Genomic DNA, 56,984 nt, shown 5'->3' with positions numbered 1-56,984 from the left:
GAAGAGGGCGTCGATTTCACCAATATCTATTTCTACACGGTGACCTATCACGCGCTGCGCGCCTCCAACCGTCTGGCGGTCGAACGTGGCGCAAGCTTCAAGGGCTTCGAGAATTCGAAATATGCCTCGGGCGAATATTTCGACAAATATACCGAGCAGGAATGGAAGCCGGCGACCGAGAAGGTTCAGGCGCTTTTCGACGGTGCCGGCATTCATATCCCGACGCAGGAAGACTGGCTGGAGCTGAAGAAGGCCGTGATGGCCTCCGGCCTCTATAACCAGAACCTGCAGGCGGTGCCGCCGACGGGCTCGATTTCCTATATCAACCACTCGACTTCCTCGATCCATCCGATCGTCTCGAAGATCGAGATCCGCAAGGAAGGCAAGATCGGCCGCGTCTATTATCCGGCGCCGTTCATGACCAACGACAATCTCGACTACTATCAGGATGCCTATGAGATCGGGCCAGACAAGATCATCGACACCTATGCTGCGGCTACCCAACATGTCGATCAGGGCCTGTCGCTGACGCTGTTCTTCCGCGACACGGCAACGACGCGCGACATCAACCGCGCCCAGATCTATGCCTGGAAGAAGGGCATCAAGACGATTTACTACATCCGCCTTCGCCAGATGGCGCTGTCCGGCACCGAGGTGCAGGGCTGCGTATCCTGCACGCTTTAAACGACCGGAGATAATGATGAACATGCAATTCAAACCGGTCAGCCGCGTGCGCGCCATCAACTGGAACCGTATCGAGGACGACAAGGATCTCGAAGTCTGGAACCGTCTGACCGGCAATTTCTGGCTGCCGGAAAAGGTGCCGCTGTCGAACGACATTCCCTCCTGGGGGACACTGACGCCGGCCGAGCAGCAGCTGACGATCCGCGTCTTCACCGGGCTGACGCTGCTCGACACGATCCAGAACGGTGTCGGCTCCGTCAAGCTGATGGCGGATGCGGTAACGCCGCATGAGGAGGCGGTGCTCTCCAACATCTCCTTCATGGAGGCGGTGCATGCGCGCTCCTATTCCTCGATCTTCTCGACGCTCTGCCTGACGCCCGACGTCGATGATGCCTATCGCTGGTCTGAAGAGAACGAATTCCTGCAGAAGAAGTCGGCGCTGATCATGGAGCATTATGCTTCCGGCGATCYCCTGAAGAAGAAGGTTGCGAGCGTCTTCCTCGAAAGCTTCCTCTTCTATTCCGGCTTCTATCTGCCGATGTACTGGTCGAGCCGCGCCAAGCTCACCAACACGGCCGACATGATCCGCCTCATCATCCGTGACGAGGCCGTGCACGGCTATTATATCGGCTACAAGTTCCAGCGCGGACTTGAAAAGCTCTCCGAAGAGCGCCGCCAGGAGATTAAGGATTTTGCCTTCGACCTGCTGCTCGAGCTCTACGACAACGAAGCGAAATATACCGAAGCGCTCTATGACGGCGTCGGGCTGACCGAGGACGTCAAGAAGTTCCTGCATTACAACGCCAACAAGGCGCTGATGAACCTCGGCTATGAGGCGCTGTTCCCGGCTGACGCCTGCAAGGTCAATCCGGCGATCCTGTCTGCGCTTTCGCCGAATGCCGATGAGAACCATGACTTCTTCTCGGGCTCCGGCTCCTCCTATGTCATCGGCAAGGCGGTGGCGACCGAGGACGAAGACTGGGATTTCTGAGGTTTATCTTTACGAAGCCTCTTATCATTCGGTCCGCTATCGCCCACATTCAGCGCGGTGTATTCGTTGAATGTGGCGTAGCGGGAGTTTTTTATGAGGCCCTCTTTCGAAGCGACTGATCCGGCAAGTGAAGCTGCCGAAGGGGTCTGGCCAATCCGCAGGCGCCGAATTCTCGATTGGCTGATCAACGAGACCCGCAACGAGCGTTTCATCGACAATATCCTGGTGGAGATGTGCAAGCGGCTGCTGGCAGCCGGCGTGCCGGTGAACCGGTCGAGCTTGCATTTCCGCACGAACCATCCGCAATGGATCGGCGCTCGCATCCTGTGGGTGGAAGGCATGGAAGAGGCAAAGATCGACACCTTTGCTTACGGGGTGGAAACCACGCCGCAATTCCTCAATAGCCCGGTCAACGAGATCCACAAAGGCGCCAACGAGGTGCGGAAGAACCTTGAGGATTTATGGGAGGGCGACGGCTATCCCTTCTACCAGGAACTGCGCGACGACGGCTATTCCGAATATATCGCCTGGCCGATCGATCATACGTTCGACAAGCGCCACGTCGTTACGTTCTCCACCAATAGGCCAGGCGGTTTTACCGGCGAACACTTGGATTTCCTGCGCGATCTGCTGCCGGCTCTCACTCTCGTCAGCGAGATCCGGCTCAAGAACATCATGGCGCGCACGCTGCTGCAGACTTATGTCGGGCCGCATGCGAGCGAACAGATTCTCTCCGGCGTCATCACCCGCGGCAGCGGCACGACCGTCGGCGCGGCGATCATGATCTGCGACCTGCGCGATTTCACGGCGATCTCCGATCTCTGGCCGCGCGATGACGTGATCCAGTTGCTCAACGACTATTTCGATGCCATGTCCGATCCGATCGAGCGGCATGGAGGCGAAATCCTGAAATTCATGGGTGACGGACTGCTTGCTATCTTTCCGCTGTCGAAGCCTTCGGCCTGCGAGGATCTGCTGACGGCGATCCGTGAAGGGCAGGAGGCGATGGCGAAACTGAATGAGCAACATCAGCGTTTAGGACGTGATCCGCTGCGCTACGGCGTCGGCGTCCACGTCGGCGACGTCATGTACGGCAATATCGGTTCGCGTCGGCGGCTGGATTTCACCGTCATCGGCCCAGCAGTCAACGTCGCCTCGCGGCTTGAAACCTTGACCAAGGAGGTCAAGCGGCCGGTGCTTTTGTCGCGCGCTTTCGTTGAGATGGCGACCTGCACGGAAGAGATGGACAATCTCGGCACCTTTCCGCTGCGCGGGCTCGGAGAGCCGGTCGAAGTCTTCGCCTTCCGCGAGAAGCCGATAAACGGTCGTGACGCGGCTTAGGCTTAGGCCACCGGAAAATTGATCTGCGGTGGCAGGAGCAGGCTCTGGCTCTCCGCTGCCGGATTGCTGATGCGCTGGAGAAGCATCTGGCCGAGATGTTCGCCTGCCTCGACCAGATCCTCGTAGATGGTTTCGATCTTCGGCTGAAGATGGGTGATGAGATGTGAGGTTTCCTTGGCGACGATATCATAGTCCTCCGCCAGGACGTGGCCCGCATCACCCATGGCACTGACAAGCGCCAGCGCGGAAACCTCGCCCGGGCAGACAAAGCCATCGGGAACATCGGGGGCTGCGGCGCGGGCGCGGAAGAAATCCCTGATCTCGTTGGCCGGTGAATCGAGCGTGACCGCTTCCGATATCTCGTAGGCGACGCCGGCCTCGCGCACGGCGGTCATGAAGCCATGAAGGATGTGCTGGCTGAAGGTCAGCCGCTTCGGCGGCATGATGACCGTAACCTTCTTCCTGCCCTTGGCGATCAGGCGCCGCGTGGCTTGATAGGCGAAAGCATAATTGTCGTAATCGACGTAGGGATGCGGCGTCGAAAATTCGGAGCGCCCGTGGGACACGAAGGGAAAGCCGACCTCCTGCAGCATCCGCACCCTCGCATCGAAGGGTTCCGTCCGCGTGAAGATCAGGCCGTCTGCGAAATTGTTGCGGACGATATATTCTGCCGCTTCGAGATCCGTCGTCGACAGGAAGTTCGGGGCGACGACGAGGTGATAGGATGTCTCTTTCAGCACCTTGGCGATGCCGTACATAATGGCCGTGCCGAAGCCGACCACTTCCTGATGCGGGTCGAGAAGAATGCTGATGACGTTGGTGCGGCCTGTCTTGAGGCGCTGGGCAGCCCGGTCCGGCAGGTAGCCGATCTCGCGGGCAATGCGATGGACGCGCTCGCGCGTCTCAACTGATATTTGCGGCGCGTCGCTGAGTGCGCGCGAAACCGTCGTCACCGCAAGACCGGTCAATGTCGCGATGGTACGCAAGGTCGGCTTGCCGCGCTTTTGCGCACCATCCGGATTTTCACCGCGTTGCAGTTGGGACGATTCGGTCACTGGGGACATTCCGTGCTGGATCGCGGCTACAATAACACGATGAAACCGGCACGCAATCAATCAATGCAAACGATTTAAATTTTTACAGTTTCTTAGGCGATCAGAAAAAAGGCAAATAAAATCAATATTTATCGGACTAATCATATTTTTCTCGGGAGTCGAGGAAGGACTTGACGTGACCGCGTTTATAACGTTTTAAATTGTTAACCGCGCTGGGAGGTGCGGTGTAGTGTGGTGTTTAGCCGCCCTCACGGCGGAAGACATCGTGGCGGCCGAGGTGGGTCTCGCCGCCACTTACGAACGGGAGGATATTCATGCGCAAGTTTTTGAGCTCGGCAGCTCTTGCTGTCGTGATGATGGCTGGTTTCGGCAGCGCTCACGCGGCTGACGTCAAGGAAGTTCAGATGCTGCACTGGTGGACATCAGGCGGTGAAGCCGCGGCGCTCAACGTGCTGAAGCAGGACCTTTCTAAGGAAGGCTTTGCCTGGAAGGACGTGCCGGTTGCCGGTGGTGGCGGCGACCCCGCCATGGTCGCGCTGAAGGCGATGGTGGCTGCCGGTAATCCGCCGACCGCCTCGCAGATGCTCGGCTATACCGTGCTGGACTATGCCGCAGCCGGCACGATGGGCGACATCACCGACATCGCCGTCAAGGAAGGCTGGGACAAGGCGGTTCCTGCCGCCCTGCAGAAGTTCACCGTTTATGATGGCAAATGGGTGGCGGTGCCGGTCAATGTCCACTCGGTCAACTGGCTGTGGATCAACAAGGCCGTCATGGACAAGATCGGCGGCACCGAGCCGAAGACCTTCGACGACCTGATTGCGTTGCTCGACAAAGCCAAGGCGGCCGGCGTCATTCCGCTCGCCCTTGGCGGTGAGAACTGGCAGGAAGCCACCATGTTCGACTCGGTCGTTCTGTCGACCGGCGGGCCTGAATTCTACAAGAAGGCAATGAACGATCTCGACGAAGAGTCGCTGAAATCCGACACGATGAAGAAGTCGTTCGACAATCTGGGCAAGCTGATCACCTATGTCGACCCGAATTTTTCCGGTCGTCAGTGGAATCAAGCGACCGGCATGGTCATCAAGGGTGATGCACTAGTGCAGGTGATGGGCGACTGGGCCAAAGGCGAATTCAAGGCTGCCAACATGGCCGCCGGCACCGATTTCCTGTGCTACCGCTTCCCCGGCACCGACGGCAGCGTCGTCTACAATTCCGATATGTTCGGCATGTTCAACGTATCTGACGATCGCAAGGCCGCTCAGGCAGCACTTGCCACCGCCACCTTGTCGAAAAGTTTCCAGTCGGCCTTCAACGTCGTTAAGGGCTCGGTTCCGGCGCGTACCGACGTTCCGGATACCGACTTCGATGCTTGCGGTAAGAAGGGCATAGCCGATCTTGCCGCTGCCAACGAGAAGGGCACCCTGTTTGGCTCGCTCGCCCAGGGCTATGGCGCGCCTCCGGCGATCGCCAACGCCTATAAGGATGTAGTGACCAAGTTCGTCCATGGCCAGATCAAGACGTCCGACCAGGCCGTCGAAGAACTCGTCAAGGCAATTGACGACGCTCGCTAATATTCCACCGACCAAGGCTTTCCCGCACTCTTGCGGGGAAGCCACAGCCCCTGCGGTGCGGGGAGGAGATGACCACATGAGTACAGTTGCGACCACGGATCCGGTCCTGACGTCGAAGTCTTCAACCCGCTCGTCTATTCGTGGCCGGCTGCAGGACGCTCTGCCGAAGATCGTATTGGCGCCGAGTTTCTTGATCACCGTGATCTTCGTCTATGGCTTCATCGTCTGGACGGCCTATCTCTCCTTCACCAATTCCAAGACCTTTCCATCCTATGCAATCACGGGCGCGCGTGCCTATCAGCGCCTCTGGCGCTGGACCTTCGAGAGCGATCCGCCGTCCTCGTGGTACACGTCGATCACCAATATGGGGATCTTCGGTTTCCTCTATATCTTCATCTGCCTCGGGCTCGGGCTGCTGTTGGCGATCCTTCTCGACCAGAAGATTCGCGGCGAAGGCGTGCTGCGGCCGATCTTTCTCTATCCTATGGCGCTGTCCTTCATCGTGACCGGTGTTGCCTGGAAATGGTTCCTCGATCCGGGCCTCGGCCTGGAGCAGACGCTGCATCATCTCGGCTGGACGAGCTTTCACTTCGATTGGATCAAGAACAAGGACTTCGTCATCTACACCGTCGTCATCGCCGGTGTCTGGCAGGCTTCCGGCTTCGTCATGGCGATGTTCCTCGCGGGCTTGCGGGGCATCGACGGTGAGATCATGAAAGCGGCGCAGATCGATGGCGCCACACCGTTCCAGCTCTACCGGCGCATCGTCATTCCGCTGCTGCGGCCGATCTTCCTCTCCGCCTTCATCGTGCTCGCCCATATGGCGATCAAGTCCTACGACCTCGTGGTGGCGCTGACCTCCGGCGGGCCCGGTGGCTCGGCGTGGCTGCCTTCCAATTTCATGTATGAATACACGTTTAAGCGGAATGAAATGGCTGTCGGTTCTGCAAGCGCCATCATCATGCTGATGACCATCTCGGCGATCATCGTTCCCTATCTCTATTCCGAACTGAAGGAGAAGGCGCGATGAGCAGCGTGACCTCTTCCGATATCGCGCGCACGCATGGCGGCAATGGCGGCCGCTGGATTGGCCGCGTCATCATCTACGGCCTGCTGCTGATCTTCGCCGTTCTCTACCTGATGCCGCTCTTCGTCATGCTCACCACCTCGTTCAAGACCATGGACGAGATCCAGAACGGAAATATGCTGGCGCTGCCGCAGTCACCGACGCTTGATCCCTGGCTCAAGGCCTGGGGGGAGACCTGCGTCGGTCTTACCTGTGCCGGCATCAAGGGCTATTTCTGGAACTCGATCAAGATGGTCGTGCCGGCTGTCGCGATCTCGACCGTTCTCGGCGCGCTCAACGGTTATGTGCTGACCAAGTGGCGGTTTCCCGGCGATACGCTGGTTTTCGGCCTGATGCTGTTTGCCTGCTTCATTCCGTTCCAGTCGGTGCTGCTGCCGATGGCGACCATTCTCGGCGCACTCGGCCGCTTCGGCATGACGCTTCAGAACGCGACCGGTTTCAGCTTCGGCTTCGGCAATCCGACGGTCAACCTGGTTTTCGTGCATGTCGTCTACGGTCTCGGCTTCACGACACTGTTCTTCCGCAATTTCTATGAGGCCTTTCCGACGGAACTTGTGAAGGCCGCGCAGGTCGATGGCGCGAGCTTCTTTCAGATCTTTCGCCGTATCATGCTGCCGAATTCGCTGCCGATAATCGTGGTGACGGTCATCTACCAGTTCACTAATATCTGGAACGACTTCCTCTTCGCCTCGGCCTATGCCGGTACGGGTGACTCCATGCCGATGACGGTGGCGCTCAACAACGTCGTCAATACCTCGACCGGCGTGGTCGAATATAATGTCAACATGGCTGCGGCGATGATCGCGGCCGTTCCTACGCTCATCGTCTATATCCTCGCCGGCCGCTATTTCGTGCGTGGTCTGATGGCGGGCGCCGTCAAAGGGTGATCCATGGCTTTCCTTGAAATTTCCGGTCTCAAAAAGCGCTTCGGCGCCGTCGACATTCTCAAGGGGATCGACCTGGAACTCGAAAAGGGTGGCTTCCTGGTGCTGGTCGGCCCGTCCGGCTGTGGCAAGTCCACGCTGCTCAACACCATCGCCGGGCTGGAAGCGATCACTTCGGGTGAGATCCGCATCGATGGCCGCTCCATCAACGGTTTGCACCCGTCCAAGCGCGATATCGCCATGGTATTCCAGAGCTACGCGCTCTATCCGAACATGACCGTGGCCGGCAATATCGCCTTCGGCATGGAAATTCGCGGTGTGCCGAAGGATGAGCGCGAGAAGGCGATCAAGCAGGTCTCCGACATGCTGCAGATCGGCCATCTCCTGGATCGAAAGCCTTCGCAGCTTTCCGGTGGCCAGCGGCAGCGCGTGGCAATGGGCCGCGCGCTGGTGCGCAATCCGCAAGTGTTCCTGTTCGACGAGCCGCTCTCCAACCTGGATGCGAAGCTGCGCGTCGATATGCGCACGGAAATCAAGCGCCTGCACCAGCGCATGGGAACGACGATCGTCTACGTCACKCAYGACCAGATCGAGGCGATGACGCTGGCSACGMRSATCGCGGTGMTGAAGGRCGGCGTGCTGCAGCAGTTCGGTACGCCGGCGGAAATCTACAACAGCCCGGCCAATGTCTTCGTAGCAGACTTCATGGGCTCGCCGGCGATGAACCTGCTCAACGCGACCGTCGAAAACGGCGACGGCGGCTTGCAGGTCTCGCTGGAGCGGCCCAATGCCGAGCCGTTGAAGCTACCGGTCAATTCGGGCAGTAACAGCCTTACCGGCTACGCGGGCAAGCAGGTGATCTTCGGCATTCGTCCCGAAGCATTGACGGACCCTGACGGGGCCGACCGCAAGGCGAAGTCGGTCGTTCATGGCGACTGCGCCATCGAAGTCGTGGAACCGGCCGGTTCGGATACGTTTGCCGTCACCAAGCTCGGCGGCAAGTCGGTGGTGGCGCGCCTTGGAGCGGATACCGGCATTCTGCCTGGTCAGAACACCCGCCTTGCCTTCAATCTCGACAAGGCGGTGTTCTTCGATCCTGCCAGCCAGCTCAGGATTGCATAGAGCAATTCCAGCAAAAGTGTGCAGCAGTTTTGCGTCCCGAATTGCGTGAAAACAAAGAGATAGAGCATTTCCGTAATTCGAAGAAAAACGGAAATGCTCTGTCGGCTGTCAGACGGCCGCCACCGAGAGTGTTACCGGTGCGAAGTGGCTCGCTGTCGCTTCGACGGTGATTTCGCCTGTCAAGCCGGTTGCCTCCAGCCAGAAGCCCGTCGTGCCGCCCTGGAGCGATACGGTCGTCGGACCGACAATCTTGGCAGGCCCTTTGACCGTCAGCGTTACAGCATCGTTCAGGAAGGGCAGGCGCTGGCCGCGCTGGTCGAGTGCGCGGATAATGACACGGGTCGTGTCGCGTTCGCGGGCCTTCAGCGTGGTGCTGTCGGGCACTACTTCGAGTGTGGTCGGCAGCGGATCGGCTGCCAGCATCAGTCTGGCCACGGGCTCGCCATTGATGAAGCCGGTGAATTCACCGTCGATCCATTCCAGACCCCAGCGGCCGAGTTCATCCTGGGTGAAATGGCGGTGGTCGAGCACGACGGGCGGGTGCGGCAGATGCGGATAGTTTTCGCGGTCCGGGCCGATGCGCTTGGTCAGCGAGCCGTATTTCAGCTCAACCTCGTCACAGTTGGTCAGGATGATCATCGGCAGCACGCCGCCGATGCTGCGTTCGCCGCGCGCCCAGAAGGTGACCGGCTTCATGATGATTTCATCTGAGGAGTCGCACTGGCTGGCATAGACATAGGCCGCGAATTTCGGTTCGCGGAACATGTCCATGACGCCGTGATAGCAGATGCGGTCGCCGGAGCCGAAATCCTTGTGCGTGTTGTAGTCGAACATGCACCAGCCGATCGCGCCCGAAATATCCGGATCGCCATAGGCGGCATTCAGCACTTCCAAGTGGCGGCGCACATGTTCGGCCTGGCGCTGCTCGGCATCATACATCTTGGTCGGATGCATGTGGCCGTTGAATTCGGTGATGATGTAGGGGACCTTGTAGGAGAGGCCGGTATTTTCTTGCTGGCCGCGCAGCGCCGTGCGCGGGCGGTTGGCACCCGGCAGTTCCTCATTGCCCAGGATGAAGTCGTTCATCGTATAGACGTCTTCCAGAAGCTCGCTTTCGGTCAGGTAGCGAACGCCGCCAGTCTGGCGCGTGGAATCGAGCTCATGGGCCAGCCGGTTGGTCGCAGTATAGAAGTCGTGGCTGTCGAGCGACTCGTTGATGCGCACGCCCCAGATGATGATCGAGGGGTGATTCCAGTCGCGCTCGATCATGCGGCGAACGTTTTCGATGGACTCTCTCTGCCAATCGAGATCGCCGATATGCTGCCAGCCGGGGATTTCTTCGAAGACGAGCAGGCCGATGCGATCGCACTGGTCGAGGAACCATTTCGACTGCGGATAGTGCGAAGTGCGCACGATATTGCACTTCAGCACTTTTTTCATGATGTCGGCGTCACGCTCCTGTGCGGAGCGGCCGGCTGCATAACCGATATAGGGATAGGCCTGATGGCGGTTGAGGCCCTGAAGTTTCACGGACCGGCCGTTGAGCAGGAAGCCTTCCGGCGTGAATTTGGCGGTGCGGAAGCCGAAATGGGCGGATGCCCTGTCCGAGCCATGTTCGGTTCTGAGATCGACGACAACTTCGTAGAGCGCCGGGTTTGACAGGTCCCACAGTTCGATGCCGGTCAGTCCGCCGAACGAGAGCGTCGTCACGGAGCCAATCGTTTCACCGGCAGCACTTGCGAGCACGATACCATCGGCACCCTTCAGCGAGGCCGTAACGGTCGCGGCATAGGTCAGGCTCTGTGGATTGGCGACATCAACGCGGACCGTGGCCGACTTCATGTCGGACAGAACGTCATGTGTCTCGATCTTGAGATTGCGGATGGAGACTTTGTCGGTGACCTTCAGCCAGACGTCGCGATAGATGCCGGCATAGGTGAGGTAGTCGATGCGACCGCCGAAGGGCGGGATGGCGGGGTTCTCGCTACCGTCAATCTTGACGGTGATCAGGTTCTCGCCCTTGATGAGTTTGCCGGTCAGGCGGGCTTCGAAGGGCGTATAGCCGTCCTTATGGGCAATGATCTCTTCGCCGTTCAGATAGACGACACTGTCGGCCATGGCACCATCGAAGAGGATGGAGACTTCGCGGCCTTCGAATTCCGGCAGCCAGCGCAGCGCCTTCTGATAGGTGAAGGCGCGCTGATAGCGCTTCTCGTCGAAATAGTTGAAGGGCAGCTCGACGGCCGTATGCGGCAGGCTGACCATATGGTCGCCGTCGAAAGCCTCGGTCAGGCGCTGGCCAAAGCCTTCGTGGAAGCTCCAGGATTCATTGAGGGAAACGACGGAACGCATCTCAGGCTCTCCGGCAGGCGGCAGGGGAGAGGCGGCGCCTGGCAGCAGCGCGTGAAAGGGTGATCATCGATATTCCTCCTCGATGCTAATGACTGGAGCCGTCCCCTCAGGCGGTCGAACCCCAGCGGGGTGTGCAGGCAAGCGTAATGCTGTGCGGGCCTTCATCGCCGGCCTCATGGCGTTCGATCACCTCGACGACCGCGTCCATGAAGGCCACGTGGTCGAGGCTCAGCGTCGTCAGGTCGTTGCAGTCCCAGGCGGCCATGGCAATGCCATCCTGGCCGACGATGGCGATATCCTCAGGCGTATTCTTTCCAAGCACGCGGCGGGCGGCATCGCGCGCGCCGATCGCCATCACGTCGTTGCCGCAGATGATGGCATCGACCTTGGAACGGTGCAGCAGCAGGACGGCCTCCTTGAAGCCGGAATCGTAGGAATAGTCGCCGAAGGCTTCCGCTTCGAAGGCAAGGCCGTGACGCGCCAGAGCGTCGGCAAACCACTTGCGGCGCAGCTTGTCGATCCAGCTCGACTTGGTGCCGGAGAGATAGGCGAAGCGCCGTTTGCCGTCGCCGACGATCTTGTCGATGATCTCGCCGGCGCCGCCGGCGCCGTCAATGCGGATGTTGGAGACATCCTCGTTTTCCAACGGCTCGAAGGAAACGATAATCGGCTTCGTCGTGTGGAAGATGTCGACGGCGTCCTGCATCGACACCATGTCGGAGAAGATGACGACGTGATCCACCTGGTAGGTCGAGGCAAGCCGCATGAGCTGCAGCCGATCCGAATGATCGGCGCAGCAGAGAATGATGGGCAGGAGCTGGCGGGCCTGCAGGCGATGGACGAGAAGCTGCTGCTCCTCGGCCTCGCAGGGGTTGCCGATGGCGTTGACGACGAGCGCGACAAGACGCGAACGCTGGTTGTTCAGCGAACGGGCGATCGCATTCGGCTGATAGCCATATTCACGGGCAACGGCGAGGATGCGGTCACGCGTGGCGCTGCCGATCCTGGAATCCGGCGAGAAAGCCCTCGATATCGTCGCGGAGGAGACACCGGCGAGTTTCGCCAGTTCCTTCGAGGTGATCCGCCGTCTGTTCGTTCCGCTCATCGTCTTGCGCCTATGCGGTGATCCTGACGGGTACGCCGTCGGCCGCTGCCGATTCCTTGATTGCATCCCAGAGCCTAGCGAATCTGAGACCCATTTCAACGGAGCCGGAGTTTTCCATCGTTCCGGCGCGGATGGCGAGGAAATTCTTCATCGGATTGCCGAGAATCTCGGCCTCTTCGCGCGGTTCGCTGGTACGGCCAACGCTGATTTCGCGCCAGCCACCCCAGGCGTCGATACGCACGATCGCCTTCGAATAGAAGAAGGTGATGTAGGAGGCGCAGCCGGGAGGGCCTTCGCCGGCGGCAGTCAGGGTCGCCAGCGCGCCGTTCTTCAGCCGGGCGGAGACGGCGGTGGCGATATCGACCTTTTTGCCATGATTGTTCATATAAGCGGAGACGCTGTCGAAATCGGAATTGCCGAGCAGGCAGACGGTGTTCATCATGTGCGCGCCGGTATCGAACATGAAGCCGCCGCCGGAGATTTCCGGCTGCTGCTTCCAGTGCCCGTCATAGTTCGAAGACCAGCTTTCCCAGATCATTCCGGAGATGGCGATCAATTCACCGAATTCGCCTGATAGCGCGCGTTTGCGGGTGTCGAGTACCAACGGAGACAGGCCGCCCTGGAAGGCGGTGACGATTGTCACGCCGCTCTTCTTCTGTGCCGCGATCAGCGTCTCGGCCTCGGCGACCGTGGTCACCATCGGCTTTTCAAGGAAGAGATCGAGGCCGGCTTCGGCGACGGCCGTCGCCTGCTCGGCATGGGAAGCGTGCGGGGTCGAGACATAGATGATGTCGAGTTCGTCGCGGCGTTTTGTGAGCAGATCCCGGTAATCGGCGAAGCCCTTCGGCTCCGGCGCGCCGGCCGCCGTGCAGACGTCAATCAGCCGCTTGCGGGAGGTCTCGCTGGTGTCAGCAAGCGCTACGAATTCAATTTCCGGCATCTTCGCCCAGCTCTCTGCATATTCAGCCGCTTTCAAGCCGGCGCCGATGACGCCGAGGCGCAATTTCTGAGACATCGAAATCCTCCCTGATATCGTTGTGCAAACGATTACACAAACGGTGCATTTGATGCAAGTCATAAATAATACAGTAAAATCAATTAGATAATTTTGCGGCGATAAAGGATTTAAAAATCATCTTGTCAGTATTCAGAATGCGTGTACATTTTCCTCACCGGTGCTGGAGGGCGCCGTGGCTCGAAAAAAGGGAGGACTTCCGTTGAAGAAGACGGTTATCGGTGGCCTGTGCGCCATCCTGCTCAGCGCGGTTTCGACGCTGGCGCATGCTGAAACAATTCGTATCGCCAATCACGGTCAGGCCGGCATCGACGCGATGAAGTCGACCGTTGAGCGGATCGAGAAAAAATACGGCGTAACGGTCGAGGTTGTCGAATATCCGGCGCCGGACAAAGACTATCTCACCAAGCTTCTGACCGAGCTCGGTGCCGGCAATGCACCCGATCTCTTCTCCATCCCGACGACGGCTGCCGTCGCCGATATGGTTGAAGCCGGCTACCTCGCTCCTGTGACCGCCGAATTCAAAGCTTGGGACGGCTACGCGAACTTCTATGACGTTGCCAAGCAGCTCGCCGTCAGCCCTGACGGAGAAACCTATGTGATGCCGTTCATGCTCGGCATCCAGGAAATCTATTTCCGCAAGGACGTTCTCGAAAAGGCCGGCATTTCCACGGAACAGCCGAAGACCTGGCAGGAGCTCCTCGACCGCGCCGCCGAGGTGAAGCAGAAGACCGGTTCCTACGGCTTGCTCTTCCCGGCCGGTGTTTCCTGGGGCAGCGGCGCCTTCGACGAAGGCTTCCAGCACCTGCTCGTCGGCTCCAAGACGCCGCAGCTGGTCGATGCTGACGGCAAGCTCGATCTCAACGGCGAAGGCGTAAAGGATGTCTTCGATGTCTACAAGACGCTGATCGACAAGGATCTGATGCCGGTGCAGCCGCTGCTCGGACCGGAGCCCTGGGTCGTGCCGAAGTATGAGATGTTCCCGGCCGGCAAGCTTGCCGCCACCACCTGCGGTTCCTGGTGCTACATCTTCGACTGGGGTCGCGAGAGCAAGAACCCGATCCCTGACGTGACCAAGATCGTCGGCACCTGGACCGTTCCGGGCCAGAGCGGCGGCCAGTATGTGCTTGCCAACCTCGCCGCTCCGTGGGCCGTCAACTCCAAGTCGGCCAATGTGGACCTGGCCAAGAAGGCGCTGATGGAAATCGGCTCGGTCGAAACGCAGGTTTCCTATGCCGCCCGCATCGGCAACATTCCGGCCAGCAAGGATGCTGCCAAGGATCCTGAATTCCAGAAGCTGACGGAACTGGTTCCGATCCATGCTGCTGCCGGAAACGGCGTCTTCCTGAAACAGGCTTCCGGCTTCGGCACGGTTGCCGAGGGTGTGGCACGCGCCACCGAAGCCCTACTGCGCAAGGAGACCGACGCTGCCGGCGCCCAGAAGATCCTTGTCGACTACGTCAAGGAAACGCTCGGCGACGACATGGTCAAGTAAGCCGCTGATATCTTTCTCCCGCCCAGGACGGGGACGCGGCATGATCGCCGCGTCTTCCCGCTTTCATTCGATAAGCCGGATTCATTCGATAAGGTTGTGAGCTTCAATGGCCCGAAACTCTCATGAAAAGCGAACCGAGCGCCAACTCCTGCTGGTTCTGCTGCCGTCGCTGATCCTGCTTCTGGCCTTCGTGATCTATCCCGCTCTCTATTCCGTCTATCTGAGCTTCACCAATGAGGCGCTGACGGGGGCTGCGGCGCTGCGGCCGCGCTTCGTCGGCATCCGCAACTACACGCGTCTGCTCAACGATGCGAAGTTCTGGAACTCGCTGTTCGTTACCTTCGTCTTCGTCATGGGTTCGGCCGTCATCGGGCAGTTCGTGCTCGGGCTGATCTCGGCGATAGCGCTGCGCCGGCCGATCCGGTTCCGGCAATTTTTCTCCTCGATCATTCTGCTGCCGAATGCTGCCCCCGAAGTCGTTGCCGGTTTCATGTGGATCTCGATGCTTGCCGGCGGCGAGCATGCCACGCTGTCGCGCATCGTCGCCTTTTTCGGCATCGATCCTGCCGACTGGCTGAATGCCTTTCCGCTGTCGATGATCATCATCGTCAATACCTGGCGCGGTATTGCGACAGCGATGATCCTGCTGACGGCCGGCCTCAGCACTATTCCCTCCGAGATCTACGAGGCGGCGCGCATGGATGGCGCAACACCCTCGCAGATGTTCCGCCGCATCACCCTGCCGCTGATGATGCCGACGATCCTGCTCTACATGCTGATCTCGGCCGTCTCCACCATTGCCGTCTTCGGCCTCGTCTATGCGCTGACGCGCGGCGGGCCTGGCGGAGCTACGGAGGTGGTCAGCATCTATATCTATAACCAGTCGTTTACGGCCTTCCAGCTCGGTTACGGCGCTGCGGTCGCGGTCGTCGCGCTCCTCATCTCGCTGGTCCTGGGCATCGGCTATGTGCGCGCCATGAAAGTGGAGGTCTGACATGGCCGTTATTTCTCCGAGCGAAGGGGCTAACAAGACCCGCTCCGACGTGCTTGCCTATGCAACGCTGTCGATCATCTCGATCTTCTGCGCCGTGCCCTTCTTCTGGGTGCTGCTTGCCTCCTTCGACGGCAATGCACAGCTCTTCCTGCGCTGGCCGGAGCAGTGGACGCTCGCAAACTATGTGCGTGTCTTCACCAAGGAAGACGGGGCGAAATGGCTGTTCAACTCGCTCTTCGTGGTCGGCGGCGCGACGCTTATCGTCATGGTTCTGGCGGGGCTCGGCGGTTATGCGCTGTCGCGCACGCGGGCCTGGTGGAAGCTGCCGTTCCTCTACGCGATCCTGCTGATCCGCGTGCTGCCGCCGACGGCACTCGTCGTGCCGCTCTACAAGTTCCTGCTGACGCTGAACAATGCGGAAGGCGCGATTCTCAGGCCGATCTTCGGCAGCTATGCCCGCGATATCATGCGGTGGACCGGGTTCATCGACGGCTATCTCGGCATCATGCTGGTGCTTGCCACCATGCAGCTGCCGCTGGGGCTCTGGATCATGAAGACCTTCTTCGACGGCCTGCCGCGCGACTATGAGGAAGCGGCCGTCATGGATGGCGCGACGATGATGCAGCGCATCCGCCGCGTCCTGATCCCGCTTGCGATGCCCGGGCTTGCGGCTGCCGGCCTCTTTGCCTTCATGTCGGCCTGGGGCGATTTCCTGCTGCCGCTGATCTTCCTGTCGTCGCCGGAGCTGCAGACGCTGCCGCTCGGTCTCTTCCGCGCCTTCCTGCGTATCAACGAGATCGATTACGGCCTGCTGACGGCTCTCGCCTTCATTTACCTGCTGCCGGCCGTCGTCGCCTTCGGCTTTGCGCGGCGCTTCCTCGTCCAGACCTTCGCGGGCGGTGTGAAGGGCTGAGATCAAGAAAGAGAAACGAATGATCAATCTCAGAAACGTTCGCAAATTCTACGGCGCGCTCGAAGTCATCAAGGGCGTCGATATCACAGTGGAAGACGGCGAATTCGCCGTGTTCGTCGGCCCGTCCGGCTGCGGCAAGTCCACGCTGTTGCGCATGATCGCCGGCCTCGAAGGTATCGACGAGGGCGATCTGGTGCTGAACGGCCAGCGCATCAACGATGTGCCGCCAGATAAGCGCGGCATCGCCATGGTGTTCCAGTCCTACGCGCTCTATCCGCATATGACGGTCGCGGAAAATATCGGCTTTTCGCTGAGCCTCAAGAAGGTGCCGGAAGCCGAAATCAAGAAGCAGGTCGAGGGCGTCGCCGAAATCCTGCAGCTGACCGACTATCTCAACCGCAAGCCGGCAGCCCTTTCCGGCGGCCAGCGCCAGCGCGTAGCGATCGGCCGCGCCATCATCAAGAAGCCGTCGCTGATCCTGTTCGACGAGCCGCTGTCGAACCTCGATTCGGCACTGCGCGTGCAGATGCGCGCCGAGCTGCAACGCCTGCATCGCGAGCTGAAGGCAACCGTCGTCTATGTGACGCACGATCAGGTCGAGGCGATGACGATGGCCGATCGCATCGTGGTGCTTAACAAGGGCGTCGTCGCCCAGCAGGGCGCGCCGATGGAGCTGTATCACCAGCCGGAAAACGAGTTCGTCGCGACCTTTATCGGCTCGCCGAAAATGAATGTGCTGCCGATGACGGCGACGCGTCGGAATGCCGGCAAGGTGCATCTGGAAAGCCCGCTCGGCCTTGCCATCGATCTCTCGGATGCCAATGGCGCCGTGCCGCAGGGCGAGGCGAAACTCGGCATCCGGCCGGAGCATCTGAAGCTCGCACCGCAGGGGCAGGGCGATTTTTCGGCCGAGGTCGTCATCGTCGAGCGGCTCGGCGTCGAGACCTATCTGACGGTCGGTTCGCAGCAGCAGCCGATCGTCGTGCGCACCGAGGGCGACATGACCATCCGTCCCGGCGATCGTGTGTCGCTGACGGCAGAGCGCGCCGGTTGCCATCTGTTTGATTCCGCCGGCCGGGTCATCCGGTCGGCGACCGCCTGAACTATTAGGGCTTGAAACATCGAGGCCCAGAACATCGAGGAATAGCATGACAATCAAGGTCACGATCTGGAACGAAGGACGCCACGAACGGGTCCACAAGGAAGTTCAGGATATCTATCCTGATCGTATCGACGGCGCGATCGCCGCCGGTATCGCCCATCCCGATTTCGAGATCCGCCGCGGCACGCTCGACGATCCGGATGAAGGCCTGCCGGATTCCGTGCTCAACGATACCGACGTGCTGCTCTGGTGGGGTCACATGGCGCATGAGGAGGTCAGCGACGGGCTGATCGACCGCGTCCAGCAGCGGGTGCTGAAGGGCATGGGCCTGCTGGTCCTGCATTCCGGCCATCACTCCAAGCTCTTCCGCCGGTTGATGGGCACCAATGCCAACCTCTCCTGGCGCGAAACACCGGAAGGTGATCTGGAACGCGTCTGGGTGGTCAATCCCTCGCATCCGATTGCAGAGGGCTTGCCGCCCTATTTCGAGGTCAATGCCTCGGAAATGTATGGCGAGCCCTTCGACATTCCGCAGCCGGACGAGCTGGTCTTCATCTCCTGGTATTCCGGCGGCGAAGTGTTCCGCAGCGGCTGCACCTTCCAGCGCGGCCGCGGGCGTATCTTCTTCTTCAGCCCCGGCCATGAGACCTATCCGATCTATCACGACAAGACCGTGCACAAGGTCATCTCGAACGGCATCCGCTGGGCGCAGCAGAAGCACACGGATGGCCGCGTCCTCGAAAACTGGCACCGCAAGGAGCCGCTGCATGGCCGGCCGGACAAGGTGAAGGCTTAAATAGTTCCTCCGCGGGGGCTGGGGTCATGATGGCTTCGGCCTCCGCGAGGGGTAAACGATGGAGGCAGAAATGCAGACTGTTTCGATGAAGGCTGATGGAGATGCCTTTCTCAGCAAGGCATTCTGGGTTTCCATCCATCGCGATCTGCCGCAGCGGCTCGATACGCTGGCGAGGCTTGCCGCCGAGCGGCCCGATGTCTTCGCCTTCGAAAGCAGCCAGAAGATTGCCGAGCGCTGCAATGTCTCGCAGACCAGCGTCATCCGCTTTGCGCATCATCTCGGCTTTGACGGTTTTGCCGAGATGAAGCAGGTTTTCCAACAAGGTCTCAGGGCCGCAGTCCGCAAAGGATAGGTTTACGGGTACTGCGCGCCGTTCGTCGTCGTATAGATCGAATAGAGCGATTGCGTCGCGGTGATGAAGAGGCGGTTCTTCTTCGGGCCGCCGAAGGTGATGTTGGAGACGGTCTGCGGCACCTTGATCTTGCCGATCAGCGTGCCGTCAGGCGCAAAGCAGTGCACGCCGTCGGCCGCACTCGTCCAGAGATTTCCGGAGACATCGAAACGGAAACCATCCGGCACGCCGCTGTCGATCGAGCAGAAATAGCGGCTGTTTGTCAGCTTGCGGCTATCCACGACATCGAAGACGCGGATATGGCGTGGGACTTCGTGATTGGAGGAGCCGGAATCGGCGATGAAGAGCTGGCGTTCGTCGGGCGAGAAGGCGAGGCCGTTCGGCTGGATGAAATCGGTGACGACGGCTTCGATCTCGCCGGTTGCGGCGTCGATGCGGTAGACGTTGCGGCTTTCCTGCTCTTCCGGAGATTTGTGGCCTTCGTAGTCTGACATGATGCCGTAGCTTGGATCGGTAAACCAGATCGACCCGTCGGATTTGACCACGACGTCGTTCGGCGAATTCAGCCGTTTGCCGTTGTAGCTGTCGGCAAGAACGGTAATGCGTCCATCAGGCTCAGTGCGGGTCACACGGCGTCCGCCGTGCTCGCAGGAAACGAGACGGCCTTGCCGGTCACGGGTATTGCCGTTGACGTAGTTGGAAGGCGAGCGGAATACGGAGACTGTTCCATCCGGCACCCAGCGCATCATGCGCTCGTTCGGAATGTCGCTCCAAAGAAGGCAGTTCAGATCGGAAAACCAGACCGGACCCTCGGCCCAGCGGCAGCCTCTGTACAGTTCTTCCAGTACCGCGCTACCGGCGATCAGCGCCCGTGAATTTTCAAAGCGCGGCAACAGGATGCGGCGAACCGTCATAGGCGCCCCAGATCGACTGATCGAAGCAGATGACGGAGCCGGTCATGAGGCCGGATTCGGCTGACGAGAGATAGGCGCAGGCGCGAGCCACTTCTTCCGGGTCGACAAGCCGGCCGAAAGGCTGACTTGCGGCGGCCTTGGTGAGCCAGTCATCCGAAGCCTTGTGAAACTCTCTCTGGATGCGGTCTTCGCCCTCGGAAGCCATCCAGCCGATATTCAGGCCATTGACGCGGATGCGGTTACGCAGCAGCGCATAGGCAGTGTTCTTGGTCAGCGTTTCCAGCGCACCCTTGGAGGCGCAATAGGCGGCGATGAAGGGCTGGCCGGCCTTGGCGGACATGGAGCCGATATTGACGATGGTGCCTTCGATCTTCTCGCGACGCATAACCTTGACCGCTTCCTGCATGAGGAAGAAGGGGGCGCGGACATTGACCGCGAACATGGCATCGAAGAGCTCGGGGCTGGTATCGAGGATCGTGCCGCGGTCGGTGATGGCAGCGGCATTGACCAGAGCATCGACGCGGCCGAAGGTCTGATCACAGACATGGACGACATTTTGCGCGTCCTCGACCTTGCCGAGATCGGCCTTGACGTAGACTGCCTTCGCGCCTGTCTTTGACGAAATCTCCTCGGCTTTCGCCTTGCCCTTGGCCTCGTTGCGGCCGCAGATGACGATGCCCTTGGCGCCGCGTTCGGCAAAGAGGCGGGCGATGGTGGCGCCGAGGCCCTGTGTGCCGCCGGTGACGATGGCGATCTTGCCGTCGAGGCGGGCGTAATCCGTGCTCATGTGTCTTTTCCTCCTGATATGCGAATGGCCCCTTACCGGCGGTAAGGGGCTCTGGGATGATGGTGTTGTGATGGCCGTGTCAGCTCAGCTTCCTGGCTGCCTGTTCGGCAAGTGCCTCGGTGAAGGTGTGGTCGCTCCAGTTTTCGGCGAGGGCCTCGTGCATCAGCTGGGCCTGTGTCTTCGGCGCGAGGCCGCCGAGCGGCGGGTCGCGGTCGAGATTGGTCGGGAAGGAATAGCCCTCCGCGCAGGAGGCGACGGCGTTGGCGATCTCGCCTGCCGAAAGCTTGCCCTTCAGCGCCTTGAGGGCAGGGAACAGTTTTGCGCTCATGCGCTCGCGATTGACGGTTTCCATCGCCCGGCCGAATGCAGAGGAGACCTGCAGCAGGTTCGCCACACGCTTGACATCCTTCGAGCGGTTCGTGCCGGCGGCATGGAAGAGGGCGGGATTGAAGAAGACGACATCGCCCTTTTCCAGCGGCAGCTGGATATGGTTCTGGTCGAAGTAATCCTTGAATTCCTGGCGCTTGAGGGCGAGGTAGCCCGGCTGATAGGTCTGGCTGTGCGGCAGGAAAAGCGTCGGGCCGCTTTCGAGCGGCATGTCGCAATGAGCAACCGCGCCCTGCAGCGTCAGCACCGGCGAGAGGCGGTGAACATGCGCGGGGAACTGCTCGATCACCTTGGATGACTGGAAGCCGAGGTGATAGTCGCGGTGGGCCGATTGTGCGGCACCACCGGGGTTCACGCGGTTGACCTGCGCCGTCATCTGATAATGTGGGCCAAGCCATGCCTCGCTTGCCAGCGCCACGATGGCATTGCCGTAGTAGCGGGCGAAATTCTCAGGATCGGCCAGGCAGTGTTTTTCCAGCGAGTTCCAGATGCGGTCGTTGGCGCCCGGCTTGGCGAAATGGTCGCCGCCGCCGGTCGAGGTGCGGTGCTGCTCCTCGATGATCTCGTCGAAGATCACGCTCGCCCGGTCAATGACCCCGGTGTCTTCGTAGGCATGTTTGAAGACGACCACGCCGGGGCCGATGCCGAAGGCCTCGCAGATTTCGGCGAGAATGGCGCTACGGCCTTCCGGCGTCGATACCGCCTCGATCACCTTAGGGCTGTCATAGATCAGCACGTTCTTCTCGACGGCTGAGGCCGTCGGATAGTCGGCAAGGATAGTGGTCTTTTCGGCGAGCGCACGGAAATCGTCGAGATCGCAGGCGTCCTCTGTCAGCCAGACGCGGTCGGCGCGCAGTTTTTGCGGGTCGTCGGTTTTCATCGGGTGATCCTCCATTTCCGATGGATGGACTATACGCCGCTGACGATCCTGATATAGATCAGGAATCCATCAAAAATCCATCAGAACGCCGGGGTATGACTGCGGCATGGCCCATCCCTTTCTCGTCAAGGATATCGCTTTCCAGGCCGGGCTCAGCACGGCGACCGTCGACCGGGTGCTGAACGGCCGGCCGGGTGTCAGGCGGCAGACCGAGATGCGGGTCAAGGCGGCGATCGCCGAGCTCGAGAAACAGGCGGGCGCCGATGTGGCCGGCCGCAAGCTCACCATCGATATCGTCATGGAGACGCCTGACAGGTTCAGCACGGCGGTGCGGGCAGCTTTCGAAGCAGAGGTCGCGACATTCCTGCCGACCATCTTCCGCTGCCGGTTTCATTTTGCCGAAGTGATGCGGGCGGCGGAACTGGTGCAGCTTCTCGATCGTATCCGGCTGCGCGGTACGCATGGCATCGTGCTGAAGGCGCCCGATGTGCCCGATATCGTCGCGGCCGTCGCAAGGCTCGATGCTGTCGATATTCCGGTCGTCACCCTCGTCACTGATCTGCCGAATTCGGCGCGCTCCGCCTATGCCGGCGCCGATAACCGGGCGGCCGGCGGGACGGCCGCCTATCTCATCGGCCGGCTCATCGGGGCTTCCGGCGGCAAGGCGCTGGTTACGCTGTCGAGCGGCCGGTTCCGCGGCGAGGAGGAGCGGGAGATCGGCTTTCGCCAGGTGATCCGAGGCCATTATCCGTCGATCGGCATTATCGAGGTGAGCGAAGGGCATGGCACAGATGCTGCGACCGGCACGCTCGTTGCTGCCGCCCTTGCGGAAGATGCTGCAATCAACGCCGTCTATTCGGTCGGCGGCGGTAATCGCGCGGTGCTTGCGGCCTTCGAGGCAGCGGGCCGGCCGGTCTCGATTTTCGTGGCGCATGATCTCGATGCCGACAACCGCGCTCTGCTTGCCGAACGGCGGATCGATTTCGTGCTGCATCACGATCTGAGGACAGATGCGCGTTCGGCCTTTCGCGCCATCATGGCCCGCACTATCCCTGCCGGCAGGACGGCGCAGGCGGCGTTTTCGGCCGTCGAAATCGTCACGCCCTACAATATGCCGGCTCTGCAATAGTCTGTTCGGGTTGATTGTCTTTCCATCGGCGGCAGATTCACGCTACAGCTTGGTGATAATGAGGAGCGCGCATGGACTATAGCGACGTCAGCACAATTGCGGCTTGGGTGACGGAACAGGGCCTGAATGGCGTGTCTGAAGCGGAGTTGCTGATCGGCTTTTGYCAGGCCTGCCGCAAGGCCGGCATGCGGCTCGATCGTGCCATGGCGCTGATGGATACGCTTCATCCTGTCCATGAAGGCCGGGCCTTCCGCTGGGACAATTCAGAGGCCTTCGAAGGTGAGTTCGAATACGGACCTTCGAGCGAAGGTCAGGGACTGGATACCTGGCGTCGCTCGGCTTTCTATCATCTCTGGACAACAGGCACCAAAGAGGTGCGACGGAGAATAGGATTCGGCGATCCGACTGATTTCATCATGCTGGAACAGATCCATGCGTCGGGCCATACCGATTATGTCGCCATGGCGCATCGCTTCGCTGAGGCCGGCACGATCGGCGAGATGGACTGTTTCTTCTCGCACTTTTCCACCAAGCATCCCGAAGGCTTCTCGGAGCATGATCTCGCCATCCTGCGCAAGCTGGTGCCGGTGCTGGGGCTCGCGATCAAATGCGTGGCGCTTGCCCGCATCGCCCGCACCATCGCCGAGGTCTATCTCGGCGAGGATGCGGCGCGCCAGGTCATGGAGGGCAAGATCTCGCGCGGTAAATCCGAGCGGATCTCGGCCGCTCTCTGGTTTTCCGATCTGCTGAACTACACGAAGATCTCAGACAATTCCGCCCCGGAAGAGATCATCCCGTTGCTCAACGAATATAGCGAGGTGGTGATCACCGCGATCCATGAGGCCGGCGGCAATGTGCTGAAGCTGATCGGCGACGGCGTGCTCGCCATCTTCAAGGGCGAGGATCCGGCGCAAAGCTGTTCTGCGGCCCTGCAGGCGGAGCGTCTGCTGCGGCAGAAGCTTGCGGCGCTGAACGCGGCGCGCGAGGTGGACCGGCGGCCGACGACCGATGTCTATATCGGCCTGCATATCGGCGATGTCTTCTACGGTAATATCGGCAGCCAGGACCGCCTTGATTTCACGGTCATCGGCCCGGCCGTCAACGAGGTGAGCCGCATTGCCTCGATCTGCCGTTCGGTCGATCTCAACGTGCTGATGTCGTCGGATTTCGAAGCGGCGATCCCCGAGGCGGAGCGCAATCTTCTCGCCTGTATCGGCCGCTATGCTCTGCGCGGCGTCAAGCGCCCGCAATTGCTTTACACGCTGGAAAGCGCGCGGCTGAACGGTTGAGCAGCAAGATCCATCAGCGCTCAGGGCCTGCATAGGATGCATAGGATGCATAGGCACTTTCCGACGCTTTCTAGGAAATGTCAGATTCCTTGTCATGTGAATGTCTGACATTTCTCCGCGTAGGTAGGAAAAAACCTATGCAAGCTATGCATCCTATGCGCACTGCCGATGATTCGGTCGGCCGGAGGCATAGGCGACTCGAATTCATTGCCCGAGCGATGGACCGGATCCGTTGCGGATCGTTTCACATTTTCGCACGACAGGCTTCAAGCTTAGGCAGGATCTGCGAGGCTTCAGTGCCTGCATAGGCTGCCGGGGCTGCATAGGCACTTCCCCACGCTTTCTAGGAAATGTTGGATTATCTATCTGTCATGTGAATGACTGACATTTTCCCACGTACGTCCAAAAATGCCTATGCAGTCTCTGCAGCCTATGCACATGGTGGATGACCTAATCCTGCTCTGACCAAAAGGCTCTAACGCAGCAATCCCTGTCCGCCGYCGATCCAGACGGGCGTGCCGGTAATATGCCTGGCGCGTTCGGAGGCGAGGAAGAGGATCGTTTCGGCGACATCCTCGCTTGATCCCGCCCTGCCGCCGGTGATGGGGATTTCGCCTTCCGGCCAGATGACGGGCACTTCGGTTTCCTCGCGATGGCGCGATGTGGTGTTGGAGGAAATGCTGGTGTCGATCGCGCCGGGGCAGACGGCGTTGACGCGGATGCCGTGTTTGCCGAGCTCCAGCGCCAGTTGCTGCACCATGGCGACCTGGCCGGCCTTGGTGGCGGTATAGGCCGTGGCGCCCGGCGTCGTGAAGGTGCGTGTGCCGTTGATCGAGGAGACGACGATGATCGAGCCGCCGTTCATCTTCAGATAAGGGACGGTCAGATGCAGGGTTAGATAAGTGCCGCGCAGGTTCACGGCCATAGTCTGATCCCACTCGTCGGGCTTGAGGTCGTCGATCGGCGCCCAGACGCCGTTAATGCCGGCATTGGCGACGACGATGTCGATGCCGCCGAGGCTTTCGGTCGTCCTGTCGATGGCCTTGCGCATCTGCGCTTCATCGCTGGTATCGGCGGTCAGTTCGATCGCTTGGCCGCCGGCGGCGACGATTTCTTTGCAGGTCTGTTGCACTTCGCTTTCGGTGCGGCTCAGCACCGCCACCTTTGCGCCTTCTGCCGCGAGCTTCAATGCGGTTGCCTTGCCGATGCCCGAGCCTGCGCCGGTCACCAATGCGATCTTTCCCTGCAACTCCATGAGCCGCTCCTCTTTGCGGTTGCCGGTAAAGGCAATGATCGGGGCGGCTCTTGGTTCCGGAGCGTGTGGCGTTGAGGACTATTTCAGGAGGCTATGGCGAAGCGCCCACTTTTCCGGTCCGTGAACGGCGGCGAAGAGCAGGCCCGCTAGGAAACTGAAGTGATCGACGAAGAAGCCGAACTCGGCCTGATTCTGCTGCCAAAGCGACGGGCCATGAAAGGAAAAGGCGAGGAAGATCACGTAAATGCCTGCGAGCAGGCTTGCCTCGCTGAAGAAGGCGCCTGTGATGAAGGCGAGCGCCAGCGCGATCTCGAAGAAGGCGGCGATCCAGGTGAAGAATGTCGCCGCCGGAAAGCCGGCCGCGGTGATATAGGCTGCCGTCGCGCCGATATCGGCAAACTTGAAGCCGGCAGCCATGAAAAAGATGAAGCTGAAGATGATGCGGGCAATGATGATTGCGATTGCTCTGGCCATTGTGAAATCTCCTCTTTGAGCTTCCACTATGACGGGTGAAGCGCCCGATATCCGACAGGGCGAATGAAAAAGGACCGCTTTCGCGGCCCTTCTGATTACCATTCGGCGAAGCTGCCATCTTCGTGGCGCCAGATCGGGTTGCGCCAGCGGTGGCCTTCCTTGGCGCGCTCGATGACATAGGCTTCGTCCACTTCGATGCCGAGGCCAGGGCCTTGCGGAATGGAGACGAAACCATCGGCATACTGGAAGACTTCCTTGTTGGAGATGTAGTCCAGGATGTCGTTGCCCTTGTTGTAGTGGATGCCGAGACTCTGCTCCTGAATGAAGGCATTGTAGGAGATGGCGTCGACCTGCAGGCAGGCGGCGAGCGCGATGGGACCGAGCGGGCAATGCGGAGCGAGCGCCACATCATAGGCTTCGGCCATGGCGGCGATCTTGCGGCATTCGGTGATGCCGCCGGCATGGGAAAGATCGGGCTGGATGATATCGACATAGCCGTCGGAGAGAACCGACTTGAAGTCCCAGCGGGAATAGAGGCGTTCGCCGAGCGCGATCGGTGTCGAGCAATGATTGGCGATTTCCTTCAGGGTTTCGCGATGCTCTGAGAGGACCGGTTCCTCAATGAACATCAGCTTGTAGGGCTCGAGTTCCTTGGCGAGAACCTTGGCCATCGGCTTGTGCACACGGCCGTGGAAATCGACGCCGATGCCGATATGCGGGCCGATCGCCTCGCGGATGGTGGCGATGGTTTCGACCGCCTTGTCGATCTTCTCGTTGGTGTCGACGATCTGCATTTCTTCGCAGCCGTTGAGCTTGATCGCCTTGAAGCCGCGGGCAACGACGTCCTTGGCGTTGCGGGCGACGTCGGAGGGGCGGTCGCCGCCGATCCAGGAATAGACCTTGATGCGGTCGCGCACCTGTCCGCCAAGCAGCGAATGGATCGGCTGGCCGAGTGCCTTGCCTTTGATGTCCCAGAGCGCCTGGTCGATGCCAGAGATTGCCGACATGTGGATGGCGCCGCCGCGGTAGAAGCCCCCGCGATACATGACTGTCCAGTGGTCTTCGATCAGGAAGGGGTCCTTGCCAACAAGATAATCGGCGAGCTCGTGAACAGCGGCCTCGACGGTTAGAGCACGACCTTCGACGACCGGCTCGCCCCAGCCGACGACGCCCTCATCGGTTTCGATTTTCAGAAACAGCCAGCGCGGCGGGACGATGTAAGTGGTCAGTTTGGTGATCTTCATGGAAATCGTGCTCTCGTTTCGCTTCGTGTTCCCATCAGCGGCCGAGCCGCCGATATTGTTCTGAGTTCTGTTATTTCGTCATTTCGTTATCTCGTTCGGCCGGCGGCGGTCAGGTCGCGTTTGGCGAGGTCGAGAATTCGGTTGACGCAATCGCGTGCGCCTGCGGAGTCCCGTAGACGCAGTGCCTCGACCACCTTGCCATGCAGGGCAAGCGCCTCGCGGTGATCAGGCATGGCGAGATTCGAGGCGTGGAGCGCAAATTTCAGGGCGGCATGGATGGCGCTGGCGAGGCGATGGAAGACCTGGTTATGGCTCGCCTTGAGAAGCACCGTATGGAAGAGGAGATCCGCCTCGGTAAAGGCTTCGGAATCGTCGCTCGCCGACTGCATACGCTGCCAGGCATCGTCGAGATTGGCGATCTCCTGAGCGGTCGCGCGGCTTGCAGCATATTCGGCGGCAGCCGGCTCGATGGTGCGGCGGGCTTCAAGAATGCTGGCAAGCAAGTCGAAATCGCGCAGATGCGGTCCCATCCATTCCAGCACATCCTGATCGAGGATATTCCACTCATCCTTGTCGCAGACGGTGGTGCCGATGCGCGGCTTGCCGCGCACAAGTCCCTTGGATTCCAGAACCTTCAGGGATTCGCGGATGACGGTGCGGCTGACGCCATGGAGTTCGCAGAGATCGTTTTCGCGCGGCAGCAGCGTACCGACGGCATAGCGGTTGGCGCAGATATCTTCAGCAATCGCCGCCGTGACATTACGGCGAACGCGCGGCCGGCGCTCGGGCGCCGAACTCTTCTCGTCGCGTCTTGCTGCAGGCTGCATCGAAAGGCTCCTCGTGACCGGTCTTTTAAAGCAATCATCATACATAAACAATGCTCTTGTATGATGATTGGCATTCAATCTGGTGTCGTCTTCCGCGGATAGAGGACTATATTGCCGGTCGTAAGGGCAGAGTGTCCTTCGCGGTGGAGCGGCGCAACGCTTCGAAAATCAATCGAAACAGGAGGACGGCATGCAGATCAATCGTACAGCTTCGGCCCAGTGGTCAGGTGGTCTCAAGGACGGCAAGGGGCAGATCTCGACCCAGAGCGGCGCGTTGAGCAATTATCCCTACGGCTTCGCAAGCCGCTTCGAAGGCATTGCCGGCACCAACCCGGAAGAGCTTATCGGCGCTGCCCATGCAGGCTGCTTTACCATGGCGCTGTCGCTGATCCTCGGCGAAGCCGGCCTCAAGGCTGACCATATGGAAACGTCGGCCAAGGTGACGCTGGAGAGCGTCGAAGGCGGTTTTGCCATCACCGCCATCCACCTGTCTCTGTCGGGCAGCATTCCCGGCGCCGACCAGGCGAAGTTCGAAGAACTTGCCGGCATGGCGAAGGCTGGTTGCCCGGTTTCCAAGGCACTTTCTGCCGTTCCTATCACGCTCGACGTCAAGCTCGTCTGATCTTTCAAACCTGTTTTCGTTGCTATGCCGCAGCTGCCCAGGCTGCGGCATTTTTGTTTGCATCGCAAAATCATTGACAAATGAAGGATGATATTTTACGACTGACGAAATTCAAAATTCGTCAGTCGTTAGTATCGGGCCTGAAACCATGAATGACATCGCGGAAAATACGCTGGACGTCACACGGCAGGAAAATATCACCCGCATCCTGGATGCGGCCGAGCGGCTTTTCCGCCACTACGGCTATTCCAAGACGACCGTCGCGGATGTGGCCCGCGACCTTGGCATGTCGCCTGCCAATATCTACCGTTTCTTCGCCTCCAAGGTTGAGATCCACCAGGCGATCTGCGGACGCATGCTGGCGATGAGCTATGAGCTTGCAGCCAATATCTGCGATCAGAAGATCAGCGCTCCCGACCGGCTGCGCCAGTTCGTGCGCAGCCAGTATCAGCTGACGCTCGACACCATGCTCGATCAGCAGAAAGTGCATGAGATGGTGATCGTCGCGATCGAACGCGACTGGCATGTCATCGAGAAGCACATCGACTCCATTCACGCATTGATTGCCGACGTTATCCGCGACGGCATCGCTGCCGGTGAATTCGCCGACCAGGACCCCGAGGTCGCCTCCCGCTGCTTCGGAGCGGCGACCATCAATCTCTGTCACCCGCAAATGGTTGCCCAATGTCTTGCCAAGACAAACCGGGCGACCGTGGACGAACTGATCGAATTTGCGATCAGGGCACTCAGAAAATAAGCGCGGCAAAGACCGTCAAGAAAAACCCGAAACGATCAGGAGTGCGAAAGATGTTTTCGCTCAAGACCTTCAGCAACCGCGTGCCGTCCGTCATGAGCCTCGCGCTCCTTAGCGCGGTCGGGCTCGGCGTCGCCGGCTGCACGGAAGAAAAGGCAGAGGTCAAGGACGTTATCCGTCCGGTCAAGGTGGTCGAAATCGCCAAGGCCGGCGATACCCGTACGCTGGATTATTCCGGATCGGTAAGGGCGCGCACGGAAATGAACCTCGGCTTCCGCGTCGCCGGCAAGATCACCGAGCGTCTCGTCGATATCGGCGAACAGGTGAAGCCGGGTGACGTTCTCGCACGGATCGACTCGACCGACTACCAGCTTGCGGTGAAGACTGCCGACGCCAATCTCGCCGCTGCCGAAAAAGCCGTCGAGACCGCTGATCTCGTCAACCGCCGCGCCGAGCAGCTGTTCGACAAGAATGTCGCGCCGAAATCCCAGGTCGAGCAGGCTTCGCTCAGCCATGACCAGGCGATTTCGAGCCGGGATGCTGCGGCTTCCGCGCTCGACCAGGCGAAGAACCAGGTGAGCTATACGGAACTCAAGGCGGACCACAGCGGTATCGTCACCACCATCAATGCCGATGTCGGACAGGTCGTGGGATCCGGCACGCCCGTCGTTGCCGTTGCCGTCGATGGCGAGAAGGAAGTGCAGATCGCGGTGCCGGAAAACGATATCGCCCAGTTCAAGCCCGGCAAAACCGTGAAGGCGAGCTTCTGGTCCGATGACAAGCTGGTGCTTGATGGCACCGTTCGCGAGGTCGCGGGCAGCGCCGACCAGCAGTCGCGCACCTTCGCTGTGCGTGTCAGCCTGCCGAACGACCCGCGCGTGCTGCTCGGCATGACGGCGACGATCGAGGCCGATGTCAGCAACAGCGATACCTATGTCTCCATTCCGCTCAGCGCGCTGGCGCAGAAGGACGGCAAGAAGGTCGTTTGGACCGTCGATCGCGGGACAGCGACCGTACACTCCCGTGGCATCGAGGTCGCCGATTTCACTGGTGATGGCGTGCGCGTAACCAATGGGCTCGACAATGGCGATCTCGTCGTTGCCGCTGGTACCCAATTCATGAGCGAAAACCTGAAGGTCAAGCTTCCCGATCAGCAATCGGCTTCGGCCGAAACGGACGCAGCCGTCCGCTGAACGGCTCAAGGAGAGGGAACAGGATCATGGACGCCAACAGCACTGAAAAGCGCCCCTTCAATCTTTCGCGCTGGGCGATCGGCCATCCGGGCATCGCACGCTTCCTTTTCGGTTTGATCCTGATCACCGGCGTGCTCGGCCTGACGCGCATGGGCCAGAAGGAAGATCCGGACTTTACCTTCCGCGTCATGGTCGTCCAAGCGCTCTGGCCGGGCGCCTCCCTTCAGGACATGGAAGACCAGGTCACCAACAAGATCGAGCGCAAGCTGCAGGAAACCCCACATCTCGACTGGGTAAAGTCCTATACACGTGCCGGCAGCACGATCATCACCGTGCAGGTGAAGGGCGATACGGATTCCGCCCAGGTGGCCGATGCCTTCTACCAGGTGCGTAAGAAGGTCGGCGATATTAGCGGCGACCTGCCGCAGGGCCTGCTCGGCCCGTATTTCAACGACGAATTCGGCGATACCTTCATCACGCTGCATTCGATCAGCGGCGACGGCTATTCCTATCCTGAGCTGAAAAAGTACGCGATCCAGGCGCGTGACATGCTGCTGACAACGCCGGGTGTCGAAAAGGCAGTCATCATCGGCGACCAGCCGGAGAAGATCTATATCGACGTCTCCTCCAAGGCGCTCGCCGAGCGCGGTCTGACGATCCTCGACCTGCAGAATGCCATCAAGGGCCAGAATGCCGTCGATCCTGCGGGCAATGTCGATACCGGTCTGCGTTCGGTGCGCATCTCGGTCGAAGGCAATGTCCACAAGGTGGAAGATATCCGCGAACTGCGGCTGCGCTCCGGCAATCAGGTGACACGCCTCGGCGATATTGCCACCGTCACCTCCGGCCTCGAAGATCCCTACCAGCGCAAGTACCGCTATAATGGTCACGACAGCGTGCAGGTCGGCGTTGTCATGGCCAAGGGCTTCAAGGTCACTGACGTCGGCAAGGACGTCGACGCGACCTACAAGCGCTTCGAGGACTCGCTGCCTTATGGCGTCTCTGTCGACCAGATTTCCAACCAGCCTGACGTCGTGACCGATGCGGTCAGCGAATTCATGCATGCGCTCGGCGAAGCTCTCGCCATCGTGCTCATCGTCTCGTTCCTGTCGATCGGCTGGCGCTCGGGTCTGGTGATCGCCATCGCCATTCCGCTGGTATTGGCTGCGACCTTTGCCATCATGTACGAACTCGGCATCGACCTGCAGCGCATTTCGCTCGGCGCGCTGATCATCGCACTCGGCCTGCTGGTTGACGATGCGATGATCGTCGTGGAACTGATGGAGCGAAAGCTCGAGGAGGGTCTCGTCAAGATCGACGCGGCGAGCTTCGCCTATTCCTCGACCGCCTTCCCGATGCTGACGGGTACGTTGATCACCACGGCCGGCTTCATTCCCGTCGGCTTTGCGGCATCGACGGCCGGCGAATATGTGCGCTCGCTCTTCTATGTCGTCGGCATTGCGCTGGTGACCTCCTGGTTCGTGGCCGTCTATTTCACGCCCTGGCTCGGCTACATGATCCTCAAGCAGCGCAAGCATGCCGGCGAACATCATGACGTGTTCGATACCCGCTTCTATCGCGGCCTGCGTCGTACGGTCGGTTGGGCAGTGCGCCATCGCGTCATCGTACTTGCGCTGACGCTTGCCACTTTCGTCACCAGCCTCTGGAGCTTCCAGTTCATTCCGCAGAACTTCTTCCCGCAGTCCTCGCGTCCGGAAATCCTCGTCGATCTCTGGCTGCCCGAGGGCACCAGCATCAAGCAGGTGGAAGTCGAAGCCAAGGCGCTGGAAGCCAAGATGATGGACGATCCCGACAAGAAGTTTATCGCCACCTATATTGGCGAAGGTGCGCCGCGCTTCTTCCTGCCGCTCGACCAGCAGCTTCGCAACCCGAACTATGCCCAGCTCCTGATCATGGCCAATGACGAGCCGGCCCGCGAACGGCTGATCACCAAGCTCAGGACGATCCTTGCCGAAGATTTCCCCGACATCCGCGGCAAGGTCGATCGTCTCTTCCTCGGCCCGCCGACGGGCTGGCCGGTGCAGATGCGCGTGATGGGTCCGGATCGTGCCGAAGTGCGCAGGATTGCCGATCAGGTGAAGGAGCGCTTCACCAGGGATCCGATACTCGGTGCCGTTCATGACGACTGGCTGGAACCGGTGCCGGCGATGAAGCTGGTCATCGACCAGGACCGTGCCCGCGCACTCGGCGTCACCTCGCAGCGCGTTCGCCAGATGCTGCAGACCGCCATGTCCGGCGCGCCGCTCGACGACTTCCGCGATGGCGAGGAGACGGTCTCGATCGTCGCCCGCGAGCCGGACGCGAACCGTTCGCTGCTCTCGGCCGTCAACTCGGTCTATGTGCCGACGGATTTCGGCGGCTTCGTTCCGGTCTCACAGATCGCCAAGGTCGTGCCTGTCGTTGAACAGGGCCTCGAATGGCGGCGCGACCGCCTGCCGACGATATCGGTACGTGCAACCCTGCCCGACAATGTCCAGTCGAACGACGTCGTGACCAAGCTCTATAACGACATGCAGGACCTGCGCGACAGCCTGCCTGCCGGCTACAAGATCGAGATCCAGGGCGGTGCGGAGGATTCGGCCGAAAGCCAGGCCTCGATTGCCGCCAAGGCGCCGATCATGCTCGTCGTCATCATGATCCTGCTGATGGCGCAGCTGCAGCACTTCGGCAAGGCGATGCTGGTCTTCGCCACCGGTCCGCTCGGCATTATCGGCGCGGCTTCGGCCCTGCTGATCAGCGGTGCTCCCTTCGGCTTCGTGGCGATCCTCGGCGTCATTGCGCTGCTCGGCATCATCATCCGCAACTCGATCATTCTCGTCGACCAGATCGACCAGAATATCAAGGCGGGCATGCACAGGCAGGAGGCGATCATCAGCGCGGCCGTGAACCGCTTCCGGCCGATCACGCTGACGGCGCTGACGGCCGTGCTTGCGCTGATTCCGATCTCGCGCGGCGTCTTCTGGGGTCCGCTTGCCTACGCCATGATGGGCGGCATCCTGGTCGCCACCGTGCTGACCATCCTCGTGCTGCCGGCCGGCTATGCCCTGTTCTTCGGTCGTGAGCCGAAGGCCAGGAATAACGAACATGCCAATGCCAACCAGGAAGAGGCGGATGGGGATATCCATCATCCGCCGGCATTGGCAGCCGAATGAGGCAATGGCGCGGTCGAGGCCGCGCCATTTTTGTTTCGGCCCATAGGGTTCGGCAGGTAGCCGGTACAGCCTGATATTTTCCAGCGGCCGAGAAGACGGTGGCGCTAAACGGGAGTAAAGATCGCTCTATATAAGCTGGAGGGAGGTATGACCGTGGCCGATTACCGTCTGGAAGCGAGCTGGAGTCCGGTCGAAGGAAGCTTTGGGCGTTTCACCTTCACGCTATTCAATCTGTCCGCCAAGCCGCTGTCCGGCTTTACGCTTGCCTACACGTCGTTAACCCGCGTGGCGGACAAGCATGTCGCCGAGGGTGCGACACTCAAGCGGCGCGTGGCGAATTTTCATGAGTATTCTCCGCCCGAGGGGCTCACCATCAAGCCAGGTGGCCGCTGGCAGTTTACGGTGGAAGGCCTGACGAACGGCCCGAAACATGTCACGTCGGGTATCAAATCCGCCTACCTCACGCTAGCCGATGGCCGGCACGTGCCCGTCAGCTTTGGCGATCTGATGCTCGATGGTGCGGAGCGCGGCGAATTGCCAGAGCTTCTGCCGAAGGGTGAGGTGACTGAGCCATATTCGTTGCTGCCCTGGCCCTTGCACCTGTCGCTGCGGCCGGGCGATGTGCCGCCCGTCGCACTTTATCCGGCAGCCGGCTCGAGTGCCAAGAATATCAGGGCCGTGGAGAAGGTGCTCGCCCTCTACCAGCGGCTCTTTCCGGCGGACAACGTGCCTTTCACGCTGCAGCCGGTTCAGGGGGGCCGACAGATCCGCTTCAGGGGGGAATCCTCGATCATGGAGGCGGCCTATGAGCTGCGTTTCACGGCACAGGAGATCATTCTTGGTACCGATGATGCGGCCGGGTTGCTTTACGGGTTGATCAGTCTTGTGCAAATGCTCCATGGCGCGCGCCATGATCCGGAAACCTTCCAGTTTCCGGTCTTCGGCACTATCGCCGATCAACCCCGCTACGTATGGCGCGGCTGTCATCTCGATGTCAGCAGGCAGTTTTATCCGGTCCCTGATATCAAGCGGCTGATCGATATCCTCGCCTGGAACAAGCTCAATATTTTTCACTGGCATCTGACCGACGATGAAGCCTGGCGGTTGGAGATCAAGGCCTATCCCGAGCTTACGGAGATCGGTGCGAAGCGCGGGCCTGACGAAGTTCTGTTGCCGCAGCTCGGCGATGGCGCGGAGCCACGTTCAGGATTTTACAGCCAGGATGATGTCAAAGGGGTCGTTGCTCATGCAGGCATGMTGCGTGTCGAAGTCGTGCCGGAGATCGATATACCCGGTCACAGCTCCGCCGCACTCCTCTCCCTACCGCAGCTCGTCGATGGACAGGAGGCGCCGGACGGCTACCGGTCGGTGCAGGGATATCCAAACAATGCGCTCAATCCAGCGGTCGAATTCACTTATGAGTTCCTCGGCAAGGTGTTCGACGAAATGCTCCCGCTCTTTCCGTCCGAATATATTCATATCGGCGGCGACGAGGTGCCACATGGCTCCTGGCTTGCCTCGCCGCTTTGCAGAACGTTGATGGAGCGTGAGAAGCTTGCGGGTACGGCTGAACTGCAATCCTATTTCCTCCGACGGATCAAGGCGATGCTTGCCGAGCGCGGCAAGAAGCTTGCCGGCTGGAACGAGGTTTCTCAGGGCGGCGGCGTTGATCGCGTGGGCACGCTGCTGATGGCCTGGGAAAAACCTGAAGTCGGCATCGAGCTGGCACGTGAGGGTTATGATATCGTCATGACGCCGGGTCAGGCCTACTACCTCGACATGGCGCAGGCAGAAGACTGGGGAGAGCCGGGTGCCAGCTGGGCCGGCTTCACGCCACCGGAAAAGACCTATGCTTACGAAGCCGAAGGCGAATTGCCGGAGGAGCTGAGAGAGCGGATGCGCGGTATCCAGGCCTGTATATGGGGCGAGAATTTCGTCTCGCGGGCCTATTTCAATAGGCTGGTCTTCCCGCGGCTGCCGGCCATCGCCGAAGCGGCCTGGACTCCCTGTCTGCGGAAGGACTGGCTGCGCTTTGCCGCGATCGTCCGGATGTGGCCGACGCTTTAGAACTCTGTTTCTACGCGATCCAGCAAAGCGCCGCACCGTTTTATTGGAATTTCACTATGCAGCTTCAGCCTTGAGGCCCAGAAGGGCCGCGCCGATCAGGCCCGGTTCGATACGGCATTCACTGGGCACGACCAGCGGGCGATCGAATTTCCGCAGGATACGAGCGCGCACCGCCTGATCCAGCTCCGCCAGAAGCGGCTCCACATTCGAAAGACCGCCGCCGACGGGCACGATGGTTGCGCCTGTGATGTTGATGGCGAGTGCTAGTGGCGAGGCGACGAGATCGACATAGACGTCGATCGTGCGATTGGCCTTTTCCTCGCCATTGCGCCAGTTGGCGATGATTTCCTCGCTGGAGAGGTCGAGATCGTGCAGCGTCTTGTGCAGGCGTTCGAGGCCACGTGCGCCGCCGACGGTATCGACACAGCCCTTCTGGCCGCAGCCGCAGGCATAGGCAGGGATGGCGACCGGCGGAGTGCCGGCTTGCGATGCGATGATCGGGCCATGGCCCCACTCGCCGGCAAAACCGCCCGACGCATTGATGAGGCGACCATCTGAGACGACACCGCCGCCGACGCCAGTACCGAGGATGGCGCCGAAGACGATGCGATGGCCGCGACCGGCGCCGAGTTCGGCTTCCGCCATGGCGAAACAATCGGCATCATTGGCGATCAGCACAGGCAGGCCGAGTTCATCCTCCAGGTCGGCGGCGAGGTTGCGGTCGTGGATGCAGGGGATATTGGCGACGATGAGGCGCTGCGTGTCCGGGTCGACGACACCGGCAATCGAGAGCGCAATGCGCGAGGGCTGTTCGCCGGTCTCGGCGATGATGCTCTTCAGCGTCTCGACGAAAGCCGGGAAGTCATCCTTGGGGGTCGGGCGGCGGCCAAGCGGTACGATGTCGGATTCCGAACGCGCAATCCCGCCCTTGATGGCGGAGCCTCCGATATCGAATGAAATAATCATCTGATGTCTGCCAATTGTCTGTGCTCGGCGTCTGCTCGCACTCTTGGCGGCGAATTACAAGGATTATTCGATAAATGAACAAAGCCTGATCGTTATGAGCTGATAATTTCATCCGCCAAGGTCATGCTATTGGCATATTGCATGGGCAAGCTTCCTATCATTCACCCTTCCGACGCCGGATTCATGACAATCGAAAATACCGAAACTCACAGAACCACCGCCCGCAGGCCGCGTCCGAAAGGCAAGCGCCTGTCGTCCATCCTGCGACAGATGGCGGCGGATCGAAGCCGCGAACGCCTGTCGATCGGCGACCTGTTCCAGACGATGGGCGACCGGGCGATCGGCGCGCTGATGCTGATCTTTGCGCTGCCGAACGCGTTTCCGACGCCGCCTGGCACGTCCTCCCTGCTCGGTGCACCGCTGATCTTCCTTGCCGCCCAGCTTACCTTAGGCCTGAAGCCGTGGCTGCCGAAGGCGATTGCGGCGCGCTCCATGCGGCGGGAGGATTTCGAGACGATCGTCGGGCGCATTCATCCCTGGCTTGCCTGGGCGGAGCGTATGCTGCAGCCACGATTGAGCATTTTCGTCGAGCCGCCGGCGGAATATCTGGCGGGCTTCTGTTGTCTGGTGCTCGCGATCGTTCTCGTGCTGCCGGTGCCGCTCGGCAATATCCTGCCGGCGATTGCGATTTCGCTCTTCGCCTTTGCCATTCTTGGCCGAGACGGGCTGTTCTCGCTTCTCGGCTTTGCCATGACGGCAGTCTCGCTCATCGTTGCCGGCGGCGTGATCTACGGTCTCGTCAAGGCGGCCATCTACATCGTCATGCAGTGGTTTGGATAAGGAAGCGACTGCTCATTTTTTCAACGCCCTCGACATTTGCCCGATTTTTGTTTTGATCTGGCTCCAGATAGACTCAAAGAAATTAATCGGCGGCGATAGATGGTAAAAAGAGCGGAGACTTCCGGACGGCTGGACGATGCGGCGCGCGCCGGCTGGCTTTATTATGTCGCCGGCCGCACGCAGGATGAAATCGCATCCTCGATGGGTATTTCGCGCCAGTCGGCGCAGCGGCTCGTTTCGCTTGCCGTGGCCGAGCGGCTGATCAAGGTGCGGCTCGACCATCCGATTGCCGCCTGCCTTGAGCTCGGCAACCAGCTGCGCAAGAAATTCGGTCTGCGGCATGTCGAGATCGTTCCGAGCGATCCCGGCTCATCGTCGACGACGGTTGGCATTGCCGAAGCGGCTGCTTCCGAAATCGAGCGCTGGCTGAAACGCCCCGATCCGATCGTGCTTGCCGTCGGCACCGGGCGAACGCTGAAAGCGGCTGTTGACCAGCTGCCGGCGATCGAATGTCCCAATCACCGCATCGTCTCGCTGACGGGCAATATCGCGCCGGACGGTTCGGCAGCCTATTACAACGTCATCTTCAGCATGGCCGATGCCGTCAAGGCGCGGCACTATCCGATGCCGCTGCCGGTTCTCGTCACCTCGGCGGAGGAGCGGGAGCTTCTGCACGGTCAGCAACTCGTGCGCTCGACGCTGGCGATCAGCGCGCAGGCGGATGTGACCTTCGTCGGTATCGGCGAACTCGGCATCGATGGCCCGCTCTGCGTCGATGGTTTCCTTGAAAAAGACGAGATGATGGAACTGATGCGCGACGGCGCCGTGGGTGAGATCTGCGGCTGGATTTTCGACGTGGACGGCAGGCTGCTCGACAACCCGATCAACGAGCGTGTTGCTTCTGCTCCCATCCCGCCGCGCGATTCGTCCACGGTCATCGGAATTGCCAAGGGCAAGCGCAAGTTCAAGGCGATCAGAGCTGCCATCACAGGCCATCAGGTGAACGGTTTGATTACCGACGAAGAGACGGCTGAGTTTTTGCTCAGTAGTTGAGCAAAAATATATTCCCTTTAAATCAATGAGATAGATGTTTTGTTCGGCGTCGCAGCAACGATTGCCGATTGACAAAATCTGCCTGCTGATGAGTAATTGCCCATGAGCAAAGCGAATGCTCACACTCATCTTCTGGGAGGAAGATATGACATTGAGAACTTTCCTGCTGGGCGCTTGCTCAGCAATGGCGTTTGCCGGCATGGCTTCGGCCGAGACGCTGACAATCGCGACCGTGAACAACGGCGACATGATCCGGATGCAGAAGCTGACGGATGACTTCAAGGCGAAGAATCCCGGCATCGACCTTGAATGGGTAACCCTCGAAGAAAACGTTCTGCGCCAGAAGGTCACGACCGACATCGCGACCAAGGGCGGCCAGTACGACGTCCTGACGATCGGCACCTATGAAGTTCCGATCTGGGCAAAGCAGGGCTGGCTTCTGCCGCTCGACAACCTCGGCGACAGCTACGACGTGAATGACCTGCTGCCGGCAATCCGCAGCGGCATCAGCCAGGACGGCAAGCTCTATGCAGCTCCGTTCTACGGCGAAAGCTCCATGGTCATGTACCGCAAGGACCTGTTCGACGCTGCCGGCCTGAAGATGCCCGATGCGCCGACCTGGGATTTCATTGCAGATGCTGCAAAGAAGGTCACCAACAAGGACAAGGAAATCTACGGCATCTGCCTGCGCGGCAAGGCCGGCTGGGGCGAAAACATGGCCTTCCTGACGGCTATGTCGAACTCCTTCGGCGCCCGCTGGTTCGATGAACAGTGGAAGCCGCAGTTCGATCAGCCCGAGTGGAAGGACACGCTGACCTTCTACGTCAACCTGATGAAGGAAGCCGGCCCTCCCGGTGCTTCTTCCAACGGCTTCAACGAAAATCTGGCGCTCTTCCAGACCGGCAAGTGCGGCATGTGGATCGACGCAACGGTTGCTGCCTCCTTCGTAGCCGATCCGAAGCAGTCGCAGGTCGCCGACAAGGTCGGCTTTGCGCTGGCTCCGGACAAGGGCCTCGGCAAGCGCGGCAACTGGCTCTGGGCCTGGAACCTCGCCATCCCGGCAGGCTCTCAGAAGTCTGAAGCCGCCGAGAAGTTCATCGCCTGGGCAACGAGCAAGGACTACACCAACCTCGTTGCTGAGAAGGAAGGCTGGCTGAACGCACCTCCCGGTACCCGCAGCTCGCTCTATGCGAATGCCGACTACCAGAAGGCTGCTCCCTTTGCGAAGATGACGCTCGACAGCATCAACTCCGCCGATCCGACCAAGCCGACTGTGAAGCCGGTTCCCTATGTCGGCGTCCAGTTCGTGGCGATCCCGGAATTCCAGGGTATCGGCACGGCTGTCGGCCAGCAGTTCTCCGCAGCTCTTGCCGGCCAGATCTCGGTCGACCAGGCCCTGCAGAGCGCACAGCAGCTGACCACCCGCGAAATGACCAAGGCGGGTTACATCAAGTAAAAACCTCCTGAGACGTACGGAATGCTTGACATTCCGCACCTCTGGGCCGCCGATTGCCCGAACTGCATCGGCGGCCGCTTTTTTCAAAGCTGTTTCGCAGCCATTTCCGCTTCAGATCAGACCGGTGATTGCTATGGCAACGTTCCACACTCGCTCCGCAGCACGCCTGATGATAGCACCTTCCGTGGTGCTGCTCTTCGCGTGGATGATCGTCCCGCTGGCGATGACGATTTACTTCTCCCTGCTGAACTACAATCTGCTCAGCCCGGGCATGGAGAATTTCGTCGGTCTCTTAAACTACCAATACTTCCTCACCGACCCGGCCTTCTTTGCCGCACTCATCAACACGCTGGTTCTGGTTGCGGGCGTGCTCGTTATCACCGTGGTCGGCGGCATTCTCTTCGCATTGCTGCTCGATCAGCCGATGTATGGCCAAGGCATCGTGCGCATCCTGGTCATCGCGCCTTTCTTCGTCATGCCGACGGTGGCGGCCCTTGTCTGGAAAAACATGTTCATGAACCCGGTCAACGGCCTCTTCGCCTATATGGCGAAGGCTGTCGGCCTGCAGCCAATCGACTGGCTGGCCAGCGTGCCGCTGTTCTCCATCATCCTGATCGTCGCCTGGCAGTGGCTTCCCTTCGCCACGCTCATCCTGCTCACCGCGCTGCAGTCGCTTGACGAAGAGCAGAAGGAAGCCGCCGAAATGGACGGCGCCGGCCCGATCTCGAAGTTCATCTACATCATCCTGCCGCACATGGCCCGCGCGATCACCGTGGTCATCCTGATCCAGACGATCTTCCTGCTGTCGGTCTTTGCCGAAATCCTGGTTACCACCAATGGCGGTCCGGGCACGCAGAGCACGAACCTCACCTACCTCGTCTATGTCCAGGCGCTGCTGCAGTTCGATATCGGCGGGGCATCCGCAGGCGGCATCGTTGCCGTCGTGCTCGCCAATATCGTCGCGATCTTCCTCGTCCGCCTCGTCGGCAAGAATCTGGAGGCTTAAGATGGCTAGGAAGGTTACTACCCAACGCAAGGTCATCATGACCGCGATCGCCTGGGCGCTCGGCATCCTGATCTTCTTCCCGATCCTCTGGACGTTCCTGACGAGCTTCAAGACGGAGGCGGATGCCATCGCCTCGCCGCCGCAGTTCCTGTTCTTCCACTGGACGACGGAGAACTATGCGGAGGTGCAGAGCCGCTCAAACTATCTCAGCCACTTCATGAATTCCGTGGTGATCTCCTTCGGCTCGACGCTGATCGGTCTCATCATCGCCATTCCGGCCGCCTGGGCCATGGCCTTTGCGCCGACCAAGCGGACGAAGGATGTGCTGATGTGGATGCTGTCGACAAAGATGATGCCGCCCGTCGGCGCGCTCATCCCGATCTACCTCATGTTCCGCAATTCGGGCCTGCTCGATACGCGCACCGGTCTGGTGATCGTTCTGACGCTGATCAACCTGCCGATCATCGTCTGGATGCTCTACACCTACTTCAAGGAAATCCCCGGCGAAATCCTGGAAGCCGCCCGCATGGACGGCGCCTCGCTCGCCAAGGAAATCATCTATGTGCTGACGCCGATGGCAGTGCCGGGCATTGCCTCGACGCTGCTGCTCAACATCATCCTCGCCTGGAACGAAGCCTTCTGGACACTTAACCTCACGGCCTCCAAGGCAGCACCGCTCACGGCCTTCATCGCCTCCTATTCGAGCCCGGAAGGTCTGTTCTATGCCAAGCTTTCGGCGGCTTCGACCATGGCGATTGCGCCGATCCTCATCCTCGGCTGGTTCAGCCAGAAACAACTTGTCCGCGGCCTGACTTTCGGCGCGGTGAAATAAGATCATAGGGAGAGAAACATGGGCAGCATTACCCTTCAAAAGGTTTCGAAGGTCTTCGGCGAAGCCAAGGTCATCCCTTCGATCGATCTCGATATCAGGGACGGCGAGTTCGTCGTCTTCGTCGGCCCGTCGGGCTGCGGCAAGTCCACCCTACTGCGCCTGATCGCCGGCCTCGAAGATGTCTCCGGCGGCAAGATCGTCATCGACGGCAAGGACGCGACCGAGAAGGCGCCATCCGAGCGGGGATTGGCGATGGTGTTCCAGTCCTATGCGCTCTACCCGCATATGAGCGTGCGCAACAATATCGCCTTCCCGCTGAAGATGGCGGGCATGGACAAGACAGAGATCGACCGCAAGGTGGACGATGCCGCCCGCGTGTTGAATCTCGGCGACTATCTGGATCGCAAGCCGCGCCAGCTTTCGGGCGGCCAGCGTCAGCGTGTCGCCATCGGCCGCGCTATCGTGCGCCAGCCTTCGGCCTTCCTCTTCGACGAGCCGCTCTCGAACCTCGACGCGGCGCTGCGCGTCAACATGCGCATTGAAATCAGCGAGCTACACCAGCAACTCAAGACGACGATGGTCTACGTCACCCACGATCAGGTGGAAGCCATGACCATGGCCGACAAGATCGTGGTGCTCAACAGGGGCAATATCGAGCAGGTCGGTTCGCCGCTGGAGCTATACCGTAGCCCGCGAAACCTCTTTGTTGCAGGCTTCATCGGCTCGCCTAAAATGAATTTCATCAAGGGGCAGAATGCTGCGCAGCTCAATGCGCACACGATCGGCATCCGTCCCGAACATGTGCTGCTGTCGACCGAAAGTGGCGACTGGAAGGGCAGGGTCATGGTGGCCGAACATCTCGGCTCCGACACGTTCCTGCATGTCGATGTCGACGGAATCGGGATGGTGACGGCGCGCAGCAACGGCGATTTTGCTTCCAAGGCCGGCGACACGGTCTACCTGACGCCGGACAAGACGCGCATTCATAAATTCAACGAGAGCGGCCTCGCCATCTGAGGCGGCCGCGGCTGGGGGCAGACATGCGGACCGGGCGCTCTCGTCCGGCCGCGCTACCGGGAGGACGAAAGCCCTTTCGCAAGACCTTCAAGAGGACTGAAACATGACGTGCAAATTATCGCTGGCAACGCTCGCCGAGGCAGCAAAGACTGCAGCCATTCCGGCCTATGACCGGGCGTCGCTGAAAGCCGGCATCGTGCACTTCGGCGTCGGCAATTTCCATCGTGCCCACCAGGCGATCTATCTCGACGACCTCTTCAACGCCGGCAGTGACCACGACTGGGCAATCATCGGCGCCGGTGTGCTGCCTTCGGATGCGGCCATGCGTGACAAGCTCGCGGCGCAGGATTTCCTGACGACCGTCGTCGAGCAGGACAACAACAAGACGGCGGCGCGGGTGACTGGGCCGATGATCGATATTCTGCCGGTCGGCGAGCCCGCGACGATTATCGCCAAGCTTGTCGATCCTGAGATCCGCATCGTCTCAATGACGATCACCGAAGGCGGTTACTTCATCGATGCCTCGGGCAAGTTCAATCCGGCGCATCCGGCGATTGCCGCCGACGGACAGAACCCGGCGACGCCGAAAACGGTCTTCGGCCTGATCGTTGCCGGCCTGAAGGCGCGTAAAGACAAGGGCATCGCGCCCTTCACCGTCATGTCCTGCGACAACATTCCCCATAATGGCGTCGTCACTGCGAATGCCGTCGTCGGCACGGCGAAGCTTTCCGATCCGGCTTTTGCCGACTGGATCAAGACCAATGTCTCTTTCCCGAACGGCATGGTGGACCGCATCACGCCGGCAACCAGCCAGCGCGAGATCGATTTCCTCAAGGAGAATTTCGATATCGAGGACAACTGGCCGGTCTATTGCGAAGAGTTCAAGCAGTGGGTGCTGGAAGACAAGTTCCCGATGGGCCGCCCGGCGCTTGAGAAGGTCGGGGTTACCTTCGTGCCCGATGTCACGCCCTATGAGCATATGAAGATCCGAATCCTCAATGGCGGCCATGCGACGATCGCCTATCCGGCGGCGCTGATGGATATTCATTTCGTGCATGAGGCGATGGAGAATGATTTGATCCGCGCCTTCCTCGCCAAGCTCGAGAACGAGGAAATCATCCCGATCGTGCCGCCGGTGCCGGATACGTCGCTCGCCGATTATTTCAAGCTGATCGAGCGCCGCTTCCTCAACCCGAAAATCGCCGACACGATCCCGCGCCTGGCGCAGGACGGTTCCAACCGCCAGCCGAAATTCATCCTGCCCTCGACGCTCGACAATCTGCGCCAGGGCAGAGATGTCGTCGGCCTCGCGCTCGTCTCGGCGCTATGGTGCCGCTACTTCTTCGGCAAGAGCGACAGCGGCAAGGAGATCGTCTTCAACGATGCCAGTGCCGACCGTCTGCATGAGGCGGCGGTGAAGGCAAAGGACGATCCGGCAGCCTTCCTCGTCTTCGACGATATTTTCGGCGACGTGGCGAAATCAGATCTTTTCCGCAAACGTTTCACCCACGCGCTGAAAACCTTGTGGGAAAAGGGCACGAAGGAAACGTTGCAGCTCTATCTCGACGGCAAGCTCGCAGTGTAAAGAATCACGGTGGCGACGTTTCTGCCGCCATCCCGGCCTTGCGGACAAAGCAGGACGGTTGCGTCCGAACTGAACTCAGGTTGGGTCTTCCATGGCTGATGCTGAACCACGGCTGGTCATTTTCGATTGCGACGGCGTGCTCGTCGACAGCGAACCGATTTCGATCAGCGTTCTCATCAAGGCGATGGCCGATCTCGGCGTGGCGATTACCGAGGACGAGGCCTATGAACGCTTCCTCGGCAAGAGCCTCGCAACCCTCATCTCCATATTGGAGACGGAATTCAACGTGCATGCCAACGAGGAATTCCTGGAAAGCATCCGCACCAATCTCTATGCCCGTTTCCGCACTGAGCTGAAGGCCATGCCGGGCATTGGCGATACGATCGATGCGCTTGGCGTTCCTTGCTGTGTTGCATCGTCCAGCCAGGTCGAGCGGATCAAACTGTCACTCTCTGTCACCGGACTGCTTCCGAAGCTGCCGAACATCTTCAGCGCCACCATGGTCAAGCGCGGCAAGCCGGCGCCTGATCTCTTCCTTTATGCGGCCGACCAGATGCATGTGGAACCCCGTGACTGCATCGTCATCGAGGACAGTCCGGCGGGTATTGCTGCAGCCAAGGCGGCGGGCATGACGGTCTTTGCCTTTACCGGCGGCTCGCACGCAAACTTTGCCGGCTACCGTGAGGAACTCGACCGTCTTTCACCGGAAGTCGTGTTTGACGCCATGCCGGAATTGATACACCTTGTCCGCAAACAAAAGCTGGACGGGACTCAGCATTGATGCGTGATCATGTGGTTGCGGTGGATGTCGGCACGAGCAGCGCACGCGCCGGTGTCTTCGATACGCATGGCCGCCTGCTTGCCAAGGCTGAGCATCCGATCGTCATGAACCGGCCGCGCGAGAACCATGCCGAACATGATTCCGAGGATATCTGGTCGGCCGTTTGCACTGCCGTGCGTACAGCTATGGACCAGTCAGGCATTGGGGCTGCCGCAATCGGCGCGATCGGTTTCGACGCCACCTGTTCGCTTGTGGTGCGCGATACCGAAGGCAGGCAGATCAGCGTTTCCACCGGCGGTGAGACGCGGTTCGATACGATCGTGTGGCTCGATCATCGGGCCCTGAAGGAAGCCGATTTCTGTACGGCGACGAAGCATGAAGTGCTGGAACATTCCGGCAATGTCATGTCGCCGGAAATGGAAATGCCGAAGCTGATCTGGCTGAAGAAGAAACTGCCGGCGACCTGGGAGAAAGCCGGATACTTCTTCGACCTTGCCGATTTCCTGACCTGGAAGGCAACCGGCTCGGCTGTCCGATCCCGCTGCACGCTGACGGCCAAATGGAATTACCTAGCTCATAAGGAAAGGGGCTGGCAGCAGGATTTCCTGCAGCAGATCGGTCTTGAGGATTTATTGCTGCGCGGCAGGCTGCCTGAGGAGACAGTGGCCGTTGGGGAGAGCATCGGCAAGCTGACGCCGCGGGCTGCCGAAGCGTTGGGCCTGACCACCGATTGCCATGTTTCGTCCGGGATGATCGATGCCTATGCCGGCGCGCTCGGCACACTCAGCGGCTATGCCGGCGATCCGGCAAAGCTCGAGCAGCAGCTTGCGCTGATTGCAGGGACATCGAGCTGCATCGTCGCCTTTTCCCTTGAGCGGAAGCCGAGCGAGGGAATGTGGGGGCCCTATTACGAGGCGGTTTTTCCGCAATCGTGGCTCGTCGAGGCTGGCCAATCGGCCGCCGGTGCGCTGCTCGATCATATCGTGCGCATGCACGCGGCGGGTGGTGAACCGACTGCGGCGCTGCACCAGAGGATCGTCGCCCGCATCGCCGAACTCAGAACAGAAGAGGGTGACACGCTCGGTGCACGGATCTTCATTCTCCCGGATTTTCACGGCAATCGGTCGCCACTGGCCGATCCGCATGCTGTCGGCGTCATCAGCGGGCTGACGCTCGATACCTCCTTCGACGGGCTCTGTGCGCTCTATTGGCGGACCGCGGTCGGAATTGCGCTTGGCATCCGCCACATCCTCGAAAAGATGAGAGATCACGGCTACGTGCCGGATACGCTGCATGTGGCCGGCGGGCATGTGAAGAACCCCGTTCTGATGGAGCTCTATTCGGATGTGACGGGCTGCAAGGTCATCGTACCTGACATGAACGAGGCGGTACTGCTCGGCACCGCGATCGCCTCATCGGTTGCGTGCGGCTTACACAAGGATTTGGCGACGGCTGGCAAGGCGATGTATCCTGGCGGCTCTGTGCGGCTTCCCGACAGGAGCAAGCAGGCGCTTTACGATCACGACTATCGCCGATTTCTTGCCATGTATCGCCATCGGGCGGAACTGGAAGCGGTGGAATAGTTTAGCGATTTGCCGTTTCGCCGAGGATAGTTGCAAATTCCACCATGCGTCGGCGGCGTTGGCTTGCCTCTTCGCCGGCGCCCAAAATGACCGCCTCGGACAGACAATCGAGCAAGGCGATCAGCGGCGGCAGGTTATCCATGTCGGGCGCGCGGGCAGGCGGCAAAGGCAGGACGACGTTTGACTGTTCGGGCAGCCAGTCCGCATGCTGCGCGGAAATCAGGATCACCTTGTAGCCGTAACGCCGGGCAGTGCGCGCAAGCAGCCGTGACCTGGCGAAGCGCCGACAATCGATGATGACGAGCACGGCGTCCTCGACGAAGGAACGGGCGAAAAGCTCCGCGAAGCGGTTACCCGCGCCGTCGATCGCACGCACGCTGTCGCGGGCCAGGGTCAGTCGCTGGCAGAAATGATTGGAGAAGCCGGCGAGTCTGGCATGGGTGGCGACGAAAACCTCTCTGGAGGCGCCGATCATCGCGACGGCTTCACTCCAATGCGGCTGTGCGGTCAGATGATAGATGTGATGCAGCGCTTGTATCTGCTCCGCCACGAGAACGGCGAGCGGCTTGCCTTCCGACGCATCCGTCTGCAGCTCCGTCATCGCGCTCTGGAACTGGACGGGTGAGGTCGTTGCCGTCTCGCGGATCTCCACCTTGACGCTGTCCAGGCCCTGGTAGCCGAGCGCTCGCAGGAAACGGCCGACCGTCATCGGCGAAAGATCAAGCCGGTCGGCAACCGACGCAGCGGTTTCGAACGGCAGGTCGTTCAAATGTTCGGTGAAATATTTCGCGATTCGTCGTTCGGCGGGCGTGCCGGATTTCGCGTATTGCCTAAGTTTCTCTACAAAATCTTCCACGTCGCAGCCTCCCCCATTTCCTCAGAGGCCTTCCGTGGATTCATGCAGAGCCGAATCCTTGTTTCTTAATATTGTCCGGAAGCTCTTCTTAGGCCCACACGTATTTCCAACATTGAGAACTATATATTAGCATGTAATTTTCGACAAGTTTTCTATTCAAGCATGTAATTTTCAACTGACTTGCCGGGAGGACGCCGGCTCCCTACATCACGCTGCGTAACGGAGACGCCAGAGAATGATCCTTGACGCCGCTCGCCTTTCGCTTGCCAACCTGTTTGCGCCGGAGACCCGGTCGGCTTTCTGGAAGGTTCTCGGACTGACGGTGCTGGTGTTGATTGGCTTGTGGTTTGCGCTGCGCGGCCTGTTCATCAGTTTTGTATTTCCCTGGGTGGTCGGGTTCTTTCCCGAGATGCCTGACTGGGCCGGTTGGCTCAGCTTCGTTTTCCTTGTCGCCGCCGGGATCGGCCTTGCGCTCGGGCTGGCGCTGCTGCTCTCGCCGGTTACGGCGCTGATTGCCGGCCTCTTTCTCGACGATGTCGCCGAGGTGATCGAAAAAAGGGACTATCCACAGGATGCGCTGGGCAAGGCCATGCCGCTCGGCCCTGCGATGGCGAGCTCGATCAAATTCCTCGGCGTCGTGATCATCGGCAATATTATCGCGCTCTTCCTGCTCTTCATTCCCGGCGTCAATCTCGTGGCCTTCTTCCTCGTGAACGGCTATCTGCTCGGGCGGGAATTCTTCGAGTTCGCGGCGATGCGCTTCCGTTCGCCGCCGGAGGCGCGGCTGTTTCGCGCCAAGCATGGTTCGACCGTCTTTCTTGGCGGTCTGATGATTGCACTTTTCCTGGCGATTCCCATTGTCAATCTGCTCACGCCGCTCTTTGCCGCAGGCATGATGGTACATCTGCACAAGCTGGTTTCGGCTCGCGATCCCGGTTTCAAGGTCTAGCTGGGCAGCGCTGCGGCATCATACATCGCCGCAAATTCTGCACTCGGCGGGATCGGCTTGATGATATCGATCAGCACGCCATTCGGGTCGGCGGTGATGAAATGGCGCTGGCCGAAATCCTCGTCGCGGATCTCCCGGAGGATCCGCAGGCCTGCCTCCGTGCAGGCGGCATAGATGGCATCCACGTCCTCGACCTCGAAATTCAGGAGCAGGCCGGAAACCTTGCCGCGGCCCGCAGCCGGGATGGTTTCGTGGCTGCCGTCGAGCACGGCGAGTGTCACATGCTCATCCTCCGTCGATTGCAGATGAACGTACCAGTCGCTTTCGAAGAGTGGCTGGAAACGGAAATGGCGGCAATAGAAGGCAGCCGTGCCGGCAACGTTATCCGTCATGATGACGGGATAGTAGCTCGTCGATTTCATCCTTTTCCTCCTTTTGATTTTACGTACACATTGTATGTTTTTGTATTTAACATACAGGCAGATTGTATGTAAAGAGGAGCGATGAGCCGCAGCAATCGCGAAAGAACCGAACAGACCAGGCAGGCCCTGATGGATGCCGCGCGGCGGCTTTTCGTCGAGAAGGGATATGCCGAGACGGCCACGCCCGATATCGTTGTAGAGGCCGGTGTCACGCGCGGTGCGCTCTATCATCACTTCGAAGACAAGAAAGCGCTCTTTCGGGCCGTGATCGAAAGGGAGGCGACCGATGTCGCCGACGAAATCGAGCGGCGCACAAAGCGTCAAATCGAACCGCGTGACGCACTGCTTGAAGGCGCCGCGGCCTATTTCGATGCAATGGAAGTGGAAGGGCGGACGCGACTGCTTCTGCTTGAGGCGCCGGCGGTCATCGGCTTGCCCGCGACTGCGCAGATCGATGCCGAGAATGCGGAGGCGACATTGAGGACAGGGCTCGAAGCCTTGCTGCCGCAGGCCAGTGCTTTGCTCGGACCACTGACGACGATGCTGTCAGCGGCTTTCGATCGCGCGGCGATCGCCATCGAAGCAGGCGGCAGTCGTGAGGACTACGAGCAGGCGATAGCTACCTTACTCGACAGCCTCGCCGATCACCTGCGGCGGTAACTCGACCAATGGTGCGGGGATATCGCTGCTCTTCTCCGGCGATTTGCAGATATCGGCGATGACGCAGCGCTCGCATTCCGGGCGACGGGCCTTGCAGGTATAGCGGCCGTGCAGGATGAGCCAGTGATGGGCGTGATAAAGGTATTGCTTCGGCACCACCTTCATCAGCCGGTCTTCAACCTCGTCCGGCGTCTTGCCAGGTGCGAGCCTGATGCGGTTGGCGATGCGAAAGATATGGGTGTCAACCGCCATCGTCGCCTGGCCGAAGGCCATGGAGAGCACAACATTGGCGGTCTTGCGGCCGACGCCCGGCAGGCGAACCAGTTCCTCGCGCGTCTCCGGCACCTTGCCGCCGAATTCATCGACCAGCATCTGCGAAAGCGCGATGACGTTCTTCGCCTTGTTGCGGTATAGGCCGATCGTCTTGATGTATTCGCGAACCTTCTCCTCGCCAAGATCGAGCATTTTCTGCGGCGTATCAGCGATCTTGAAGAGCGCGCGAGTCGCCTTGTTGACGCCGGCATCTGTCGCTTGCGCAGAGAGTGCCACTGCCACGACGAGGGTGAAGGGATTGGTGTGTTCCAGCTCACCTCGCGGCTCCGGACGCTGGATGGAGAAACGGCGGAAGATCTCCTCGCGCTCGGCTAATGAATAGGCCGTTTTCACCGCCGCCGCCGGCTTGCGGCGGACGATCACATTCGAGTTTTGCGACGATTTGGTAACGGATTTGAGTTTCGGATTCGTCATGGAAAATCTATACTCACTGGCCATGATGGAAAGCAACGCCGACAGCCGTAACGATCAGCCTGTTTTCGCAGCCGAACTCTTTCCCTACCGCTCGCTCGGCCGGAAGGGCTTCAAGGTGTTGCTCAGTGTTTCCGGCGCCATCTGCTTCGTGTACGGCATGTTTTTCATCGTCACCGGTGCTTGGCCGATCGGCTTCTTTTTCGGGCTGGATTTCCTGCTGCTCTACGGCGCCTTCTGGCTGAGCTACCGATCCGGCAGGGTGCGGGAAGAGGTGACGGTTTCGCGCACAGATGTGTCCGTGCGCAAGTTCTCTCCGTCCGGCCGTATGATCGAGCACCACTTCAATCCATTCTGGACGCGCTTCCTCGTGCGGCGGCATCAGGAAATCGGCATTCTCTCCATGCATATTTTCGGGGGGGGCAAACGTACGGATGTCGGCTCCTTCCTCAATCCCGACGATCGGGAGAGCTTCGCCAAGGCTTTCAAGCGCGCGCTGGCAACGGTAAAACAGCGTATCTGAGGCATTGCGTAAGAATCGGGGCGCAAGAAACGGGTGGTTTGGCTGCCCGCCCTTGATTATCTCCTTTGTAAAGGAGAAAGACGATGAACATGATCGCGAAGCTCGACACAGATATCACTCCTGATGGCCCTGATTACGATATCGTCCGTCAGGTCATCGAACTCATCAGCGAGGAATATCGCGACCAGCCGTCGCTGGAAGCGATTGCCGCTCGGCTGCACCAGTCGCCGACGCAGCTCCAGAAGACCTTTACCCGCTGGGCCGGCCTTTCGCCGAAAGCCTTCCTGCAAGCCGTGACGCTCGACCACGCCAAGCGGCTGCTGCGCAAGGAAGAAATGCCGCTGCTCGAAACCTCCATCGAGGTGGGTCTTTCCGGTCCCAGCCGCCTGCACGACCTGTTCGTGACACACGAGGCAATGTCTCCGGGCGAATGGAAGGCGAAGGGCGGCGGGCTGACGATCCGCTACGGGTTCCACACCTGCCCCTTCGGGACGGCCCTCGTCATGGTGACAGACCGCGGCCTCGCAGGCCTCGCCTTCAGCGATTCCGGTGATGAGAAGGCCTGCCTTGAGGATATGACCTGCCGTTGGCCGAATGCGGAATATGTGGAAGACCGTCAAGCGACGGCGCCTTATGCCGAGCGTATCTTCCAGCCGGGCCGTTGGACGTCGGACCAGCCGTTGCGGGTCGTGCTGATCGGAACGGATTTCCAGGTCAGCGTCTGGCAGAGCCTTCTGAAAATCCCCTTCGGCAAAGCCGTGACCTACAGCGATATTGCCAAGGACATCGGCCGGCCGACTGCCATGCGCGCGGTCGGTGCAGCAGTCGGGGCCAATCCGATTTCCTTCGTCGTGCCCTGCCACCGCGCGCTCGGGAAAAACGGAGCATTGACCGGTTACCATTGGGGTCTGACCCGCAAACGGGCCATGCTTGGCTGGGAATCGGCACACGCCTGAGCGATTGGGATCAGCCGAAGCCGTTCAGGCGGCTTCGGCGAGTTCCAGCAGTGCCTTTGCCGCGCTCTCGTCGGTGATCAACGTATTACAGCCGATGCGCTTGATCGTTGCGCGGATCGCGACCGCACGATGCGCGCCGCCGGAGGACAGTACGATGTGTTTCGCCTCCTTCAGCGTATCGAGATCCACCGACATCACCCGCTGATTGATCGAGTGGTCGACGGAATTGCCGTCCTTGTCCAGAAAGTTGAACATGGTGTCGCAGACACAGCCGGCATCAATCAGCTGCTGCAGTTCGGCCTTCGAAATCCATCCCTCGGACAGCGACGTCGAATGCGGGCCTATATCGCCGCAGCTGACGATCGCGAGATCAAGGTTTTCCGCCAGCCGATAGATCGTATCGAGCCCGCATTTTTCGATGAGGTTGCGCTTGGTCTCGGTGGAATCGACGAGCAGCGGCGCAAGGAACATATAACATTCCGCTCCGAGCTGATTGGCAAGGCGCCAGGTGTAGTCGATTGGGTTTGTCTGGTGGACGGCGACGATGCCGCCGAGCAGGGAGACGATCTTGCAATTGTCGCGTCGTGGCGGCCGGAAGCTTGCGAGAGAGGCCGTCATGGTGCGGCCCCAGCCGACGCCGATCGTATAATCGTCCGGAATGGCTTCCGACAGGAACTGGCCGAGCGCCAGACCGACATTCTTTGCCAGTGAATTCACGTCACAATTGGCGGGTTCCGGCACGACGATCGCCTCATCGAGGCCATAGGCGCGTTCCAGCTTGACCGAAAGCTCCACGCAGTCGCCGATCGAGTCGTTGATCCATATCTGAACTTCGCTGCGCTTCATCGCCTCGTCGAGTAGGCGGATGACGGTCGTGCGGCTGATGCCGAGCTGTTCGGCAACATCTTTCTGGGTCAGGCCTTCATTGTAATAGAGCCATGCAGCCCGCAGCCGAAGCGAGGAGGCTTCGGAATAAGCAGTATGCGTGCCGCGTTTCAGCTTGACCACATCTCCTCCCGCGCCGATTTCGCCCTAGATCTTTGCTATCGATAGCATAAGGTTGTGGCATCGGCTTTGTTCCCGCGATAATGCCGGGTGTGACACTTATGTCAATTGAAATGCACAAATGTCCTTGACTTTTCGTTGCCGGAGCGGCGATAGTCAGGGTCGACAACATCGTTCTTGTCCGTCCGAGGAGGACAATGTGCGGGCATGCGGAAAGTCTCGACCGGCCTTTAAGCCGCAGGCGGCATCGCTTGCGATGTGCTCGTCGTATTCCGGCGTTGGGAGCCCCGCCCCCGGGAACACCGCCAGTGTCTCTCACGTTTACGACTCACCCGTGACGGACGCGCGACTATTCGCCTGCTGTATGCAAACCATCTGTCCTTAGATCACCTCTTTGCCGGGCGGAACTCGCGCCGGTCCGCAGCCCAAGTTCACAAAGGAATTTGACCATGACATCCAAGCTTGACCAACTCCGCGAGATCACAACCGTCGTCGCCGACACCGGCGATATCCAGGCTGTCGCTCGCCTGAAGCCGGTTGATTGCACGACCAACCCTTCCATCGTTCTCAAGGCGCTCGGCACCGACATGTTTGCCGACGACATGAAGGAAGCGATCGCCTGGGGCAAGAAGCTCGGCGGTAATGCCGATGCTACGGCCGCAGCCGTTGCCGATCGCCTCGCGATCTCCGTTGGCGCAGCCCTCGTAAAGCTCGTCCCCGGTCGCGTTTCGACCGAAGTCGATGCCGATCTCTCCTTCGATACGGAAGCGTCGCTGAAGAAGGCACGCAGCATCATCGCGGCCTACAAGGAGCGCGGTATCGAGAAGGACCGCATCCTCATCAAGCTCGCTTCCACCTGGGAAGGCATTCGCGCAGCGGAAGTCCTGCAGAAGGAAGGCATTGATTGCAATCTGACGCTGCTGTTCTCGAAGGCTCAGGCAATTGCCTGCGCTGACGCCGGCGTATTCCTGATCTCGCCCTTCGTCGGCCGTATCCTCGACTGGTACAAGAAGTCGACCGGCAAGGATTTCACCGCCGAGGAAGATCCGGGCGTTCTGTCCGTCCGCGACATCTACAACTACTACAAGGCCAATGACATCAAGACGGTCGTCATGGGCGCCTCTTTCCGCAACACCGGCGAAATCGAAGCGCTGGCCGGTTGCGATCGCCTGACGATCGCTCCGAACCTGCTCGACGAACTGTCCAACGATCAGGGCAAGCTTGAGCGCAAGCTGTCGCCGGAAACCAAGAAGGCCGAGCCAAAGATCACGGTCGACGAGAAGACCTTCCGCTGGATGATGAACGAAGATGCCATGGCGACCGAAAAGCTCGCAGAAGGCATTCGCGCATTCGCAAAGGATCTCGGCACGCTGCGCAGTCAGGTCCGCAAGGAGCTGCAGCTCGCTGCTGCGTAAGGCCGCGCAAGCCGCACTTTGATGAAAGGCGCGGGTGCCGCTGGCATCCGCGCCTTTTTCATGTTGATATCAAGGGCATAGAGGCAGGAGTATCGTGGTGGCTGACGAGGATGACGGAAATTCGCTGGTCTCGATTGTCTACAAGCATGCAAGCTTCTTCCTTTCGGTGCTCGGCGGTTTCATCGTGTTTCTACTGCTGACCTCGCGGGAGGTCAGCGCCAGCAACATCCTGTTCGGCTGGAATGCCTCGGCGATCTTCTTCATCGGGCTGAGCTGGCGCAAGATGCTTCGCGCGACCGTTGAGAGCATCAAGAAGCGATCGGAAGATCTCGATTTTTCCGATACTTTCCTGCTCTTCCTATCAATCGCAGCGGCTCTCGCCAGTATTGCCGGAATCGGTATCGAGCTCCATTCGATCAAGGATGCACCGGCAGATGTCGCGCTGTGGCGTGCGGCTGCGGCGATCCTGACTATCCTGATCTCCTGGTTTTTCCTGCACACGCTTTTCACGATCCATTATGCCCATTATTTCTACGGCGGCTCGGATAAGTGCGAAGGGCTTAAATTCCCTGATGGAATCGAGGAGCCCGCTTATTGGGACTTCCTCTATTTCTCCTTCACAATCGGTGTCGCGGCGCAGACGGCCGATGTAGCAGTGACCTCGACGAGGATGCGCAAGTTCACCCTGCTGCATGCGCTCCTGTCGTTCCTGTTCAACACCACCATTCTGGCACTTGCGATCAATGTTGGCGCAAGCCTGCTTTAGAGCCTTGCTGCAGACCGGAAGAAGCTCTCGAACTCCGCAAGGTCACCAGAGGCGACATCCGAAATCGCCCAGAACGTCAGTCCGCCATCCGACCATTGCACCATGTTGTAGCCGTCGTGCTCCGTTGTCGTTTGGGCACCTGAAGCCGCAGGCCAAATGAACAGGTTGATGACATGGCCATGGCGTCTGTACACGAGAGCGGCGACGGCACGGCCGCCGATATAATCGACACGTCCGCCGACCAGCGGGAAACCATCCTTGGCGAGATCGCTGACGGGCGGCGAAAAATCGATCCTGCCATTGAACCAAGGCTTTACCGTGTGCTGATCCGAGGTCAGGACGTCGGTCAGATGATCCGCCATCATGGATCGAACATGGCTTGCCATGATCTCGTCCTGCAGGATCAGGGTCTGCGACGGCGCATTGACGAACAGAAAAGCACTTGCCGCGAGCACCGCCAAGGACGGTACGAAGCTCCATTGCCGGATGAAGTCGAAAGTGCGGCGCCGGAAAGGCGCTTGGCGTGGCACCGGCAGGCTGGAGCTCGCCGCCGTCTGTTCGAAAGACAGCATGGAAAGTACCTGTGAACGCAGAGCCTCCGGCGGCCTCCATCGCACGCCATCCTGATCGATGATCTTCCTCACGGCAGCGACCCCTTCCATCTCCGCCCGGCAATTTTCACAGGTCGCCAGATGATCCTCGAACTGTGCTGCATGAACGGAGTCGAGTTCGCCGTCGATAAAACCATGCAGCATGATGCGCCATTCGGGGCAGCCTTTCTGATGGGCTTCACTCATCCTGCCGCCTCGCTCTTGTTGCATGCATCCCAGATGTCGGCGAATTCGCGCCGTGCTCTCGCAAGGCGCGACATGACGGTGCCGATCGGTGCATCGATGATTTCGGCGATCTGCCGATAGGAGAGATCTTCGAGTTCACGCAGGACGAGGATCTCCCGCATCGTTTCCGGAAGCTTGCTGATGACGGATCGTACACGCCGCTGCTCGCTTGCCCGGATCATCGCCGTCTCCGGAGAATCTTCTTCCGAAGCGATCTGGTAGCCTTGATCCTCATCGGGGTCGGCACCATCGGCGTCGTCAAGATGCCGCTCGAAATGTGTCTTGCGACGATCCTGCTGGCGCCAGACGTGGCAGCAGTTTCTGACGATCGCAAAGAGCCAGGAACGCGGATCGCCGCCGCGATAGGTCTCAAAATTTCGGTAGGCTCGCAGGAATGCTTCCTGGACGATATCTTGCGCGGCCTCGGCATCGCGGCTGAGGAAGCGGGCGAAATTATAGGCCGCGTCCAAGTGCGGAACGATCACGTGCTTGAAGCGCTGCATGAATTCATGCTGCGCGGTCGCATCGTCCTTCGACGTGATACGGCTGTCGGCCGATTTTTCAGCTGCCATAAGGTGGAACAGCCGCACAGCGCCCGCCAAAAGCGTTGCCAGCGCTGATGTTCGAATGCGTGTCTCTGGCAGCGGCCGATTGAGCAGCAGCATCCAGTCGAGCGATCCGACGGGATAGGTGATCTGAGCGTTTGTCATCATCTTCCCTGCTTCAACAGCAGCCGATTTGCACGCGAGAGCCGCGGTCACATGCGGGTCCCTTGCAGTCTAGACCGATCGGCGCGCGATTTTATTCCAAATAGCGCCGGTTTATTTGCACGCAGCGGTACGAAAGATGTGCGCCGTTAAAATAACAAAGCATTTT

53 protein-coding genes (1 of these 53 cut by a window edge) are annotated in these 56,984 nt (G+C 60.0%); 35 read left to right on the top strand and 18 right to left on the bottom strand.

Annotated elements, in window-relative coordinates:
- The 3 genes from nrdE to AC1DTN_RS06860 all read left to right on the top strand — a co-directional run.
- Positions 1–684 carry the final stretch of a class 1b ribonucleoside-diphosphate reductase subunit alpha gene (gene nrdE, locus AC1DTN_RS06870; protein ID WP_477920183.1) on the top strand. Its footprint begins 1,485 nt before the window's first position, so the window shows 684 of its 2,169 coding nt (coding positions 1,486–2,169); the start codon falls outside the window, past its left edge; the stop codon is at positions 682–684.
- Positions 685–700: 16 nt separating this feature from the next.
- Positions 701–1,675: a class 1b ribonucleoside-diphosphate reductase subunit beta gene (nrdF, locus tag AC1DTN_RS06865; protein ID WP_477920181.1), complete on the top strand. Its 975-nt coding sequence runs from the start codon at positions 701–703 to the stop codon at positions 1,673–1,675.
- Between the two features lie 93 nt (positions 1,676–1,768).
- Positions 1,769–3,016: an adenylate/guanylate cyclase domain-containing protein gene (locus AC1DTN_RS06860; protein ID WP_477920179.1), complete on the top strand. Its 1,248-nt coding sequence runs from the start codon at positions 1,769–1,771 to the stop codon at positions 3,014–3,016.
- 2 nt (positions 3,017–3,018) lie between these two features.
- Here the strand turns inward: AC1DTN_RS06860 and AC1DTN_RS06855 are convergent, their stop codons facing one another.
- Positions 3,019–4,071 carry a LacI family transcriptional regulator gene (locus tag AC1DTN_RS06855; RefSeq protein ID WP_477920178.1) on the bottom strand — a complete coding sequence of 351 codons (1,053 nt, stop codon included), beginning with the start codon at positions 4,069–4,071 and terminating at the stop codon, positions 3,019–3,021.
- A gap of 314 nt (positions 4,072–4,385) precedes the next feature.
- Here AC1DTN_RS06855 and AC1DTN_RS06850 point away from each other — a divergent pair, with 314 nt between their 5' ends.
- From AC1DTN_RS06850 to AC1DTN_RS06835, 4 genes are all read left to right on the top strand, one after another.
- Positions 4,386–5,645 (top strand): ABC transporter substrate-binding protein, encoded by a 1,260-nt coding sequence (locus tag AC1DTN_RS06850; RefSeq protein WP_442206484.1) that lies wholly within the window; start codon positions 4,386–4,388, stop codon positions 5,643–5,645.
- A gap of 76 nt (positions 5,646–5,721) precedes the next feature.
- Positions 5,722–6,675: a carbohydrate ABC transporter permease gene (locus AC1DTN_RS06845; protein WP_439016673.1), complete on the top strand. Its 954-nt coding sequence runs from the start codon at positions 5,722–5,724 to the stop codon at positions 6,673–6,675.
- Positions 6,672–7,619 carry a carbohydrate ABC transporter permease gene (locus AC1DTN_RS06840; RefSeq protein ID WP_439016672.1) on the top strand — a complete coding sequence of 316 codons (948 nt, stop codon included), beginning with the start codon at positions 6,672–6,674 and terminating at the stop codon, positions 7,617–7,619. The genes AC1DTN_RS06845 and AC1DTN_RS06840 overlap by 4 nt, the downstream gene beginning before the upstream one ends.
- A 3-nt stretch (positions 7,620–7,622) precedes the next feature.
- Complete coding sequence (locus tag AC1DTN_RS06835; RefSeq protein ID WP_477920177.1) at positions 7,623–8,738, top strand: ABC transporter ATP-binding protein; 1,116 nt, start codon at positions 7,623–7,625, stop codon at positions 8,736–8,738.
- 108 nt (positions 8,739–8,846) lie between these two features.
- Here AC1DTN_RS06835 and AC1DTN_RS06830 read toward each other — a convergent pair whose 3' ends face one another.
- The 3 genes from AC1DTN_RS06830 to AC1DTN_RS06820 form a co-directional block, all read right to left on the bottom strand.
- A complete protein-coding gene (locus AC1DTN_RS06830) occupies positions 8,847–11,090 on the bottom strand; it encodes a glycoside hydrolase family 2 protein (protein ID WP_477920176.1) in 2,244 nt (747 codons plus the stop codon).
- Positions 11,091–11,196: 106 nt separating this feature from the next.
- On the bottom strand, positions 11,197–12,195 hold the full coding sequence (locus AC1DTN_RS06825) for a LacI family DNA-binding transcriptional regulator (protein ID WP_477920174.1): 999 nt from the start codon (positions 12,193–12,195) through the stop codon (positions 11,197–11,199).
- Between the two features lie 10 nt (positions 12,196–12,205).
- Complete coding sequence (locus AC1DTN_RS06820) at positions 12,206–13,210, bottom strand: Gfo/Idh/MocA family protein (RefSeq protein WP_477920172.1); 1,005 nt, start codon at positions 13,208–13,210, stop codon at positions 12,206–12,208.
- A gap of 202 nt (positions 13,211–13,412) precedes the next feature.
- Here AC1DTN_RS06820 and AC1DTN_RS06815 point away from each other — a divergent pair, with 202 nt between their 5' ends.
- The 6 genes from AC1DTN_RS06815 (at position 13,413) to AC1DTN_RS06790 (ending at position 18,862) form a co-directional block, all read left to right on the top strand.
- Entirely contained in the window at positions 13,413–14,705 is a 1,293-nt protein-coding gene (locus AC1DTN_RS06815; RefSeq protein ID WP_477920170.1) for an ABC transporter substrate-binding protein, read from the top strand.
- A 106-nt stretch (positions 14,706–14,811) separates the two neighbouring features.
- Positions 14,812–15,699 (top strand): carbohydrate ABC transporter permease, encoded by an 888-nt coding sequence (locus AC1DTN_RS06810; protein ID WP_477920169.1) that lies wholly within the window; start codon positions 14,812–14,814, stop codon positions 15,697–15,699.
- Between the two features lies 1 nt (position 15,700).
- Positions 15,701–16,612 carry a carbohydrate ABC transporter permease gene (locus tag AC1DTN_RS06805; protein WP_477920167.1) on the top strand — a complete coding sequence of 304 codons (912 nt, stop codon included), beginning with the start codon at positions 15,701–15,703 and terminating at the stop codon, positions 16,610–16,612.
- 19 nt (positions 16,613–16,631) lie between these two features.
- Positions 16,632–17,714, top strand: coding sequence for an ABC transporter ATP-binding protein (locus AC1DTN_RS06800; RefSeq protein ID WP_439016664.1), 1,083 nt, complete (start codon positions 16,632–16,634; stop codon positions 17,712–17,714).
- A gap of 46 nt (positions 17,715–17,760) precedes the next feature.
- Complete coding sequence (locus tag AC1DTN_RS06795) at positions 17,761–18,510, top strand: ThuA domain-containing protein (RefSeq protein ID WP_477920165.1); 750 nt, start codon at positions 17,761–17,763, stop codon at positions 18,508–18,510.
- A gap of 70 nt (positions 18,511–18,580) precedes the next feature.
- The gene (locus tag AC1DTN_RS06790) at positions 18,581–18,862 is read left to right on the top strand and encodes a MurR/RpiR family transcriptional regulator (protein ID WP_439016663.1); all 282 of its coding nucleotides are present in this window, start codon (positions 18,581–18,583) and stop codon (positions 18,860–18,862) included.
- A 2-nt stretch (positions 18,863–18,864) separates the two neighbouring features.
- Here the strand turns inward: AC1DTN_RS06790 and AC1DTN_RS06785 are convergent, their stop codons facing one another.
- The 3 genes from AC1DTN_RS06785 to AC1DTN_RS06775 all read right to left on the bottom strand — a co-directional run bounded on the left by AC1DTN_RS06785 (position 18,865) and on the right by AC1DTN_RS06775 (position 21,830).
- Complete coding sequence (locus AC1DTN_RS06785) at positions 18,865–19,776, bottom strand: SMP-30/gluconolactonase/LRE family protein (protein ID WP_477920163.1); 912 nt, start codon at positions 19,774–19,776, stop codon at positions 18,865–18,867.
- Complete coding sequence (locus tag AC1DTN_RS06780) at positions 19,742–20,563, bottom strand: SDR family oxidoreductase (RefSeq protein WP_439016661.1); 822 nt, start codon at positions 20,561–20,563, stop codon at positions 19,742–19,744. The genes AC1DTN_RS06785 and AC1DTN_RS06780 overlap by 35 nt, the downstream gene beginning before the upstream one ends.
- A 79-nt stretch (positions 20,564–20,642) precedes the next feature.
- Positions 20,643–21,830 carry a phytanoyl-CoA dioxygenase family protein gene (locus AC1DTN_RS06775; protein WP_439016660.1) on the bottom strand — a complete coding sequence of 396 codons (1,188 nt, stop codon included), beginning with the start codon at positions 21,828–21,830 and terminating at the stop codon, positions 20,643–20,645.
- A gap of 106 nt (positions 21,831–21,936) precedes the next feature.
- On the opposite strand from AC1DTN_RS06775, the gene AC1DTN_RS06770 reads away from it, so the two are divergent.
- Both AC1DTN_RS06770 and AC1DTN_RS06765 read left to right on the top strand, forming a co-directional pair.
- A complete protein-coding gene (locus AC1DTN_RS06770; protein ID WP_439016659.1) occupies positions 21,937–22,959 on the top strand; it encodes a LacI family DNA-binding transcriptional regulator in 1,023 nt (340 codons plus the stop codon).
- A gap of 71 nt (positions 22,960–23,030) precedes the next feature.
- Positions 23,031–24,248 carry an adenylate/guanylate cyclase domain-containing protein gene (locus tag AC1DTN_RS06765; protein WP_477920160.1) on the top strand — a complete coding sequence of 406 codons (1,218 nt, stop codon included), beginning with the start codon at positions 23,031–23,033 and terminating at the stop codon, positions 24,246–24,248.
- A gap of 475 nt (positions 24,249–24,723) precedes the next feature.
- Here the strand turns inward: AC1DTN_RS06765 and AC1DTN_RS06760 are convergent, their stop codons facing one another.
- The 4 genes from AC1DTN_RS06760 to AC1DTN_RS06745 all read right to left on the bottom strand — a co-directional run bounded on the left by AC1DTN_RS06760 (position 24,724) and on the right by AC1DTN_RS06745 (position 28,048).
- Entirely contained in the window at positions 24,724–25,503 is a 780-nt protein-coding gene (locus AC1DTN_RS06760; RefSeq protein WP_477920158.1) for an SDR family oxidoreductase, read from the bottom strand.
- A gap of 78 nt (positions 25,504–25,581) precedes the next feature.
- Positions 25,582–25,977 carry a DoxX family protein gene (locus tag AC1DTN_RS06755; RefSeq protein WP_477920157.1) on the bottom strand — a complete coding sequence of 132 codons (396 nt, stop codon included), beginning with the start codon at positions 25,975–25,977 and terminating at the stop codon, positions 25,582–25,584.
- A gap of 95 nt (positions 25,978–26,072) precedes the next feature.
- Positions 26,073–27,221, bottom strand: a complete 1,149-nt coding sequence (gene dgoD / locus AC1DTN_RS06750) for a galactonate dehydratase (RefSeq protein ID WP_477920156.1) — start codon at positions 27,219–27,221, stop codon at positions 26,073–26,075.
- 86 nt (positions 27,222–27,307) lie between these two features.
- Positions 27,308–28,048 carry a FadR/GntR family transcriptional regulator gene (locus AC1DTN_RS06745; protein ID WP_477920155.1) on the bottom strand — a complete coding sequence of 247 codons (741 nt, stop codon included), beginning with the start codon at positions 28,046–28,048 and terminating at the stop codon, positions 27,308–27,310.
- Positions 28,049–28,238: 190 nt separating this feature from the next.
- Between AC1DTN_RS06745 and AC1DTN_RS06740 the strand changes: the two genes are divergently transcribed.
- The 5 genes from AC1DTN_RS06740 (at position 28,239) to AC1DTN_RS06720 (ending at position 35,857) form a co-directional block, all read left to right on the top strand.
- Positions 28,239–28,670: an OsmC family protein gene (locus AC1DTN_RS06740; protein WP_113320446.1), complete on the top strand. Its 432-nt coding sequence runs from the start codon at positions 28,239–28,241 to the stop codon at positions 28,668–28,670.
- A 148-nt stretch (positions 28,671–28,818) separates the two neighbouring features.
- A complete protein-coding gene (locus AC1DTN_RS06735; protein WP_439016654.1) occupies positions 28,819–29,427 on the top strand; it encodes a TetR/AcrR family transcriptional regulator in 609 nt (202 codons plus the stop codon).
- 50 nt (positions 29,428–29,477) lie between these two features.
- Positions 29,478–30,617, top strand: a complete 1,140-nt coding sequence (locus AC1DTN_RS06730) for an efflux RND transporter periplasmic adaptor subunit (protein ID WP_477920152.1) — start codon at positions 29,478–29,480, stop codon at positions 30,615–30,617.
- Positions 30,618–30,643: 26 nt separating this feature from the next.
- Positions 30,644–33,790: an efflux RND transporter permease subunit gene (locus AC1DTN_RS06725; protein WP_477920150.1), complete on the top strand. Its 3,147-nt coding sequence runs from the start codon at positions 30,644–30,646 to the stop codon at positions 33,788–33,790.
- 153 nt (positions 33,791–33,943) lie between these two features.
- Positions 33,944–35,857 carry a beta-N-acetylhexosaminidase gene (locus tag AC1DTN_RS06720; RefSeq protein WP_477920388.1) on the top strand — a complete coding sequence of 638 codons (1,914 nt, stop codon included), beginning with the start codon at positions 33,944–33,946 and terminating at the stop codon, positions 35,855–35,857.
- Between the two features lie 54 nt (positions 35,858–35,911).
- On the opposite strand, the gene AC1DTN_RS06715 is transcribed toward AC1DTN_RS06720, so the two are convergent.
- Positions 35,912–36,823 (bottom strand): ROK family protein, encoded by a 912-nt coding sequence (locus AC1DTN_RS06715; RefSeq protein WP_477920149.1) that lies wholly within the window; start codon positions 36,821–36,823, stop codon positions 35,912–35,914.
- 261 nt (positions 36,824–37,084) lie between these two features.
- Here AC1DTN_RS06715 and AC1DTN_RS06710 point away from each other — a divergent pair, with 261 nt between their 5' ends.
- From AC1DTN_RS06710 to AC1DTN_RS06670, 9 genes are all read left to right on the top strand, one after another.
- Positions 37,085–37,663 (top strand): exopolysaccharide biosynthesis protein, encoded by a 579-nt coding sequence (locus AC1DTN_RS06710; protein ID WP_477920387.1) that lies wholly within the window; start codon positions 37,085–37,087, stop codon positions 37,661–37,663.
- 99 nt (positions 37,664–37,762) lie between these two features.
- Entirely contained in the window at positions 37,763–38,716 is a 954-nt protein-coding gene (locus tag AC1DTN_RS06705) for a sugar-binding transcriptional regulator (protein ID WP_439016650.1), read from the top strand.
- 145 nt (positions 38,717–38,861) lie between these two features.
- Positions 38,862–40,172, top strand: coding sequence for an ABC transporter substrate-binding protein (locus tag AC1DTN_RS06700; RefSeq protein WP_113325011.1), 1,311 nt, complete (start codon positions 38,862–38,864; stop codon positions 40,170–40,172).
- A 133-nt stretch (positions 40,173–40,305) separates the two neighbouring features.
- Positions 40,306–41,178: a carbohydrate ABC transporter permease gene (locus tag AC1DTN_RS06695; RefSeq protein ID WP_113325010.1), complete on the top strand. Its 873-nt coding sequence runs from the start codon at positions 40,306–40,308 to the stop codon at positions 41,176–41,178.
- Position 41,179: 1 nt separating this feature from the next.
- Complete coding sequence (locus tag AC1DTN_RS06690; RefSeq protein ID WP_113325006.1) at positions 41,180–42,010, top strand: carbohydrate ABC transporter permease; 831 nt, start codon at positions 41,180–41,182, stop codon at positions 42,008–42,010.
- 18 nt (positions 42,011–42,028) lie between these two features.
- Positions 42,029–43,027 carry an ABC transporter ATP-binding protein gene (locus AC1DTN_RS06685; protein ID WP_477920146.1) on the top strand — a complete coding sequence of 333 codons (999 nt, stop codon included), beginning with the start codon at positions 42,029–42,031 and terminating at the stop codon, positions 43,025–43,027.
- A 103-nt stretch (positions 43,028–43,130) separates the two neighbouring features.
- The gene (locus AC1DTN_RS06680; RefSeq protein WP_477920144.1) at positions 43,131–44,612 is read left to right on the top strand and encodes a mannitol dehydrogenase family protein; all 1,482 of its coding nucleotides are present in this window, start codon (positions 43,131–43,133) and stop codon (positions 44,610–44,612) included.
- A 91-nt stretch (positions 44,613–44,703) separates the two neighbouring features.
- Positions 44,704–45,393: an HAD family hydrolase gene (locus AC1DTN_RS06675; RefSeq protein WP_442206482.1), complete on the top strand. Its 690-nt coding sequence runs from the start codon at positions 44,704–44,706 to the stop codon at positions 45,391–45,393.
- Positions 45,393–46,976: an FGGY-family carbohydrate kinase gene (locus tag AC1DTN_RS06670; RefSeq protein ID WP_442206481.1), complete on the top strand. Its 1,584-nt coding sequence runs from the start codon at positions 45,393–45,395 to the stop codon at positions 46,974–46,976. The genes AC1DTN_RS06675 and AC1DTN_RS06670 overlap by 1 nt, the downstream gene beginning before the upstream one ends.
- Position 46,977: 1 nt before the next feature.
- Here the strand turns inward: AC1DTN_RS06670 and AC1DTN_RS06665 are convergent, their stop codons facing one another.
- Positions 46,978–47,832, bottom strand: a complete 855-nt coding sequence (locus tag AC1DTN_RS06665) for a MurR/RpiR family transcriptional regulator (protein ID WP_113325001.1) — start codon at positions 47,830–47,832, stop codon at positions 46,978–46,980.
- Between the two features lie 235 nt (positions 47,833–48,067).
- Between AC1DTN_RS06665 and AC1DTN_RS06660 the strand changes: the two genes are divergently transcribed.
- Positions 48,068–48,781, top strand: a complete 714-nt coding sequence (locus AC1DTN_RS06660; RefSeq protein WP_442206480.1) for a sulfate transporter family protein — start codon at positions 48,068–48,070, stop codon at positions 48,779–48,781.
- Here AC1DTN_RS06660 and AC1DTN_RS06655 read toward each other — a convergent pair.
- A complete protein-coding gene (locus AC1DTN_RS06655; protein WP_442206479.1) occupies positions 48,778–49,203 on the bottom strand; it encodes a VOC family protein in 426 nt (141 codons plus the stop codon). The two genes, AC1DTN_RS06660 and AC1DTN_RS06655, sit on opposite strands and share 4 nt — an antisense overlap.
- Positions 49,204–49,284: 81 nt before the next feature.
- Here AC1DTN_RS06655 and AC1DTN_RS06650 point away from each other — a divergent pair, with 81 nt between their 5' ends.
- Positions 49,285–49,863 (top strand): TetR family transcriptional regulator, encoded by a 579-nt coding sequence (locus AC1DTN_RS06650; protein ID WP_442206478.1) that lies wholly within the window; start codon positions 49,285–49,287, stop codon positions 49,861–49,863.
- On the opposite strand, the gene nth is transcribed toward AC1DTN_RS06650, so the two are convergent.
- Entirely contained in the window at positions 49,828–50,610 is a 783-nt protein-coding gene (nth, locus tag AC1DTN_RS06645; RefSeq protein ID WP_442206477.1) for an endonuclease III, read from the bottom strand. The two genes, AC1DTN_RS06650 and nth, sit on opposite strands and share 36 nt — an antisense overlap.
- A 22-nt stretch (positions 50,611–50,632) precedes the next feature.
- Between nth and AC1DTN_RS06640 the strand changes: the two genes are divergently transcribed.
- Both AC1DTN_RS06640 and AC1DTN_RS06635 read left to right on the top strand, forming a co-directional pair.
- Positions 50,633–51,130: a DUF2244 domain-containing protein gene (locus AC1DTN_RS06640; protein WP_442206493.1), complete on the top strand. Its 498-nt coding sequence runs from the start codon at positions 50,633–50,635 to the stop codon at positions 51,128–51,130.
- Positions 51,131–51,213: 83 nt separating this feature from the next.
- Positions 51,214–52,086, top strand: coding sequence for a methylated-DNA--[protein]-cysteine S-methyltransferase (locus AC1DTN_RS06635; protein WP_113324996.1), 873 nt, complete (start codon positions 51,214–51,216; stop codon positions 52,084–52,086).
- Between the two features lie 24 nt (positions 52,087–52,110).
- Here AC1DTN_RS06635 and AC1DTN_RS06630 read toward each other — a convergent pair whose 3' ends face one another.
- Positions 52,111–53,094, bottom strand: a complete 984-nt coding sequence (locus tag AC1DTN_RS06630) for a sugar-binding transcriptional regulator (protein WP_037103335.1) — start codon at positions 53,092–53,094, stop codon at positions 52,111–52,113.
- A gap of 446 nt (positions 53,095–53,540) precedes the next feature.
- Here AC1DTN_RS06630 and tal point away from each other — a divergent pair, with 446 nt between their 5' ends.
- Together tal and AC1DTN_RS06620 are read left to right on the top strand one after the other, a co-directional pair.
- Complete coding sequence (gene tal / locus AC1DTN_RS06625) at positions 53,541–54,506, top strand: transaldolase (protein WP_439016644.1); 966 nt, start codon at positions 53,541–53,543, stop codon at positions 54,504–54,506.
- Between the two features lie 97 nt (positions 54,507–54,603).
- Positions 54,604–55,272 (top strand): DUF1345 domain-containing protein, encoded by a 669-nt coding sequence (locus tag AC1DTN_RS06620; protein WP_113325734.1) that lies wholly within the window; start codon positions 54,604–54,606, stop codon positions 55,270–55,272.
- Here AC1DTN_RS06620 and AC1DTN_RS06615 read toward each other — a convergent pair.
- Both AC1DTN_RS06615 and AC1DTN_RS06610 read right to left on the bottom strand, forming a co-directional pair.
- Complete coding sequence (locus tag AC1DTN_RS06615) at positions 55,269–56,069, bottom strand: anti-sigma factor family protein (protein WP_439016643.1); 801 nt, start codon at positions 56,067–56,069, stop codon at positions 55,269–55,271. The genes AC1DTN_RS06620 and AC1DTN_RS06615 overlap by 4 nt on opposite strands.
- Positions 56,066–56,821, bottom strand: coding sequence for a sigma-70 family RNA polymerase sigma factor (locus tag AC1DTN_RS06610; protein ID WP_442206476.1), 756 nt, complete (start codon positions 56,819–56,821; stop codon positions 56,066–56,068). Before AC1DTN_RS06610 ends, AC1DTN_RS06615 begins: the two co-directional genes overlap by 4 nt.
- Positions 56,822–56,984 lie beyond the last annotated feature (163 nt).

It is taken from the genome of Rhizobium sp. 01T444 (genome assembly GCF_056398305.1).
This window is presented reverse-complemented; position numbering and strand designations above follow the sequence as displayed.

Coding starts and splice junctions, on each gene's coding strand:
- AC1DTN_RS06860 (WP_477920179.1), top strand. CDS start 1,769: ATGAGGCCCTCTTTCGAAGCGACTGATCCGGCAAGTGAAGCTGCCGAA.
- AC1DTN_RS06850 (WP_442206484.1), top strand. CDS start 4,386: ATGCGCAAGTTTTTGAGCTCGGCAGCTCTTGCTGTCGTGATGATGGCT.
- AC1DTN_RS06845 (WP_439016673.1), top strand. CDS start 5,722: ATGAGTACAGTTGCGACCACGGATCCGGTCCTGACGTCGAAGTCTTCA.
- AC1DTN_RS06840 (WP_439016672.1), top strand. CDS start 6,672: ATGAGCAGCGTGACCTCTTCCGATATCGCGCGCACGCATGGCGGCAAT.
- AC1DTN_RS06830 (WP_477920176.1), bottom strand. CDS start 11,090: ATGCGTTCCGTCGTTTCCCTCAATGAATCCTGGAGCTTCCACGAAGGC.
- AC1DTN_RS06825 (WP_477920174.1), bottom strand. CDS start 12,195: ATGAGCGGAACGAACAGACGGCGGATCACCTCGAAGGAACTGGCGAAA.
- AC1DTN_RS06820 (WP_477920172.1), bottom strand. CDS start 13,210: ATGTCTCAGAAATTGCGCCTCGGCGTCATCGGCGCCGGCTTGAAAGCG.
- AC1DTN_RS06810 (WP_477920169.1), top strand. CDS start 14,812: ATGGCCCGAAACTCTCATGAAAAGCGAACCGAGCGCCAACTCCTGCTG.
- AC1DTN_RS06805 (WP_477920167.1), top strand. CDS start 15,701: ATGGCCGTTATTTCTCCGAGCGAAGGGGCTAACAAGACCCGCTCCGAC.
- AC1DTN_RS06800 (WP_439016664.1), top strand. CDS start 16,632: ATGATCAATCTCAGAAACGTTCGCAAATTCTACGGCGCGCTCGAAGTC.
- AC1DTN_RS06795 (WP_477920165.1), top strand. CDS start 17,761: ATGACAATCAAGGTCACGATCTGGAACGAAGGACGCCACGAACGGGTC.
- AC1DTN_RS06790 (WP_439016663.1), top strand. CDS start 18,581: ATGCAGACTGTTTCGATGAAGGCTGATGGAGATGCCTTTCTCAGCAAG.
- AC1DTN_RS06785 (WP_477920163.1), bottom strand. CDS start 19,776: ATGACGGTTCGCCGCATCCTGTTGCCGCGCTTTGAAAATTCACGGGCG.
- AC1DTN_RS06780 (WP_439016661.1), bottom strand. CDS start 20,563: ATGAGCACGGATTACGCCCGCCTCGACGGCAAGATCGCCATCGTCACC.
- AC1DTN_RS06775 (WP_439016660.1), bottom strand. CDS start 21,830: ATGAAAACCGACGACCCGCAAAAACTGCGCGCCGACCGCGTCTGGCTG.
- AC1DTN_RS06770 (WP_439016659.1), top strand. CDS start 21,937: ATGGCCCATCCCTTTCTCGTCAAGGATATCGCTTTCCAGGCCGGGCTC.
- AC1DTN_RS06755 (WP_477920157.1), bottom strand. CDS start 25,977: ATGGCCAGAGCAATCGCAATCATCATTGCCCGCATCATCTTCAGCTTC.
- dgoD (WP_477920156.1), bottom strand. CDS start 27,221: ATGAAGATCACCAAACTGACCACTTACATCGTCCCGCCGCGCTGGCTG.
- AC1DTN_RS06745 (WP_477920155.1), bottom strand. CDS start 28,048: ATGCAGCCTGCAGCAAGACGCGACGAGAAGAGTTCGGCGCCCGAGCGC.
- AC1DTN_RS06740 (WP_113320446.1), top strand. CDS start 28,239: ATGCAGATCAATCGTACAGCTTCGGCCCAGTGGTCAGGTGGTCTCAAG.
- AC1DTN_RS06735 (WP_439016654.1), top strand. CDS start 28,819: ATGAATGACATCGCGGAAAATACGCTGGACGTCACACGGCAGGAAAAT.
- AC1DTN_RS06730 (WP_477920152.1), top strand. CDS start 29,478: ATGTTTTCGCTCAAGACCTTCAGCAACCGCGTGCCGTCCGTCATGAGC.
- AC1DTN_RS06725 (WP_477920150.1), top strand. CDS start 30,644: ATGGACGCCAACAGCACTGAAAAGCGCCCCTTCAATCTTTCGCGCTGG.
- AC1DTN_RS06715 (WP_477920149.1), bottom strand. CDS start 36,823: ATGATTATTTCATTCGATATCGGAGGCTCCGCCATCAAGGGCGGGATT.
- AC1DTN_RS06705 (WP_439016650.1), top strand. CDS start 37,763: ATGGTAAAAAGAGCGGAGACTTCCGGACGGCTGGACGATGCGGCGCGC.
- AC1DTN_RS06700 (WP_113325011.1), top strand. CDS start 38,862: ATGACATTGAGAACTTTCCTGCTGGGCGCTTGCTCAGCAATGGCGTTT.
- AC1DTN_RS06695 (WP_113325010.1), top strand. CDS start 40,306: ATGGCAACGTTCCACACTCGCTCCGCAGCACGCCTGATGATAGCACCT.
- AC1DTN_RS06690 (WP_113325006.1), top strand. CDS start 41,180: ATGGCTAGGAAGGTTACTACCCAACGCAAGGTCATCATGACCGCGATC.
- AC1DTN_RS06685 (WP_477920146.1), top strand. CDS start 42,029: ATGGGCAGCATTACCCTTCAAAAGGTTTCGAAGGTCTTCGGCGAAGCC.
- AC1DTN_RS06680 (WP_477920144.1), top strand. CDS start 43,131: ATGACGTGCAAATTATCGCTGGCAACGCTCGCCGAGGCAGCAAAGACT.
- AC1DTN_RS06675 (WP_442206482.1), top strand. CDS start 44,704: ATGGCTGATGCTGAACCACGGCTGGTCATTTTCGATTGCGACGGCGTG.
- AC1DTN_RS06670 (WP_442206481.1), top strand. CDS start 45,393: ATGCGTGATCATGTGGTTGCGGTGGATGTCGGCACGAGCAGCGCACGC.
- AC1DTN_RS06660 (WP_442206480.1), top strand. CDS start 48,068: ATGATCCTTGACGCCGCTCGCCTTTCGCTTGCCAACCTGTTTGCGCCG.
- AC1DTN_RS06655 (WP_442206479.1), bottom strand. CDS start 49,203: ATGAAATCGACGAGCTACTATCCCGTCATCATGACGGATAACGTTGCC.
- AC1DTN_RS06650 (WP_442206478.1), top strand. CDS start 49,285: ATGAGCCGCAGCAATCGCGAAAGAACCGAACAGACCAGGCAGGCCCTG.
- nth (WP_442206477.1), bottom strand. CDS start 50,610: ATGACGAATCCGAAACTCAAATCCGTTACCAAATCGTCGCAAAACTCG.
- AC1DTN_RS06640 (WP_442206493.1), top strand. CDS start 50,633: ATGATGGAAAGCAACGCCGACAGCCGTAACGATCAGCCTGTTTTCGCA.
- AC1DTN_RS06635 (WP_113324996.1), top strand. CDS start 51,214: ATGAACATGATCGCGAAGCTCGACACAGATATCACTCCTGATGGCCCT.
- tal (WP_439016644.1), top strand. CDS start 53,541: ATGACATCCAAGCTTGACCAACTCCGCGAGATCACAACCGTCGTCGCC.
- AC1DTN_RS06615 (WP_439016643.1), bottom strand. CDS start 56,069: ATGAGTGAAGCCCATCAGAAAGGCTGCCCCGAATGGCGCATCATGCTG.
- AC1DTN_RS06610 (WP_442206476.1), bottom strand. CDS start 56,821: ATGATGACAAACGCTCAGATCACCTATCCCGTCGGATCGCTCGACTGG.